The organism is Paractinoplanes ovalisporus, from assembly GCF_016834655.1.
Taxonomy (GTDB): Bacteria; Actinomycetota; Actinomycetes; order Mycobacteriales; family Micromonosporaceae; genus Actinoplanes; species Actinoplanes ovalisporus.
This window is the reverse complement of sequence record NZ_JAENHP010000014.1, coordinates 173,014-229,273: the sequence shown is the minus strand read 5'-3', so window position 1 is coordinate 229,273 and position 56,260 is coordinate 173,014. Positions and strand designations below refer to the sequence as shown.

Annotated in this window: 52 protein-coding genes, 1 tRNA gene and 4 pseudogenes (1 of these 57 cut by a window edge); 21 read left to right on the top strand and 36 right to left on the bottom strand. The window is 68.9% G+C overall.

Features of this window, described 5'->3' with window-relative positions:
• Positions 1-21 precede the first annotated feature (21 nt).
• On the top strand, positions 22-822 hold the full coding sequence (gene scpB, locus JIG36_RS52530) for an SMC-Scp complex subunit ScpB (RefSeq protein WP_438870779.1): 801 nt from the start codon (positions 22-24) through the stop codon (positions 820-822).
• Complete coding sequence (locus JIG36_RS33445; RefSeq protein ID WP_203380406.1) at positions 791-1,546, top strand: pseudouridine synthase; 756 nt, start codon at positions 791-793, stop codon at positions 1,544-1,546. Before scpB ends, JIG36_RS33445 begins: the two co-directional genes overlap by 32 nt.
• 54 nt (positions 1,547-1,600) lie before the next feature.
• Here the strand turns inward: JIG36_RS33445 and JIG36_RS33440 are convergent, their stop codons facing one another.
• Positions 1,601-2,536, bottom strand: a complete 936-nt coding sequence (locus JIG36_RS33440) for an NADP-dependent oxidoreductase (protein ID WP_203380405.1) — start codon at positions 2,534-2,536, stop codon at positions 1,601-1,603.
• Between the two features lie 94 nt (positions 2,537-2,630).
• Between JIG36_RS33440 and JIG36_RS33435 the strand changes: the two genes are divergently transcribed.
• Positions 2,631-3,224 (top strand): TetR/AcrR family transcriptional regulator, encoded by a 594-nt coding sequence (locus JIG36_RS33435; protein WP_203380404.1) that lies wholly within the window; start codon positions 2,631-2,633, stop codon positions 3,222-3,224.
• On the opposite strand, the gene JIG36_RS33430 is transcribed toward JIG36_RS33435, so the two are convergent.
• Positions 3,206-3,619 (bottom strand): OsmC family protein, encoded by a 414-nt coding sequence (locus JIG36_RS33430; protein ID WP_203380403.1) that lies wholly within the window; start codon positions 3,617-3,619, stop codon positions 3,206-3,208. The genes JIG36_RS33435 and JIG36_RS33430 overlap by 19 nt on opposite strands.
• 214 nt (positions 3,620-3,833) lie before the next feature.
• On the opposite strand from JIG36_RS33430, the gene JIG36_RS33425 reads away from it, so the two are divergent.
• The 3 genes from JIG36_RS33425 to JIG36_RS33415 are packed head-to-tail and all read left to right on the top strand — an operon-like array spanning position 3,834 to position 7,369.
• Positions 3,834-5,576, top strand: coding sequence for an FAD/NAD(P)-binding protein (locus JIG36_RS33425; protein WP_203380402.1), 1,743 nt, complete (start codon positions 3,834-3,836; stop codon positions 5,574-5,576).
• On the top strand, positions 5,573-6,778 hold the full coding sequence (locus JIG36_RS33420; protein WP_203380401.1) for a putative PEP-binding protein: 1,206 nt from the start codon (positions 5,573-5,575) through the stop codon (positions 6,776-6,778). The genes JIG36_RS33425 and JIG36_RS33420 overlap by 4 nt, the downstream gene beginning before the upstream one ends.
• Positions 6,779-6,826: 48 nt before the next feature.
• Complete coding sequence (locus tag JIG36_RS33415) at positions 6,827-7,369, top strand: carboxymuconolactone decarboxylase family protein (protein WP_203380400.1); 543 nt, start codon at positions 6,827-6,829, stop codon at positions 7,367-7,369.
• Positions 7,370-7,522: 153 nt separating this feature from the next.
• Here JIG36_RS33415 and JIG36_RS33410 read toward each other — a convergent pair whose 3' ends face one another.
• Positions 7,523-8,182, bottom strand: coding sequence for an enoyl-CoA hydratase/isomerase family protein (locus tag JIG36_RS33410; RefSeq protein ID WP_203380399.1), 660 nt, complete (start codon positions 8,180-8,182; stop codon positions 7,523-7,525).
• A gap of 107 nt (positions 8,183-8,289) precedes the next feature.
• Between JIG36_RS33410 and cmk the strand changes: the two genes are divergently transcribed.
• The 3 genes from cmk to JIG36_RS33395 all read left to right on the top strand — a co-directional run bounded on the left by cmk (position 8,290) and on the right by JIG36_RS33395 (position 10,476).
• A complete protein-coding gene (gene cmk, locus JIG36_RS33405; protein ID WP_203380398.1) occupies positions 8,290-8,970 on the top strand; it encodes a (d)CMP kinase in 681 nt (226 codons plus the stop codon).
• Positions 8,967-10,352 carry a ribosome biogenesis GTPase Der gene (gene der, locus JIG36_RS33400; protein ID WP_307873013.1) on the top strand — a complete coding sequence of 462 codons (1,386 nt, stop codon included), beginning with the start codon at positions 8,967-8,969 and terminating at the stop codon, positions 10,350-10,352. The genes cmk and der overlap by 4 nt, the downstream gene beginning before the upstream one ends.
• A gap of 50 nt (positions 10,353-10,402) precedes the next feature.
• Positions 10,403-10,476, top strand: a tRNA-Pro gene (locus JIG36_RS33395).
• Positions 10,477-10,609: 133 nt separating this feature from the next.
• On the opposite strand, the gene JIG36_RS33390 is transcribed toward JIG36_RS33395, so the two are convergent.
• The 15 genes from JIG36_RS33390 to JIG36_RS33320 form a co-directional block, all read right to left on the bottom strand.
• Positions 10,610-11,296 (bottom strand): hypothetical protein, encoded by a 687-nt coding sequence (locus tag JIG36_RS33390; protein WP_203380397.1) that lies wholly within the window; start codon positions 11,294-11,296, stop codon positions 10,610-10,612.
• Positions 11,297-11,421: 125 nt separating this feature from the next.
• Complete coding sequence (locus JIG36_RS33385; protein WP_236048655.1) at positions 11,422-12,666, bottom strand: tyrosine-type recombinase/integrase; 1,245 nt, start codon at positions 12,664-12,666, stop codon at positions 11,422-11,424.
• On the bottom strand, positions 12,627-13,043 hold the full coding sequence (locus tag JIG36_RS52525) for a helix-turn-helix transcriptional regulator (RefSeq protein ID WP_236048654.1): 417 nt from the start codon (positions 13,041-13,043) through the stop codon (positions 12,627-12,629). The genes JIG36_RS33385 and JIG36_RS52525 overlap by 40 nt, the downstream gene beginning before the upstream one ends.
• A gap of 2 nt (positions 13,044-13,045) precedes the next feature.
• A complete protein-coding gene (locus tag JIG36_RS33375) occupies positions 13,046-14,158 on the bottom strand; it encodes an AAA family ATPase (RefSeq protein WP_203380395.1) in 1,113 nt (370 codons plus the stop codon).
• A gap of 4 nt (positions 14,159-14,162) precedes the next feature.
• Entirely contained in the window at positions 14,163-14,870 is a 708-nt protein-coding gene (locus JIG36_RS33370) for a DNA cytosine methyltransferase (protein WP_203380394.1), read from the bottom strand.
• On the bottom strand, positions 14,870-15,916 hold the full coding sequence (locus JIG36_RS33365) for a bifunctional DNA primase/polymerase (RefSeq protein ID WP_438870778.1): 1,047 nt from the start codon (positions 15,914-15,916) through the stop codon (positions 14,870-14,872). The genes JIG36_RS33370 and JIG36_RS33365 overlap by 1 nt, the downstream gene beginning before the upstream one ends.
• A gap of 1 nt (position 15,917) precedes the next feature.
• Positions 15,918-16,292, bottom strand: a complete 375-nt coding sequence (locus JIG36_RS33360; protein WP_203380393.1) for an RRQRL motif-containing zinc-binding protein — start codon at positions 16,290-16,292, stop codon at positions 15,918-15,920.
• Complete coding sequence (locus tag JIG36_RS33355) at positions 16,292-16,630, bottom strand: hypothetical protein (RefSeq protein ID WP_203380392.1); 339 nt, start codon at positions 16,628-16,630, stop codon at positions 16,292-16,294. The genes JIG36_RS33360 and JIG36_RS33355 overlap by 1 nt, the downstream gene beginning before the upstream one ends.
• Positions 16,627-16,875: a hypothetical protein gene (locus JIG36_RS33350; protein WP_203380391.1), complete on the bottom strand. Its 249-nt coding sequence runs from the start codon at positions 16,873-16,875 to the stop codon at positions 16,627-16,629. Before JIG36_RS33350 ends, JIG36_RS33355 begins: the two co-directional genes overlap by 4 nt.
• 141 nt (positions 16,876-17,016) lie before the next feature.
• On the bottom strand, positions 17,017-19,200 hold the full coding sequence (locus tag JIG36_RS33345; RefSeq protein WP_203380390.1) for a cell division protein FtsK: 2,184 nt from the start codon (positions 19,198-19,200) through the stop codon (positions 17,017-17,019).
• Positions 19,200-19,373: a hypothetical protein gene (locus tag JIG36_RS33340; protein WP_203380389.1), complete on the bottom strand. Its 174-nt coding sequence runs from the start codon at positions 19,371-19,373 to the stop codon at positions 19,200-19,202. The genes JIG36_RS33345 and JIG36_RS33340 overlap by 1 nt, the downstream gene beginning before the upstream one ends.
• The gene (locus JIG36_RS33335; protein ID WP_203380388.1) at positions 19,370-19,549 is read right to left on the bottom strand and encodes a hypothetical protein; all 180 of its coding nucleotides are present in this window, start codon (positions 19,547-19,549) and stop codon (positions 19,370-19,372) included. The genes JIG36_RS33340 and JIG36_RS33335 overlap by 4 nt, the downstream gene beginning before the upstream one ends.
• A 66-nt stretch (positions 19,550-19,615) precedes the next feature.
• Positions 19,616-19,792: a hypothetical protein gene (locus JIG36_RS33330; protein ID WP_203380387.1), complete on the bottom strand. Its 177-nt coding sequence runs from the start codon at positions 19,790-19,792 to the stop codon at positions 19,616-19,618.
• Between the two features lie 31 nt (positions 19,793-19,823).
• Positions 19,824-20,552: a DUF2637 domain-containing protein gene (locus tag JIG36_RS33325; protein ID WP_203380386.1), complete on the bottom strand. Its 729-nt coding sequence runs from the start codon at positions 20,550-20,552 to the stop codon at positions 19,824-19,826.
• Entirely contained in the window at positions 20,552-20,791 is a 240-nt protein-coding gene (locus JIG36_RS33320) for a DUF6284 family protein (protein WP_203380385.1), read from the bottom strand. The genes JIG36_RS33325 and JIG36_RS33320 overlap by 1 nt, the downstream gene beginning before the upstream one ends.
• A 157-nt stretch (positions 20,792-20,948) precedes the next feature.
• On the opposite strand from JIG36_RS33320, the gene JIG36_RS33315 reads away from it, so the two are divergent.
• Complete coding sequence (locus tag JIG36_RS33315; protein WP_203380384.1) at positions 20,949-21,728, top strand: GntR family transcriptional regulator; 780 nt, start codon at positions 20,949-20,951, stop codon at positions 21,726-21,728.
• 2 nt (positions 21,729-21,730) lie between these two features.
• Positions 21,731-22,279 (top strand): GNAT family N-acetyltransferase, encoded by a 549-nt coding sequence (locus JIG36_RS33310; RefSeq protein ID WP_203380383.1) that lies wholly within the window; start codon positions 21,731-21,733, stop codon positions 22,277-22,279.
• A 158-nt stretch (positions 22,280-22,437) separates the two neighbouring features.
• On the opposite strand, the gene JIG36_RS33305 is transcribed toward JIG36_RS33310, so the two are convergent.
• Complete coding sequence (locus JIG36_RS33305) at positions 22,438-24,042, bottom strand: hypothetical protein (protein WP_203380382.1); 1,605 nt, start codon at positions 24,040-24,042, stop codon at positions 22,438-22,440.
• 1,717 nt (positions 24,043-25,759) lie between these two features.
• Here JIG36_RS33305 and JIG36_RS33300 point away from each other — a divergent pair.
• Positions 25,760-26,155: a tyrosine-type recombinase/integrase gene (locus JIG36_RS33300; RefSeq protein WP_307873014.1), complete on the top strand. Its 396-nt coding sequence runs from the start codon at positions 25,760-25,762 to the stop codon at positions 26,153-26,155.
• A 48-nt stretch (positions 26,156-26,203) separates the two neighbouring features.
• Here JIG36_RS33300 and JIG36_RS54825 read toward each other — a convergent pair.
• The 5 genes and pseudogenes from JIG36_RS54825 to JIG36_RS33285 all read right to left on the bottom strand — a co-directional run.
• Positions 26,204-26,469 (bottom strand): annotated as a pseudogene (locus JIG36_RS54825) (IS256 family transposase); the annotation flags it as partial.
• 175 nt (positions 26,470-26,644) lie between these two features.
• Positions 26,645-26,911: pseudogene (locus JIG36_RS33295) on the bottom strand (transposase); the annotation flags it as partial.
• A gap of 71 nt (positions 26,912-26,982) precedes the next feature.
• Positions 26,983-27,178: pseudogene (locus JIG36_RS52515) on the bottom strand (DNA repair protein RadA); the annotation flags it as partial.
• Positions 27,179-27,377: 199 nt separating this feature from the next.
• The gene (locus tag JIG36_RS33290; protein WP_268919785.1) at positions 27,378-27,815 is read right to left on the bottom strand and encodes a very short patch repair endonuclease; all 438 of its coding nucleotides are present in this window, start codon (positions 27,813-27,815) and stop codon (positions 27,378-27,380) included.
• Between the two features lie 4 nt (positions 27,816-27,819).
• Positions 27,820-28,944 carry a DNA cytosine methyltransferase gene (locus JIG36_RS33285; protein WP_307873012.1) on the bottom strand — a complete coding sequence of 375 codons (1,125 nt, stop codon included), beginning with the start codon at positions 28,942-28,944 and terminating at the stop codon, positions 27,820-27,822.
• Positions 28,945-29,317: 373 nt separating this feature from the next.
• Here JIG36_RS33285 and JIG36_RS33280 point away from each other — a divergent pair, with 373 nt between their 5' ends.
• Positions 29,318-32,410: a hypothetical protein gene (locus JIG36_RS33280; RefSeq protein ID WP_203380379.1), complete on the top strand. Its 3,093-nt coding sequence runs from the start codon at positions 29,318-29,320 to the stop codon at positions 32,408-32,410.
• 30 nt (positions 32,411-32,440) lie between these two features.
• The gene (locus JIG36_RS33275) at positions 32,441-35,443 is read left to right on the top strand and encodes a DEAD/DEAH box helicase (protein ID WP_203380378.1); all 3,003 of its coding nucleotides are present in this window, start codon (positions 32,441-32,443) and stop codon (positions 35,441-35,443) included.
• On the opposite strand, the gene JIG36_RS33270 is transcribed toward JIG36_RS33275, so the two are convergent.
• A complete protein-coding gene (locus tag JIG36_RS33270; RefSeq protein WP_203380377.1) occupies positions 35,370-35,861 on the bottom strand; it encodes a hypothetical protein in 492 nt (163 codons plus the stop codon). The genes JIG36_RS33275 and JIG36_RS33270 overlap by 74 nt on opposite strands.
• A gap of 135 nt (positions 35,862-35,996) precedes the next feature.
• Here JIG36_RS33270 and JIG36_RS33265 point away from each other — a divergent pair, with 135 nt between their 5' ends.
• On the top strand, positions 35,997-38,027 hold the full coding sequence (locus tag JIG36_RS33265; protein WP_203380376.1) for an MMPL family transporter: 2,031 nt from the start codon (positions 35,997-35,999) through the stop codon (positions 38,025-38,027).
• Here the strand turns inward: JIG36_RS33265 and JIG36_RS33260 are convergent, their stop codons facing one another.
• The 4 genes from JIG36_RS33260 to JIG36_RS52510 all read right to left on the bottom strand — a co-directional run bounded on the left by JIG36_RS33260 (position 38,028) and on the right by JIG36_RS52510 (position 40,440).
• Positions 38,028-38,837: an ABC-2 membrane transporter-related protein gene (locus JIG36_RS33260; protein ID WP_203380375.1), complete on the bottom strand. Its 810-nt coding sequence runs from the start codon at positions 38,835-38,837 to the stop codon at positions 38,028-38,030.
• Positions 38,834-39,718 (bottom strand): ABC transporter ATP-binding protein, encoded by an 885-nt coding sequence (locus tag JIG36_RS33255; RefSeq protein ID WP_203380374.1) that lies wholly within the window; start codon positions 39,716-39,718, stop codon positions 38,834-38,836. The genes JIG36_RS33260 and JIG36_RS33255 overlap by 4 nt, the downstream gene beginning before the upstream one ends.
• A complete protein-coding gene (locus JIG36_RS33250) occupies positions 39,708-40,124 on the bottom strand; it encodes a GntR family transcriptional regulator (protein WP_203380373.1) in 417 nt (138 codons plus the stop codon). Before JIG36_RS33250 ends, JIG36_RS33255 begins: the two co-directional genes overlap by 11 nt.
• A 79-nt stretch (positions 40,125-40,203) precedes the next feature.
• On the bottom strand, positions 40,204-40,440 hold the full coding sequence (locus JIG36_RS52510; RefSeq protein WP_236048697.1) for a LysR substrate-binding domain-containing protein: 237 nt from the start codon (positions 40,438-40,440) through the stop codon (positions 40,204-40,206).
• On the opposite strand from JIG36_RS52510, the pseudogene JIG36_RS33240 reads away from it, so the two are divergent.
• Together JIG36_RS33240 and JIG36_RS33235 are read left to right on the top strand one after the other, a co-directional pair.
• A pseudogene (locus JIG36_RS33240) lies at positions 40,361-40,657 on the top strand (aldo/keto reductase); the annotation flags it as partial. The gene JIG36_RS52510 and the pseudogene JIG36_RS33240 sit on opposite strands and share 80 nt — an antisense overlap.
• A gap of 280 nt (positions 40,658-40,937) precedes the next feature.
• Complete coding sequence (locus JIG36_RS33235; protein WP_236048682.1) at positions 40,938-41,978, top strand: threonine aldolase family protein; 1,041 nt, start codon at positions 40,938-40,940, stop codon at positions 41,976-41,978.
• 122 nt (positions 41,979-42,100) lie between these two features.
• Here the strand turns inward: JIG36_RS33235 and JIG36_RS33230 are convergent, their stop codons facing one another.
• From JIG36_RS33230 to JIG36_RS33200, 7 genes are all read right to left on the bottom strand, one after another.
• Positions 42,101-43,384 carry a hypothetical protein gene (locus tag JIG36_RS33230; protein ID WP_203380369.1) on the bottom strand — a complete coding sequence of 428 codons (1,284 nt, stop codon included), beginning with the start codon at positions 43,382-43,384 and terminating at the stop codon, positions 42,101-42,103.
• Positions 43,385-43,737: 353 nt separating this feature from the next.
• A complete protein-coding gene (locus JIG36_RS33225; RefSeq protein ID WP_203380368.1) occupies positions 43,738-45,525 on the bottom strand; it encodes an ABC transporter ATP-binding protein in 1,788 nt (595 codons plus the stop codon).
• Positions 45,522-47,366, bottom strand: coding sequence for an ABC transporter ATP-binding protein (locus tag JIG36_RS33220; RefSeq protein ID WP_203380367.1), 1,845 nt, complete (start codon positions 47,364-47,366; stop codon positions 45,522-45,524). Before JIG36_RS33220 ends, JIG36_RS33225 begins: the two co-directional genes overlap by 4 nt.
• 142 nt (positions 47,367-47,508) lie before the next feature.
• On the bottom strand, positions 47,509-48,549 hold the full coding sequence (locus JIG36_RS33215; RefSeq protein WP_203380366.1) for a LuxR C-terminal-related transcriptional regulator: 1,041 nt from the start codon (positions 48,547-48,549) through the stop codon (positions 47,509-47,511).
• Positions 48,550-48,704: 155 nt separating this feature from the next.
• Positions 48,705-49,646, bottom strand: coding sequence for an LLM class F420-dependent oxidoreductase (locus tag JIG36_RS33210; RefSeq protein ID WP_203380365.1), 942 nt, complete (start codon positions 49,644-49,646; stop codon positions 48,705-48,707).
• Entirely contained in the window at positions 49,643-51,922 is a 2,280-nt protein-coding gene (locus JIG36_RS33205; protein ID WP_203380364.1) for a phenylalanine--tRNA ligase subunit beta-related protein, read from the bottom strand. Before JIG36_RS33205 ends, JIG36_RS33210 begins: the two co-directional genes overlap by 4 nt.
• 13 nt (positions 51,923-51,935) lie before the next feature.
• Positions 51,936-52,982 carry a tRNA ligase subunit PheS family protein gene (locus JIG36_RS33200; RefSeq protein WP_203380363.1) on the bottom strand — a complete coding sequence of 349 codons (1,047 nt, stop codon included), beginning with the start codon at positions 52,980-52,982 and terminating at the stop codon, positions 51,936-51,938.
• Positions 52,983-53,411: 429 nt separating this feature from the next.
• Here JIG36_RS33200 and JIG36_RS33195 point away from each other — a divergent pair, with 429 nt between their 5' ends.
• The 4 genes in view from JIG36_RS33195 to JIG36_RS33180 are tightly spaced (at most 9 nt apart) and all read left to right on the top strand, a layout consistent with a single transcriptional unit that may run on beyond the window.
• On the top strand, positions 53,412-54,146 hold the full coding sequence (locus tag JIG36_RS33195) for a class I SAM-dependent methyltransferase (protein WP_203380362.1): 735 nt from the start codon (positions 53,412-53,414) through the stop codon (positions 54,144-54,146).
• 9 nt (positions 54,147-54,155) lie between these two features.
• Entirely contained in the window at positions 54,156-55,004 is an 849-nt protein-coding gene (locus JIG36_RS33190; RefSeq protein WP_203380361.1) for a transketolase, read from the top strand.
• Positions 54,997-55,953, top strand: coding sequence for a transketolase family protein (locus tag JIG36_RS33185; protein WP_203380360.1), 957 nt, complete (start codon positions 54,997-54,999; stop codon positions 55,951-55,953). Before JIG36_RS33190 ends, JIG36_RS33185 begins: the two co-directional genes overlap by 8 nt.
• A gap of 3 nt (positions 55,954-55,956) precedes the next feature.
• Positions 55,957-56,260, top strand: the beginning of a protein-coding gene (locus tag JIG36_RS33180) for a hypothetical protein (RefSeq protein ID WP_203380359.1). Its footprint extends 956 nt past the window's final position; only the first 304 of its 1,260 coding nucleotides appear in the window; its start codon is at positions 55,957-55,959; its stop codon lies off the right edge, out of view.

Genomic DNA, 56,260 nt, shown 5'->3' with positions numbered 1-56,260 from the left:
GCGCTTGAGGCCGGGGGGGCGGTGGCTGCGGGCGGGGCTGGTGCGGACGGCGCTGAGCCCGAGAGCGGCAAGGGCGCGGAGCCCGAGAGCGGCAAGAAGGCGTCCGGGGCTGGGCGCAAGGGCGGCAAGAAGGCTGGGGAAGCCGGCGGCGGCTCGGCGCGCGCGGGGAATGTGGCGGTTCCGGGGCAGGTACGCCGTGGGGGCGGGGCTCTGGGGGCGGACGATGAGGCGGACGCGCGTACGGGGGAACTGGAATCTGATCTTCCGGGTTTGACCGAGGACTCGGAGCTGGCGGGGGCTCTCGAGGCGATCATGCTGGTCGTGGATGAGCCGGTGGCCGAGTTGCAGCTGGCGCAGATTCTGGAGCAGCCGACCGAGCGCATCGCGTTGATGTTGGACAACCTGTCGGCGCGGTACACGGCGGCGGGGCACGGGTTCGATCTTCGGCGGGTGGCCGGTGGCTGGCGTCTCTACACACGGCCGGAATATGCGGCGTACGTGGAAAGGTTTGTTCTCGACGGGCAGTCTGTGCGGCTGACCCAGGCGGCGCTGGAGACACTGGCTGTGGTCGCTTACAAGCAGCCGGTGACGCGGTCGCGCATCAGTGCCATCCGCGGTGTGAACTGCGACGGTGTCATGCGTACGCTTGCTACCCGCGGCCTGATCGAGGAATGCGGCACCGAGAGCGAAACCGGGGCACACCTGTATCGCACGACGGGGCTGTTCCTCGAGAAGCTCGGCCTCAACTCGGTCGATCAGCTGCCGCCGCTCGCCCCTTTCCTGCCCGACGATGTGGAAGAAGTGCTCGATGCCACAGGCTGACACCGCCGAACGCCTCCAGAAAGTCCTGGCGGCGGCCGGTGTTGGATCCCGGCGCGCCTGCGAAGACCTGATCTTCAAGCGGCGCGTCACGGTCAACGGCAAGGTCGCCAAGCTCGGCGACAAGGTCGACCCCACCACCGCGGAGATCCTCGTCGACGGGCAGCGGGTGATCGCCAACACCAAGCTCGTCTACCTCGCGCTGAACAAGCCCCGCGGCGTCGTCTCCTCGCTCGACGACGAGAAGGGCCGCACCGAGCTCGCCGACTTCGTGGGCCAGTTCGACGTGCGGCTGCACCACGTGGGCCGGCTCGACGCCGACTCCGAGGGCCTGCTGCTGATCACCAACGACGGCGAGCTGACCAACAAGCTCACCCACCCGCGGTACGAGATCCAGAAGACGTACATGGCCGAGGTCATCAACGGCCCGCTGCCCCGCAACGTCGGCCGCCAGCTGCTGGCCGGCGTCGAGCTCGAGGACGGACCGGCCAAGGCCGACTCGTTCAAGCTGCTGGGCGCGCTCGGCAAGACCGCGCAGGTCGAGATCGTGCTGCACGAGGGCCGCAAGCACATCGTGCGCCGGATGATGGAGGAGGTCGGTCACCCGGTGACGCGCCTGATCCGCACGGCGGTCGGCCCGGTGCGCCTCGGTGACCTGCGGCCGGGCGGTTTCCGCCACCTGTCCAGCGCGGAGGTCGCGGCCCTGTACAAGACGGCCGGCGACTAGTTTTCGTTTGCACTCAGGCCCCGGTTGCTCGCTGCGACCGGGGCCTGAGCGCGTTCAGGGGATCGTGACGACCAGTTTGCCGACGGTGTGGTGGTGGGCGAAGTCGGTCAGGGCCTGCACGGCGTTCGCGAACGGGTAGGTCGCGGCGATCGTCGGGCGGAGCGCGGCCACCTCGGCCATGCCACCGAAGCGGCCGTCCAGGTCGAGGACCAGCTCGAAACGGATGTCGTCCCGGTCGATCATCCCGGGGCGCGGCGGCGGGAACGTGATCGTGAAGAGGCGGCCGCCGGGGCGGAGCGCGGTCGCGGCCCGCTGGAGGCGGTCGGTGGGCAGAACCAGGTTGAGCACCACATCGACGTCGGCGGGGTAGTCGTCCTCGTAGTCGACGACCGTCTCGGCGCCCAGACCGTGGAGCAGGTCCTGATCGCCGGGACGGCCGGTGGCGATCACGTTCGTGTGCGTGAGCAGGGGCAGAACGGTGGTTCCGACCCCGCCCGTGGCGCCGATGACCAGAACTGTTTCGCCCGGTTGGGGCTGTGCGGTGGCGATCAGGGCGCGGGCGGTGAGTCCGGCCGTGGGCAGGGCCGCGGCGTCGATCGGGCTCAGTTCCGGCGGGCGGCGCGTGATGAACGGGGTGCCCGCTTCGAAGACGGCGTACTCGGCGAGCGCGCCCGTGGTCATCGACGGGTTGGCGCCGGCCATCGCCTTGAGCGCCCTCGGGACAGCATGCCCGAAGATCTGATCACCGACCTCGTACGGGGAATCGCTCTGTTTTGTCACGGTGCCCACGAAATCGTTGCCGGGGACGTGCGGGAACGTCAGCGGGGTCTGGGCGCGGTAGGCGCCGCTCGGGATCACGATGTCACCCGGGTTGATCGAGACGGCGTCGATGCGGACCTGGATCTGCCCGGGGCCGGGCTCGGGGACGGGTATCTCGGCGATGGTGAAGCTCTCGGGTGGGCCGTAGTCGTTGGCGATGACTGCCTTCACCGGATTCCTCTTTCGTCTGTCGTCGCGTTAAGCGGACCGCTTGGTCACGTTAGGGCTGAACGGACCGGCCGGTCAACTTGTTAGGCTTCGCAGCGTGACTCCCGACCGCCCGCTGCGTGCCGACGCCGCCCGCAACCGGGCGGCGCTGCTCGACGCGGCGGCCGCGGAATTCGCCGAACAGGGCCTGGAAGCGTCGGTGGCCGACATCGCCCGTCGGGCCGGCATCGGCAAGGGCACGGTGTTCCGGCATTTCCCGACCAAGGACGACCTGCTGGCCGCCGTGGTGCTCGACCGGATCGACGGTCTGGCTTCGCTCGCTCGCACGCTCATCCCGGCCGCGGACGCGGGGGCGGCGTTGCTGGAGTTCATGGGTGCCGCCGCGGGTCGTCAGCGCCAGCTCGACCTGTCGTTCCTGCGCGAGGCCGGCGGCGTCAACGAGCGCCTGGACGGGGCTCGCTCGGAGTTGTTCGAGGCGATCATCGCCCTGGTCGAACGGGCCAAGTCGGCGGGCGCGATCCGCCCCGACGTCACCGGGATGGACGTGATTTTGCTGATGTGCGCCCCGAACCACGTGGTCAGCTTCGTCCCCGGCGCCCCGCCCGAGTTGTGGCGGCGCTACCTGGCGATCATTTTCGACGGTTTGCGCCCGGCCGGCGCGAACCCGCTGCCTCACCCCTCCCCGGGCTGAGAGACCGACGCGGTCACCGGCATCCCCTGCCGCAGGGTGGCCGCCACCAGGCAGCCGCGCTCGGCGACCTCGACGAGGTGGGCGAGATCGGCGGGCGGGCACGAGTCGCAGGCCACCTCGATGCGGATCGCGGCGAACCGCCGGGGGTTCGCCGCGAATTCGCCGGTGACCCGGCAGGTCGCGTCCTTCACCGTGACCGACCGGGCTCCGGCGGCGGCGTAGAGCGTGCTCATGAAGCAGCCGCCGACCGCGGCGAGCAGTGTCTCCCCGCCCATCGGGCCGGCGTCCGAGCCGCCGTTCTCCGACGGGCGGTCCATCACGATCGTGTACTGCCGGATGGTCGCGGTCGTCGCCGTACGGCCGTTCTGGTCAAGGGCCACCGTCATCTGATCCATGCCAGCATGATCGCCGTCGATGTGTCCTCCCGTCGACTCCGGCCGAGCGATCTCCGCACCCACTGCGCATCCGGGGAGTGGCTTCGGATCACGACGGGACGCCAGGATCGACGGATCCATAGGATGATTCTCCTTGTCGTGTAAGGAGGTGCGACGATGAAGATCCACAATGTAAGGACGTCGTACCCCTCCGGCAACGCCAACGGAGGCTGGATTGCATCGTCCTCGGGTCCTCGTCATCGGCGCCGGGCTGGCCGGCACCGCCACCGCCATCCGGCTGCTCCAGTTCGCGCGCAAGCCACTGGAGATCGTCTTGCTTGAGCGTCGCCATGACTACCGGTACGCGGGTGTCGCGTACCACCGCGACGGCAACCCCTGGGACCACGTCTTCAACATCCAGGCCGGTCGGATGTCGGCGTTCCGCGAGGACGTCAACGACTTCGTCCGCTGGGCCAACCACGAGGCCGACCGCAGCGCCTGGACCCCGCAGTGGAAGGACTTCACGTTCGTCGAGCACGGGCCCGCGCCCCGGCGGATCTACCACGACTACCTGACCGACCGGGTCGCCCAGGCCCGCGCCGAGGCCTACCCGGGTGTCGAACTGACCGAGATGGACGGCGAGGCGGTCGCCCTCGGGATCGAAACCGGCCATGTCGCGGTGTCGGTCCAGCGGCAGAACACGGAGACGCTGACGGCCGATCACGTCATCCTGGCGACCGGCATGGAACTCAAGCAGCCCGCCTTCGCCACCGGCGTGCTCGACCACGACGCGTTCATCCGCTACCCGTATTCGACCGACGGCGTCCGGCGCCTCACCGCCACACCACCCGGCGCCAGTGTGGTGATCGTGGGGACGGTTCTCAGCGCGTACGACTCGGTCGCTCTTCTCCTTCGGCAGGGGCACACCGGTCCGATCCACCTCGTCTCCAAATCGGGCACGACGCCGCGCACCTATCCGGAGGACCACGAACACGGCGTCATCCAGCTCCCGGCGCCCACATCGCTTTTTGCTCCGTACGGGGGCCGGGCCGAGTTCCTGACCCGCGTGCGAACCGAGTGGGAGGCCGCCTGCGCCGCCGTCACCGCCGACCACCCCGGCATGGACCGGCGGATCGTCACCGAGCGTGTGGCCAAGGCCTGGGAGCCGTACCTGCCGCGGGTCATCGAGCGGATCCCCACCGACGACCTGCACGCGCTGCTCCGCGACTTCAGCACCCCGATCGCCTCGCTGCGGGTCGGCGCGGTGTCCTACACGACGTCCGTCGTCGAGGAGGCCATGGGCGCCGGTCGGGGCCAGGTCGAACTGGTCGTCGGCACGGTCGACCGGGTCGAGCCGGGCGACTCCGGCCGGTTGCGGGTGCGGGTGGCGGCACCGGACGGCGCCCGCGAGATTCCGGCCGATCTCGTGGTGTGCAACTTCGCCCGCGAGTTCGACTACACCAACGTCGGTTCCGCCCTGTGGATGAACCTGCTGGCGAACAACCTCGTCACCCCGCATCAGCGCACCAGCCGCGGCATCGAGATCAACCAGCGGGGCACGCCGTTGCGGCCCGACGGCGAGCCGGTCGAGAGGCTGTCCGCGATCGGTGTCATGCGCGAGGGTGACGAGATCGTCCGCAACGGCCGTACGGGCGCTTTCGCCTTCAATCTCGCCGCGATCAAGAACCATTCCATCGTGGTCGCGGCGCACGTCGTCGAAAGGCTGGAGCACGACGACACCCACGGTGACCTGTTCGATGAGGCCGTCGCTCTGGAGGTCAAGCGGATGGCCGCGCGGTCCCGGAGCGAACGGGAGCAGTACGACGTGCAGCTGGCGAACCACCCGGGTTCCGGCCTCCATCCGCGCGCCGCGATCAGCCAGGCGGCGGTCCGGAGGCTCACGGACATCTCGGTGACACCCCGGCAGTTGCGCCGGCAGCTGGGCATCTCAACCGATGAAGAGGCGGAGTACCCATGACCCGAGGGCAGATCCAGGGCGTCGTGCTCGTACGCGGCGCCGAACCCGTGGTGACCGGGCCGTGCAACCGGACCGAACGGCCGGTAGCGGGTTCCGTGCTCGTCGTGCGGTCACTGAACCCGGCGATGTACGTGGCGCTGACGGCCGCCCGGGCGGTCGTCAGCACCGACGGCGGCCACACCGGCCACATGCAGTCGATCTGCCGGGCCAAGGGCATCCCGGTCCTGCGCGTCGACCCGGCCGACATCGACGAGCTGACCGGCACGATAACGCTCGACCTGGAACGGGGAACGGTCGTCGCCGGTGCGGAGGCCGGCGACGGCGCGGCCGGCCTCGGCCTTCCCGCCGAGCTGTCGGACGTTCTGGGTTCGGCCTGTGCGGTGATCGCCGACCGGGGCGACATCCACAAGCTCAACAGCGTCCGATCCCGTACGGCGGAAGTGGAGTCCTTCTTCGTCCGCGAGGAATTTCTCTGTTTCGCCGCGTCTCTCAGCCCGATCGACGCGCTGCGGGGCGGGGCCTCGGTCACCGCTTACGGGCGTGCTCTCGCCGACCAGCTGCAAACCTGCGTCGAAGCGCTCCGGCCAGGCCAGCGCCTGATTCTCCGGATGCTCGACCTGCGCTCGAACGACGCCGTGCACATCACCGACGACGCCACGGTGCCGCGCGAGACCAACCCCGACATGGGCCTGCACGGCACCCGCTGGCTGCTGCGCTCGGCCTCTTATCCGGAGGCGCTGCACGTCATGCTCGACACCCTGCGCGACCGGCTCGGCGCCGAGGCCGGCCGGGTGCACCTCTCGGCCCCGTTCCTGGTCGACGCCGAGGAGTTCGCCAAGGTGCGGCCCCACCTGGGGTTGTCGCCCGAGACCCGCCTGTCCGCGTTCATCGAGACGCCGGCCGCCGTGCACGCCACGAGGGACATCTGCGCCGCGGGGGCCGACGAACTGTTCGTCGGCACGAAGGACCTGGTGCAGTTCTACCTCGCGGCCGACCGCAGCAATCACCTGGTGGCCGACGACTACCGGACCCGTCACCCGGCCGTGCTCGACGGGTTGCGGCGGGTCATCGAGGACGCCCACCACGCCGGCACACCCGTACGTGTCTATGCGCTCGGCGCCGACCTGCGCCACTACATCGAGCGTCTGCCCGCGCCGACCGGATACATGATGTGCGTCTCGGAGCTGCTCCGCGCGAACTGAGCAATTTCGAAGATATCCACCGCTCGGCCGGGCGTGACAACGTACGTTATGGCTTACATCGACCTCGGCGTGGACGAGCACGAGTTCCCCGGCATCACCGGTCCGATGCGGTTCCGGCCGGAAACCGCCCAGCCACTCAACATGCTCGCCGAAGTGCTGCTGCGCGCGCCGCACTCCCTGCCTCCGGGCGAACGCGAGCTGATCGCCGCGTACGTGTCCGGTCTCAACCACTGCCACTTCTGCTGTTCCTCACACTCGGCGTTCGCTGCCGTGCAGCTCGACGCGGGCATGTCGCTCGTGGACAAGGTGCGCGCCGACCTGGAATCGGCGCCGGTGACCCCGAAGCTCAGGGCGTTGCTGCGCATCGCCGGCGCGGTCCAGCAGAGCGGCCGGGCGGTCACCCCCGAGCTGATCGAGGGCGCCCGTGCCGAGGGGGCCACCGACGTCGAACTGCACGACACCGTGCTGATCGCCGCCGCGTTCTGCATGTACAACCGGTACGTCGACGGGCTGGGCACTTTTGCGCCCGAGCGCCCGGAGGACTACCTGCCGATGGCCACCCGCATCGTGGAGCAGGGCTACGGCGTCTGAGCGTCGCAGCTTCTCGCCGGCGGGACTTCGAAAGGGTGACCGACGCCCCACGGCCGTAGGCGCGCTACGGCCGTTCGGGGTGATCGGCTCGCGAGGTGCCCCCGGTTCCGCCCTCGTTGTGGTGGGGGGAGTCGACGTGGCGTACGAAATCTTCTAATCGAGGGTGCGGAGCTTTTCGATGACGGGTGCGTAGAGGCGGGTTTTGATGGTTTCGAGCGTCGGGCCGGCCTTGTCGACGTGCGCGGCGGCGAGCTCGATGGCGGTGGTGAGCACGTCGGATTCGGGTACGGCGCGGTCGACGATCTGGCGTGTCTCGGCCTCGGTTCCGCCGAAGCGGCGCGCGGTGACCATGGCCTCGTGAGCGGTCTGGGGCGTGAGGCGGGACTGGATCAGGGCGGACATTCCGGGCGTGAACGGGATGTTGATGTCGGCCTCGGGCAGGCACCAGAAGCCGCGGTCGGCGCGCATGATCCGCAGGTCGTGGGCGAGCGAGAGCATCGCGCCGGCGGCGAACGTGTGGCCCTGCAGGGCGGCGACGGTCACGAAGGGTGAGGTCAGGACGCGGGAGAGCAGGGCCTGAACGCGTACGCCGTACGCGGTGTACTGCTCCGGATGCTCCATCAGCCACTCGAGATCGAGGCCGTTCGACCAGATCTTGCCGGTGGCTTTTGTCACGAGAGCGCGGGGTTCGTCGGATTTCTCGACCTCATCGAGAAGGGACTCGACCTCGGTCAGCCAGTCGGGGTGGAACCGGTTCTCGCCCTCGCCGAGATCGAGAACGTAGACCGAGTCGTGGCGTTCGAGCGCAGGCATGGCTGCTCCTCCCAGGTTACTAGCCGGTAACATACCCTAGTTCGTCACTCATCGGTGCGACGGGCACAATGGGAGGGTTGGTCGCGCGGGGAAACTGAGGAGGAACGGTGGCGGAAGCAGTACGCCCGGAGAAGTGCGTGGTCGCGGTCGACGGCCCGTCCGGTTCCGGCAAGTCCACCGTGTCCCGGCGGCTGGCCACCCGGGTTGACGGCGTCTACCTCGACACCGGCGCCATGTACCGGGCCGTGACCTGGGCCGTCCTGCAGGCCGGGGCCGACCTGAACGACCCCGACGCCATCGCCAAGATCGTGCTCGAGACCGAGCTGTCGATCGGCACCGACCCCGCCGCTCCGCATTTCGCGGCCAACGGCACCAACGTCGACGCCCCGATCCGCGGCGTCGAGGTCACCCAGGCGGTGTCGGCGGTCGCGGCCGTACCCGCCGTACGCAAGCACCTGGTGTCTTTGCAGCAGGCGATCATCGCGGCCCACCCGCGCATCATCGTCGAGGGCCGCGACATCGCCTCGGTCGTCGCGCCCGACGCCGACCTCAAGGTCTACCTGACCGCCTCGTCGGCCGCCCGCGCCGCCCGGCGCAGCGCCGAGGACGCGTCGGATGTGGCCGCCACCGAGGCCGACCTGGCCCGCCGCGACAAGCTCGACTCGACCCGCAAGACCGACCCGCTGAAGCTGGCCGACGACGCGGTCGAGGTCGACACGACCGGCATCGGCATCGACGAGGTCGTCGCGTACGTCTTGAATCTTCTGAACAGCAAGGTGAAGTCGTGAGTGAAGTCCCTTTGGGCATTCTGTCCGAGGACTCTGACACCGGTCCGGCCCCCGTCGTGGCCGTGGTCGGTCGCCCCAACGTGGGCAAATCCACCCTGGTCAACCGCATCATCGGCCGGCGCCAGGCGGTGGTCGAGGACGTCCCCGGCGTCACCCGCGACCGCGTCCCCTATGACGCCCAGTGGAACGGCCGCCGCTTCACGGTGGTCGACACCGGCGGCTGGGAACCGGACGCCAAGGACCGCGCCGCCGCCATCGCGGCGCAGGCCGAGATCGCCGTCCAGACGGCCGACGTGGTCGTCTTCGTGGTCGACGTCTCGGTCGGTGCCACCGACGTGGACGAGGCCGCGGTCAAGATGCTGCGCCGTTCCCACAAACCGGTGATCCTGGTCGCCAACAAGGCCGACAACAACAACCTGGAACTCGAGGCGGTGTCGCTCTGGTCCCTGGGCCTGGGCGAGCCCCACCCCATCTCGGCCCTGCACGGCCGCGGCTCCGGCGACCTGCTCGACGACATCCTCAACGCGCTCCCGTCCCCGCCCGAGATCATCGAGGACGGCCCGCGCGGCCCGCGCCGTGTGGCCCTGGTCGGCCGCCCCAACGTCGGCAAGTCGTCGCTGCTCAACCGCGTGTCCAAGGAGGAGCGCGCGGTTGTCGACTCGGTAGCCGGCACCACGGTAGACCCGGTAGACAGCCTGGTCGAAATGGACGGCGAGCTCTGGCAGTTCGTAGACACCGCCGGCCTGCGCAAGAGAGTCAACCAGGCTTCCGGTACGGAGTACTACGCGTCCCTACGCACGGCCGGCGCAGTCGAAGCGGCCGAGGTGGCGGTGGTCCTGCTGGACGCCGCCGAGCCCATCTCCGAGCAGGACCAGCGGGTCCTGACCCAGGTCGTCGAGGCCGGCCGCGCTCTGGTGATCGCCTTCAACAAGTGGGACCTGGTCGACGCCGACCGTCGCTTCTACCTCGACAAGGAAATCGACCGAGAGCTCAAGCGCATCCCGTGGGCCATCCGCGTCAACATCTCGGCCAAAACGGGCCGGGCGGTCGACAAGCTGGCCCCCGCGCTGCGCCGCGCTCTTGCGTCGTGGGAGCAGCGCGTTCCCACCGGGGCTTTGAACCAGTGGCTGACGGCGTTGACCCAGGCCACCCCCCATCCCGTACGGGGTGGTCGCGCGCCCCGCATCCTGTTCGCGACCCAGGCCGGTGTCGCCCCGCCGCGGTTCGTGTTGTTCACGACGGGCCCCCTGGACGCCGGCTACCAGCGTTTCGTGGAGCGCAAGCTGCGCGAGGAGTTCGGGTTCGAGGGCTCACCCATCGAGGTCTCCGTGAAACCCCGCAAGAAGACGGGCCCGGGGGGTCGGGGCAAGGCCCACGGGTAGGGCTTGCTAAGCTTTCTGAGTTGCCGCGCGGTGTTCGTGCCGGGCGGCGGCGGGCTGTAGCGCAGCTTGGTAGCGCACTTGACTGGGGGTCAAGGGGTCGCAGGTTCAAATCCTGTCAGCCCGACAATCTTGAGGGGCCGCTAGCTAGGGTTAACACCCTGGTCAGCGGCCCTTCTGTCATTCCTTCAGATCAAGGTATTCCTACTGGTCGGCTTGGAGCTGGGGACCGCCTGGGGACCAAGGGGGCAGGCTGGCCCCTAGTCGTTCCACTCCAGGGTGATCTCGGCGGCCAGGTAGTCCCGCAGGAGCACACGCACCCGCCCTGCCGTATCCACGAGGTACGAGAAGCGTTTTTCCTGCACCATCGTCCAGTCGAAGGCGTCCTCGTCGTCAGAGAAGTGACGGAGGAACATGCGGCTACCGAGTTCGGGGAGGAGCTGGCCGACGGGCGGCTGCATGAATCTCGCAGTGTCTTCAGCGCTGAGGTTGGGAAGCGCGGACCACGCGACGGCGACGTTTACGGCGTTAGTCGGTTCACCCGTCTCGAACGTCCATAGCCCGCGTCCGATCTTGCTCACTACCCGTTCGAGCCGGGTGATGTCCGCGTCCGTGAGGAGAAGCCCTCCGGGAGTAAGCATCGCACCGATGCGTTCAGCCAACGAGGGCTGTTTGCGGAAGGTAGCGGCGATCTTCTCGCGTTGAAGGTGCGCGGGATCGACGGTATTGCATACACATGCTTCTAGTAGGCATGCCACGTACTCCTCGTCGAGTGAGGCGCTGTTATTGCAGTCGAAGCATGCCCCGACCTGAGCAAGATTGGCTGGGTAGGGCTTGTCCAGAAACGCCTTGGGCGGCACGTGGTCACGTGTGTCGGGCTCCAAGCCGCAGAAGGCGCAGAAACCAAGAAGCCTTTCATCGAGGAACAGGTGACTGTACTGGCGCATATCTTGAGCATATGCGCGGTGAGCGATGCCGAAGCTCGGCCTGATCCCGGCCGCTCGCCTAATATCTAACGCGGGCGGCCGGGATCAGCGTTCAGTGGGAAGTGGACTTGGGCGGAGGTCTCCGCCTAAACAGCACGGAGCTGATGACTGATTGTGGACCGGGGTGCCTTTAGGTGTGCGCTGAGCGCCGATCCGGCCTCCTCGATCGAGCGCTGATCCGGGTGCAAGTACCGCTGCGTGGTGCTCAGTGAACCGTGCCCGGCGATTTTCCGCAGTACGTGCACCTTGACGCCGGCATCGGCCAGCCAGGTCAAGCCGGTGTGCCGCAGGTCGTGCCGCCGCAAGTGCTCGTATCCCAGCGCTGTGACTACCTCGTCCCAATGCGTGGCGTCCCGCAGCACCGCGGTACTTATCCGGCCGCCCCGCGGGCCGGTGAACAACCGCGCGTCCGGGCCCGCCGCCGAGTCGAGCCGCTCGATCACCATCGGGCGGACCTCTTCGATGATCGGCACCCTGCGGGCGCGCTTGCCCTTGGTGCCCTTGTCGATCAGCCCGCCCGGTCCCGGTGTGGTCTGCCTCCGCACAGTCCACGTCCACGTCGCCCGGTCGATGTCCCCGGCCCGGGCGCCGGACACCTCGCCGATGCGGGCCGCGGTGCATGCGGCGAAAGTGACGATGTGTCCCCATCCGGTGAACTGGCCGTGCGACCGGGCGACGAGAGCGTCTGCGAGGGTGATCAGCGCTTCCCAGCTCGGCAGGGCGAGCGAGCGAGGGTCGTCCAACTCGTCCTCGGCCCGCTGGTATTCGCGCTGCCAGCCCGTGACCCGCGCGACGTTGCGGTCTACCACGCCGTCCCGTACGGCCTGTTCCAGCACCCTGACCAGGATGGCCAGCGTGTTCTTGACCGTCGAGCGGCTGCATTCGTCCTCGATCCATGAGTAGACCGCCCGGTCCACCACGCCGTTGGTGATCATCCGCATGGGGATGTGGCCGAGGGTCGGCACGACCCGCAACCGCCAGCCGGCCAGGTAGGGATCTAGCGTCTTGCGCTCCAAGCCGCGGGTGGCCAGCGGCATTACGTCGGTGCCGTACTCGGCGAGTCGCTGCGTGGCCGCGGCCGGGTTGAGCCCGCCGTTTGCCGCGCGGATCATGCCGTCGATCCACTCCTGAGCGTCCTTGGGTGTCGCCGTCGAGTGCGACTTGGACCGCCGGTCGCCGGTCGCCGGATCCGTCCAGCGCACGCGAGCCTTGTAGGGCTTCGGCCGCCCGACGCGGTGCTCCACGTCGGACTTGACTGAAACACTGAGGGGCGGGTGCTGCGCTGCGCTGGTCACGCCGCCTCCGGGGTGACTCGACGGCTGGCCAGCCATGCGCGCACGTCCTCAATCGAGTACATGATCACGCGCTCGGACAGGACGATGAACGGCGGACCTTGCAACGGGCGGGCGGTCCGCCAGCGTCGCACGCTGGACGGATCCACGCGCAGCATCCGGGCTAGCTCTTCAGTGGTGATCAGTTCGGTCTCGGCGGCGGTCGTATCGATGCTGTCTACGGCCCTGAGTCGCACGGTGACGGCCTCCCGGTGCTGTGTTGCGGTGACGGCGAGGGTACGGGGGTCAATGTGGCTGCGGCCCTCTGCGCGGCCCGCTGAGAGCCACGCTGAGCCAAAATCTCGGGCACCCTGGGGTGTTCCTATACATACGACCGGGATCATCCCGGATCCCTCGTGTTTCAGCCGGTCTTCCATGATCAGCCGTCCTCTCGGCTGTCACTCTCGCTGTCACTGCCGTTTCCGCAGGTCAGCTCGGGTTGAGTGACGGCAGTGACAGGAGTGACAGCGGTGACACCCGGCACGCGGTACCGGCCGCCCGGCTCGGCGGCCACCTGCCCATCGGCGAGCATGCGCGTGCAGTTCTGCCGCACGGTCGCCGCGGCGAGGCCGGTCCCCTCGGCGATGACCTTGGGTGTCGAGCCGGGCGCATCGCGCAGGTAGCGCAGGATCGCGGCACGGGTGTCGCTGAGTTGGTAGTCGCCGGCCGGGCCGTCGAGCATCCGCCACGCGCCCGCGGCGGGGTCGAAGGTCAGCGGGTACTCGTTCTCGTCGACGTCGCGGCCGGTCACGTGCAGCACGCCGTCACCCTGGTTGCGTGCCCGCTTGAGCACGAGGGTCGCGTCCGCGGCACCGGCGAGCCCGTTGGTGCCGGACACCTCGGACAGGAAGTCCTCCGAGCCGGCCTTGCGCACATGGTGCACGGCGACGACGGCGACGCCGTAGTCGTCGGCGATCTTCTTCGCCCGGCCGACCGCGGCGTAGTCGGCATCGTAGGCGGACGCGCCCGGAGCGGAGTTGCCGCGCAGCTTGGCGAACACGTCGATGATGACCAACCTTGCCCGCGGGTGCCGGTCGAGCCACGCGGCGATGGCCTGATCCCCGCCCTGCGGCAGCGGCGGGCACTGGGTGGCCAGGGTCAGCCCGGCCGGGGCGGGCCGGTCGCCGAGCACCTTGCGCAGCCGGGTTTGCAACCTGCGTGCGGTGTCCTCCAACGCGAGGTAGAGCACCGGCCCGGCCTCCACGCCGATCGAGCCGAACGCGTTGTCGCCGCGGGCGACGTCCACGCCGAGGCCGAGCGACATCCACGACTTGCCGACCTTGGGCGGCCCACACAGCAGTGTGAACCCCTCGGCGATCACGCCGGGAACGGCCCACTTGGGCGGGGCGAACTCCATCGCCATGATGTCCGCTGCCGTCCACGACGTGCGGATCCGCGCCGGCTCGCGCTGGCGGTCGGCAGACAGCACCGCGGCGGCGTCTTCGGGCCCGGCGACGCGCAGCGCGGGCCGTTCGGCGGGTTCGGGGATCATGGCGTCACCTGCCGACGGCGTGGTCGAGGATGAGGTGGCCGAGGTGTTCGGCGATGGCGGGGATGGCGGCGTTGCCGAGGGTTCGGTTTCGGTCCATCCGTCGGGGAACCCCATCAGCCACTCGGTGTGGCTCGGGTTGCGCCTGCCAGTGATGTAGGTACCGTTGCGCAGCGCTTTCTTCTTGGCGTTCGAGCCACCCGCGCTGCCGGCGCCGTTGGCCCGCGGGGTGGGCCAGAAGGAACAGCCGCTTTCGTGTGTGTGGCGCGCCCATGGCGCATGCGGATAACAGTGACCAGCGCGCATCGAACCCGAGGTCGGCCAGGTCACCGAGAACCCATCCGAACGCGGCGGCGTCGCGGACGAGCCCGGGGACGTTTTCCACGAGGACGTAGCGGGGTCGTACTGCGCGAATGACGTCGGCCATCCAGGGCCAGCCCCATCGCTCATCGGCGAGTCCGCGGCGCCGTCCGGCGTCGCTGAACGGCTGGCAGGGGAACCCGCCGGCGACGACGTCGACCTGTGGACGGACTTCGGCACGCCACCAGGTGGGGGCAGTGCGTACATCGTCATGGCAGGGCACCTCCGGCCAATGTTTGTGCAGGACCTGCCGGCAGAACGGATCAATTTCGACGTGTCCGACGATCGCCATCCCGGCCCGCTGTAGACCGAGGGATAGTCCTCCGATCCCGGCGAACAGCTCCAGCACGTTCATCACGCCACCTGCCGCGGTCGGCGGGCACCGGCCCGCAGCCCGGACAGAATGGTGCGCTCGATCTCGCGTGAGCTGAGTCCAAGCCGGGATGCGCCGTCGACAAGAACCGTGATCACGGTGTCCTCGTCGACCGCGCCGCCGGCCACGAGTTGGCCGAGGGTCTGCGCGGCCATGAACAGCGCGTGGTTGCGCCCGCCCTCGGCCGCTTCGGCGAGCTTGGTCAGGGTGCCGTCGATCGCGGCCCGCACGTACGCGCCGCGGCGGTCCGCGGGCAGCTCGATCACGACCGGCTGCCCTTCCGGGCGTAGCGGTGCGGGCCGTAGCCGCTCGCCGAGCCAACTGGGCAGCCCGGCCGTGTGCGCGTCCTGCCTGACCGTGTACGCGCGGCCGGCGACGATCGAGCCCGCGGCGACGACGTAGCCGCCGTGCGCGCGGGTGTCGATCAGCCAGCCGAGCGCGCCCGCGGTGTTGCGCAGCTCGGCCCCGTCGGGGTGGCGGAAGTACAGGTGCAGCCCGCCGCGGCCGGTCGTGACCGCGTACGTGTCGTCGGGTACCGGGTGGCCGAGGTCGCCGCACAGGTCGGTGAACACGCCCCACCCGTGCATGTAGCCCTCGCACCCGGCGGGCGCGGTCTGTCCGGTCTTGCGGGCGTCGAAGTCGGCCACCACGAGGCCGGACGGCCCGCACGCGATACCGACGTTGTACGGCCCGGCTGTCCAGCATCGGCGGATCCGGTCAGGGTCGGTGGTAGCGCGCTGCTCCCACCGGTCGATCGCGGGCCGCTTGTCGTCCGGGCGTAGCGGGAAGACGTGCCAGCCGCGGGCCGCGGCGGATAGCGCGGCGGTCAGGAAGTCGTTGCTGTGCATGGGGATCTGCTCCCTCGTGTCGCTTGTGGATGGTGCTAGCCGGGCTTCCGCGCAGACCTTGTGGCAGGGCCGCTCGTTCTCGTCGCGCAGGATCGACGGGCGTCCGCAGATCCGGCAGGGCAGCGCCGGGCCGGTGCTGTGGGTGCGCCAGTCGAGGAAGCCCGGCTCGGTGGTGGTCATGTCAGTGCGCCGGGTGCCGCTCGTCGCGGCAGTCGAGGCACTCGCCGAACGAGCGCGGGATGTAGTAGGGCCGTACCTCGCCGCAGGTCGGGCAGGTGCGCCGAGCCCGCAGCGCGGCCCGCACGGCGTCGAGCTGGGCCGCGGTCGCGGTGCGCTTGGGCCGGGCCAGGTCGAGCCGGTACAGGTACGCCGCGCGGGTGCCGCCGACGCCGCGCCACAGGATCTGCGCGGCGATCGGCTGACCGCCCGGCCGCAGCCCGCGGGCGCGAAGCTGCCGCCGGGTGGCGTAGCCCGCGGGCGCGCCCTGCCACCAGAAGGTGGGGAGCCCGTACCGGGTGCCCGCGGGATCCCAGTAGGCGGCCCGGACCCGGGACATCAGGCGGCCCTCCGCCCGATCGCGGGCCGCTCGCCGCGGCCGGGCAGCACGCGCGGGCGGACGATGACCGCGTCCAGTAGCTCACCGAGCAACCGCAGCAGGATGGCGAGCTGCTTGCGCGCGGTGTTTTCGTTGCGGTGCAACGGGATCCGGATGACCACCTCGGCGTACTCGACGTCGGCGGCGCGGGTGCGGGTCATGACGGCCCGGCCGTTCCCGCGGGCCGTGACGATAGGCCGGCCGCGGTGGGTGTCGATGCCGCACGTGTGATCACGGGCGCACCACTGGGTGTGCGGCGTGGCGGTCCGGGTGAGCCGGGCCATCGTGCGGGCGCTCATCGGGCGTCCCGGCGGATGCCGGAGAGCCGGTTGTAGATCCAGCGCCCGGCGCGCAGCCGGCGGCCGGTGCCCTCGCAGCGGCGGCAGAGCCGGAACGCCCGGCCCGACGGCGACCGACGCTTGCCGCTGCCGTCGCACTTGCGGCACGCCTTGAACGGCCAGATCCAGCACGCGGCGGCGTAACCGACGGTGACGGCCAGCGAGGCGAGGGTGAGGGTGATAGCGGTGGTGAGCTGGGGGTCCACAACAGCCTCCAGGGCCTGTTTTTGGGTGTGCAGGGCCGTGAGCTGCTATCCGCTAGGTCGCAGCTCAATATCGTGATCGGGTGCTAGCGGAGGTGCTAGCGCTAGCAGGTGCAGCCGCTAGCGCTAGCAGCCTCGGATCGGTCAGTCGCCGGAGCGCTTGCGGTCACGCTCCGCGATCGCGGACAGGAGATCGGCGTGCCGGATCCCGCGGCGGGTGACCGACTTGCCCTCGACGCGGCGGCCGACGTCGACGACCTTGACCGCGGCGAACGGCTTGAGCGCGGCGGTGAGCTGCGCGGCCTCCCAGCCCTCGTACGCGTCGGGCCGCAGCTCGACGAGACCGGCGCACAGCGTCTCGTTCCACGCCGACTTCTCGTCGCCGGGCCACACCCGCGCCAGGTCATCGAGCACGTGGTGCTGCGGCGCAACGTCGCGCTCCGCGGGGAAGACCGGCACGTTGCCGGCCGCGGTGCGCAGGGCGACCGCGCGGGCCACGATCCGCCCGGCCGCGGTCGTGTCGACGTAGAACGAGCGCACCGACTGCGGCTTGCCGAGCCCGCGCAGCACGCCCCACCCTGCCTCGGTAACCGGCTGGAAGACCGTCGCGCGCAGGCCCTGCTTGTACGCCGACGTGCCCAGGATCATGTCGTTAGCCGTCTGGTCAGCCACCGACAGGCAGAACCGGGAGTTGACGTTGCGGGTGATCCCGGTCGGCAGGGAGTCCTTGTCGGGGATCTGCGTGCCGATGATGATGATGATCCCCAGCGCCCGGCCGAGCTTGATGACCTTCTCCAGGATCTCGCCGGCCTCCTTGCCGAACTTGCTGGTCATCAGCTCCTGCAACTCGTCGAACCAGGCGATCAGCGGGTGCAGCCCGGAACCCTTGAGCGAGGCCAGCTCGGGCGTGACCTTGTTCTCCGGAGCCTTGCCCATGCGGGCGTAGTGCTCGATCCGCTTCGACCGGCGGCGGGCCTCCTCGTACAGCCACTCGATGAACGCGAACGCGCGGGCCAGGGTCTCGTCGTCGAAGCCGTTGCCGTACTCGGCCATGACCGGCTCGAGAACGGCGAAGTCCCCGACGCCCTTGAGTTCGTAGCCGCGGATCTCCGCCCGCGGGTCCAGCGACGCGGCCAGCAGCAGCAGCCGCAGCGCGAACGTCTTGCCGGATCCGGGCTGACCACCGAACAGCCAGTTGCGGTACATCATCTCGGCCATGACCTGATCGAGCTTCGGGGTGGTCGCGAACGCGAACGGCTTGAACAGGTCCACCTTCGCGGCCTCGGCCAGCAGCGGGCACGCCGGCTGCTTCATCTCGGACGCGGGCTCGTAGCCGACCCACAGCGCCAACCTGCCGGTGTGGCCCGGCGCGGTCTCCGGCCACACCTGATCCATCGGCAGACGCATCGCCGAGGCCAGCCGGCCGCGGCGGGCGACCACCTCGGACGCTTCCACGCCGTACGGCAGGTCCACGATCGCGAGGTGCCCGGGGCCGTCGCGGTGGATGTCCACCGGGAACGTGATGGCCTTCGGGTCCTTCGCCACAGCGCTGTTGATCGCGCCGATCTGCACGGAGGTCAGCGCGCGGCGCACCAACTCCGCGGTCAGCTTGCGGTATCGGTTGCCCTCGCTGACGCGGTCGGTGATCGGCTTGTCCGCGGGCCGGCCGCGGGTGGCCAGGAACGGCACCACCACGAGCGCGGCCAGCAGCCGCCACCACGCCGGGCCGAGCGCGAGTGCCACGAGGCCGGTCACGATCAGGGCCGCGGCCAGGGCGATGACCCACCAACGCCAGGTCGTCTGACGCTGCCGGCGGGCGTCGAGCTTGAGCCACACGTCCGCCTCGCCGCGCTGCGCGGCAGCCTGCCGCAGGTGCCAGTTGCCCTCCTCCGCGGTCGCCCAGCGCAGGGCCTGTCCGATCCCGCGGAACAGCCCGAGCGGAGCCCACATCGCGGTCTTGGCCGCGTACTTCGGCGAGCGCACCGCGTGGTACGCCAGCACGTACCCTGCGTCCTTGGTCTGGTGCTTGGCCGCGGCCTTGATCCCGCGCCACGACCGCGCCCACTCGGCCAGGATCGGCCGGCGCTCACGCTGCCGCAGCAGCACCTCGTGTGGGATGTCCTCGGCCGCGTCGACCGGGCCGCCCTCCGCGGGCGGCGCGTCGTCAACGGTCTCGGCATCCTCGATCTCGTCGTCGGGCGCCTCGCCCGGCGTCCCCGCGGCGCGGCGGGCGCGGGCGGTCTCCAGGTCGACGACCTCAGCGTCGGTCGTCTCGGGCTCGGTGGTGCGGTCGAAGTCGTCCGGCTGGTTGCGGTCGGGAGTGGTCATCAGCGCTTCCTTCCGAACAGGCCCCGCGCGACGGCGACGGCGGCGTCCCCGGCAACGCGGGCGATCTGGTTCTCGCGGATCGTGGTGTGGTCCTCGGTGCTGCCCTTGGGCATCCGCCCGGCCTCGATGCGGCGGGTGTCCGGGTTGACCTGACCGCCGGTGCGGCGGGTCACCGCTTGCTGCCGATCGAACGGCGGTCGCGGCCGGCCGCGGCAGCGGCGCGCTCACGACGGGCGTCGGCGGCGCGGGCGGCGTCCTGAGCGGCCTTGATGTCCTGTGCGCTGCGTTCGGCCTTGGTGCCGGGGCCGAAGAGACTGCTTGCCATACTGGTGTTCTCCTGACGGTTCACGAACTGGATGGGAGACCGGCGGTACGGCGCTGCTTTGGTCGGTAGGAGCCGTGCCGCCGGGCGGAGCTATCGGTTCTGGTGGCGCTTGTGCCAGCGCACGGCGTCATCGACGCGGCGGCGCAGATCGGGTGACATCTCGGCGCGAATCTGCTCTTCCTTGCCGAGTTCCTTTAGGCGGTCGCAGAGCAGATTGATCACGCCCGCGGCGGCGGCTTCGTCAGGGTCGTAGCGGTGCTTGGCCATGTGGCTCGGTGGTCCTCTCGGGTGATCGGGGTCAGGCGGCGATCAGGTCGGGTGTTTCCGCAGGAACCGGGGCGAATGGTGACGCGTCGGCGACGCGGGCGGGCAGGTGACGCCGGGCCGTCGAGACGGACACGCCGGCCTTCTTAGCGATCTCGGCGACGCTCGCGCCAGGCAGCTTGGCCGCGGCCCGCGCCACCTTCTCGGCCGACGCCGGCCGCGGCGTGACGCGCTTGGCGGGAGCCCTCGTGACTGGTGCAGCCGGGGCGGGCTCAGGCTCGACGAGCGGGGCGACGGTGACCGGCTCAGGCACGGCCGGGACGGTCGCCTCGGTGGCTGGCGCGGCGTCGGCCGCGGGCTCGTTCAACGCCCGGAGTCGGCCGCCGATCTCGACGAGGCTGATCGAGGCGACCACGATCAGGCCGTCCACGCTGAACGGCAGCAGGTACGGGCTCGCGCCCGTCTCGCCGTAGCGGGCCGCGACGCCGGCCATGTGCCAGTACGACACCCACGCGGCGATGCCGGCGATGACCGCGGTAGCGCCGAGCCGGGCGACCGACATCGGGCCGCGGCGGGCCGGGATGCGCGAGATCAGCTCGACTGCCAGTAGCAGTGCCAACGGCGACCACGCCGAGATGGCCTTGCTGACCGGGTTGTCCGCGGCGTGCAGCACGTTGCCCGCCAGCGACGCGGCGATGCCGAGGGCGAACACACCCCGGACACCCCACCCGATGCGACGCAGACGCTTGATGTCCTGGGTCATCACGCCACCTCGCGCAGGGCGGCGGGACGCGCAGCCAGCTCGGCGGCAACGCGGGTGACGCGGGCCTCGGCCCGACGCAGACGCCGCCAGTCCAGCGGCGACGGGCCGCCGTGCTCGGCGGCGTAGATGTTGGCGATCTCTGCGTCCAGCAGCGACAACTCCGCCTCGATCAGCGGCCACTCGGCCTCGATCGCGGACAGGTCGGCCGGCGACGGTCCGCCTTCGACGTTCTTCCTCACGTGTAGCCTCCGGGACGATCTCGAAACTGGCTTGAGCCACTAAACTGGCTTGAGCCAGTTCTAGTCCACCGGCGGATACCGTGTCAAGAACTGGCCCAAGCCAGTTGGCTACCATGGCCGCAGAGGTCTTAGCTGAGGGGTAAGGGAAGGCCACAATATGACTTCTGACCAGGGCGAACGCCGACCACCGAGCCGGCGGATCGCAGATGATCTCAGAGACCAAATCGCGGACGGGACGTACCCGCCCGGCAAGAAGCTCCCGTCCGAGCGAGCCTTAGCCGCGCAGTACGGGACGGCGCGAAACACGGCAGCCGAGGCGATCGACATGCTTCGACGCGAGGGGCTGGTGGTCGCCAAGCACGGCGCGGGCGTCTTTGTTCGTCAGCATCGCCCGCTACTGCGACTCGGCAGCAACCGTTACTCGCGCACGCTGCGCGAATCGACGGGACTTTCTCCCTATCGAGCTGAGGTGACCAAGCAAGGCCGGACGGCGCGAGTCGATTGCACTTCGATTACGCGCGTTGACGCACCTGACGACGTCGCTGATCGGCTGGGCCTGAGTCGCGAAGACCGCTCTGTAACTCGGCGCGAAAATTGGTACTACGCCGACGACGAGCCAGTTCAGGTAGGCATTACCTACATCCCGTTCAGCATTTCGGAGGGATCGCTACTCGCCACAAGCGCCAACATGGGAAAGGGTAGCCTCTACGCACGTTTCGAGGAATTGGGACACCCGATCGCACGTATTCGTGAAGAGATATCGGCGCGCATGCCGACGCCTGAGGAAGTGAGCGGGCTCGCCGTTCCGGACGGCGTTCCGGTTCTTGACGTCCTTCACACGGGGATCGATGACCAGGGAAGGCCATTCGAGGTAACGAGGTTCGTGCTTCGCGCCGACTTGAATGGGCTGGATTACAACATGCCGATTGAGGACTGATCATGGCGGATTCGCAGAAAGACCAGGAAGCCGTACAGATTCGCGCACGTACTGATGCAGACGTGCCCGAATGTGCAGCGCTGCTCCGTAAGGTCTACGCCCTCGATGGCTACCCCGTAGAAGGTGTCGCCGATGCCGAGGGATGGATGTACCCGGCCGGCCTTATGGCTGCGTTCGTGGCGGGCGAGACGGGCGGGCTGCTCGGGCATGCCGCGGTATGCGAGCCAAACGGTGACGCTGCGGTGGAGATGCTCGTCGCGCAGACCGGTGCCGCTGAATCAGAGATCGCGGTGCTTGCCCGGCTCTTCGTAGGGCCGAAAGCGCGAGGCCGCGGTGTAGGTCGAATGCTCGCCGAGGCCGCACTCGCTTACGCTGCGGGAAAGCGCCTGCGAGCGGTCTTCGACGTGATGGAAAAGGACCGTACCGCCATCGGCATGTACGAACGAATGGGATGCGTCTTGCTCGGCCGTACGCTGCACCACGTCACCGATGGCCGAACCATTCCAGCTCTCTGCTACGCGGCACCCGGTGCTGTCGATCCCACAGCATAGTTGGCCTGTCTGTGTCACTCGACGGTTGTCTAGCTGTGAAAACGTGAGTGACAGCCTCTTAGCGGGCTGTCACTCTGTCGTTCATTCGGCCGTGACTTCGTCGGGAGGGGGACTACCTAGGGAACGACGCCTGTCATGGGCGTGTGGCTGCTTTATATCTATATCGTGCGCCACCGCAAGTCTCCGGGATCATCCCGAAGACTTGGGCGAAAGTCATCGTCCGGTGACGTACCGGATGGCGCCGTTATTGAGGGGAGCCGCTCAATCGGACCCCAGGTGTCCAACCAGAAACGAAATCTGCCGACAGGCTCAGCTCTGTTGACCTTGTGCCAGAGCAGAGGAGAAGAAGAGCGCCTCAGCCAAGCCGCCATTTCCTTCGCTTCTTGGTGGACCGATTGAAGCCTTGTATGGTATTTGGCGGGAACCAAGGTCAGGCACTGATGCGTGGCGAAAATGTTGAGCGCCACCCGTTTGGAAAAAAGTTCCAATTCATCTCTATCCCATTGCTCCGGGCTCCCGTCGAGAGCATCGAGAAAGTCATCGACTGCAATCCACGCTATGGAAAGGGCCGCTTGGCGCGTATCCTCATGGCGTGTTCGCGCATCAAAGTTCATTGGTAGGAATGCCGAAAACGGCATTGCGGTAAACGATTTAAGCGCCAACTTCCAAACCGGGCGCGTGAGAAGCAACGCTTCCTTTGAGACCGAGACAGCAGGTTCTGAAGAGCCCGGAGAGAAGACTTCAAAGCGCTCGACGTGAGGCAACAGCCCATGGCACAGAAGCAGTGCTTGGAAGCATGGATTGATGTCGTCTCGCTTCAGGTCCGCGCAAACAACTTTCGCAATCTTGGCGTTGAAATCTGCACGGACCATGCGAATACCATTTGTTCCGAAGAACGCTTCAGCCCGCCTCCAGGACTCTAACCGTCCACGATCCTTGTCGCTCGGCGGACCAGAAGTATGCTCTGCGCCAAGTGCTCTATAGCATGCAACCGCGCTTTCGCATCCGCGGGAAAACGCGTCAGCTGACATAGCCGCATACGCTACAACCGACGCCTCAACCTCAATTCCCTCGGCAACGAACCTTTCGATAAGCCCGTCCCAAAAAAGGCTCTCGTGGGCTTCGCCATTCCTGACGTCTCGAAGCACGACCTTTTCCGTAAAGTTTCCGAGCCATCCGCCACTGGACACGAGCGTGTCCCTTAGCTGAGTTAACATAGGAGGTTGTGACCAGCTACGGGTGTTGAGGCAGTGAAAGACCCAACCATATCTTCTGAATGGGCCTTCAATAATTCTCTTGTATAGATCTGCCAAGTGTAGGTGCCTGTCCTCGTCGGATTCGGCTTTCTTGATGCTGTCAATGGCTCGGTTGATGCGCACTCGTCCTTGACGGAGGGCGGACTCGTTCGAGTGGAGGTATTCCAGCGATTCTTCTAGGGCCTGGCTGCCATGTGCCCGCGATATAGCATTAGTGAATGCATCCATTGACGAATAGGCCGCGATTGGATCCTCGGCGTCTACAATCCAACCGATTGCGGAAACGGCGACCAATAGGTCGTTTACGCTGGGCAAGCCAAGGGATGCAAGGTGAGGAATGGCAGCCCGAAGAAGCTCTCCGTTTCTGTGGTAATAGAAGGCGAGAATGCGGCTAGGACTAAAATTTCCAGCCTCATCTCGCGCATGTTCGGCATCGACCTTGAAAGCCCGTGCAATAACATCTTCTTGCGGGTCGTTGAAGGCAGTTAGCCAGTTGGTGCTCGTCATCAAGGATGCAGATTCAGATGCAGAGATGTGGCTGCTCAAATTTTCAGAGGCTTTAAGGAGACGCGAATCTATTAGGCCGAGCATCTGGCGGGCGCCTTGATCGTCGAAGAATTCGAAAGGTGCCGACGCAAGCGTAGTCGAGAGGATTCTAGTGCGCATTTCAAGTAGGTCTTCGAGCCATTTCCGCAAACCTATGAAGTCGTGTGAGCTGGGGCCGCCCGCGAACGTATCTTCGAATTCGGAAACGTGTTCGCGAATTACCTGCCCGAGGGCGGTCCACAGCTTGTGTCGGATCGGAACGGTATGCGACGATCGGAGAGTCGACGGGGAGTTGATAGCCTCACGAATCGGTCCTGCGAGCTTTGCGCGCGCGCTGGCCGGGAGCCTGATTTCTCCGCCGCGATTCGCCATTCCGCCTCATGTCTCCTTTATCTGTGACCCGAAATTTACGTTGGGCTGCACCGACCTCCGTGGCTTGCGACAGAGCGTATCGCGATAACAGCGGTGGGTACCAGATGGAATCGGCTCATGCGGTCAAGCCACGCCGACAGCAACGCGGCCTATCCGAATGGGGTGCTGGCCGAGACTCCGGAGGACGGCTGAGGTGCGTCCGGGACGTGTCGCCTCTGTCACTCCTGTCACTCGTGTCACTCGACAGGCTCTGATCTGTGGATAGCCGGCGAGAGGTATGGGATCGGCTGTCCCTTAAGCACGGCAGTCGCCAGCGACGCCGGGGACCATCTGGGGACCACACGGCATGCACGCTAGTGCGCGGACCTGCACACTTGACCCCTGCGTGAACGTTGCGCAGGGCGCTTGACGTGCGAAAACGTCAAGCCCAACGGCCTGGGGGTCAAGGGGTCGCAGGTTCAAATCCTGTCAGCCCGACTTTTGGAAAGTCTTCGCAGGTCAGAAGCCTGCGAAGACTTTCTTTTATTTGCGCTGATCGATTCTCAGGGTGTGGAGCCCTTTACTCGGCATCCGCGCGAGTGGATCGAAGTAAATTCTGGAAGGTGTTTCCGCAGCTCAAGGCCGATTTATGGGCCGGGAGGTCGTCCTGGCGGACTCCTTTACTCGGCGGCCTCCTCTAGGGATGACCGACTAGGTCTTCGAGGCTTCGTCGCGTATCGCTGCAGGTCAGTGGGGCCTGTAGGCCGTTCTGGTGTAGCCCCCTGTGGCCGTCGGCCTATCGGCACCACCCTTTACTCGTGAGCCGTGGCTGCGGACTGGGGTCTTCAGCTGCGGGACGTAAGCACGCCGCTGCGCGACCACTTGACTCGGGCTGCGGTGCCGGGCAGCGACTCCTTAACCGGGGAACTGGCGTTGAAGATCGATAATCTCCTGACGGGTGTTCAGAGTCAGGCCTGGGCAGTGCTGCTGAGAGACCGGGACCGTTCGTGCGCGCCGGGAACCATCCGGAGACCACCTCGGTACAACTATGTGCTCGCTGCTTCGCAGCTGGCCGAGTAATTGGGCGAGCGGATGCCGGAGGTAGGCGGCGCTTGCGATCCGAGCCTGGTAGACACCGGCAGGTGACAGCGATTCAAGTGGCGGTGATCGAGGAGTGCTCGGGGGGTGAACAAGTACAAGGCGGTGCAGCAGTTTTCCGCTGGCTTGTCATCGAGGGCGAAGTTGAGCGGTCGCCGACGGACGGCGTGCCGCAGCCGACAGCGGTGCAGAAGCTTGTCGAGGTCCTCAGCGATGAGGAACGCGACGCATTCTTGAGGCCTGTGAGAGGTCCGGCTTCGTGCAGCTGCGCGACCAGGCGCTGGTCAGGATGTTCTACAACACCGGCGGCCGTTCGGCCGAGATCGGCGATCTCCTGGTGCCTGACGTCGATCTGGATACTGACTCGGTCGTCCTGACGGGTAAGGGCGGCAAACAACGCCGGGTGCGGTTCGTAGCCAAGACTGCGGGTGCTCCGCGCCGGTATGTGCGCGCCTGCAGCCGATGCCCGGGTTTGATTGGCATCGACCAGCTGTGGATCGCCGTGAAGGGCGCCCGGCCGCTGAAGCCGAACGGCATCAAGATCCGGCTCCGGAAACTGAGGGATAGGGCTGGGTTCGCGTCTCGGCATCGGCGAACGCGTCTAACGGGTCCGGCCGCCGGCTGAGTCCATGCGGCCAGCGCTAAACGTTTCGTACTGCCTCTCGATGCTGACGTTGCGCGAGTTCGGGCTGCCCCGCCCGGCCGGATCGCCTTTCTCGCAGCCCAGATGCCCGGTCAGCTCGGCCGCCAGGCCACGCTCGAGGACAGCTTTGACCAGCTCCGGCAGCACGCCGCCGTCACCGGTCAACGCGAGACCTTCCCGTCGACACGGCCCATCAGCTCATCCAGTGAACCGGCCGAGCTTATGCCGTTCACGGTCTCCCGCGCCGGCGACACCTCGCCCGCCGACGGCTCAACCCGAAGTGGCTCATCAGTCATGGTCACCTGTGTACTCCTCGACATAGAAGTCGATCAGTTACACAAACCATCTGACACGCCCGTCGGTACGGGTGCCGACGCGTGTTGATGAGCGCGGCTTGGTGTCGGCGTACGGAACGAGTACGCCGACACTTGGCATAGAGTCCACGCTGACCGTCCAGTCGATGCGGCCTTATGCGGCGCTCTGGGCCTGCAACGCTGACAGGATTCGATCCCAGGTCCCGTCACGCTGCCAACGACGGAACAGTCCGTAGATATTCGGCCAGAGCGCATACTCGGCCGGCACGTCTCGCCACGGGGCACCGATCCGGATTCGCCACCGGATCCCGTCGATCAGCTGTCGTTTCTCCCACTTCGGCGGCCGACCCGTCGGCGCCGGAGCAGGCAACAGCGGTGCGAGGGCCGCCCCTTGCGCGTCGGTCAGATCGTGCCGCCTCGTCACCGCTAGGGTGGCCGCGAGGTCTCCGGTGCATGGTGCTTCTTGGTCGTTGTACCAAATAAAACACGCCTTTAGTTACGTGCCCGCGTGAGCACCAGCGTGGCACCGGCGAGGCCATTGGCGCCGGACACCTTAGAGAGGAAGTCGTCGGCTCCGGCCTTGCGGACGTGGTGCACGGCCACGACAGCGACGCCCGTAGACGCCGGCGACCTTCTTGGCCCGGCCGGCCGCGGCGTAATCGGCGTCGTAGGCGGACATGCCGGGTGCAGACATAGGAGCCGAGGTCGTGGCCCGACCATAGACCAACTCGGATCGCAACCGCCGCCAACTCGATGGACAAGGGAAGCCGCAAACGGCCCGATCATGTGACGTTCTCTCGTGTGGATCCGGGTGGTGGCTTGGTGATAAGGCAGCGCTTGGCGGAGGTCGAGGACCAACGCGCGAAGAAGTCTGTCGCGCCGCGTTTTGGTTAAGGTGACTCTGCGGATCGTTCGGCGACAGCGGTACGGACTTGATTTACCGCATCGCCCATAGCGAGGTGTTCCCAGAGCCGAACCACTTGCCAACCGGATTCGGTCAGCGCCTGGTCCACTGCATTGTCACGGTTTTGATTGCGGGCGATCTTTTGATGCCAATAGCCGCTTGGGTCGCTGGGCATGCGTCCGTGTTGAGGGCAGCCATGCCAGAAGCAACCGTCGACAAAGACGGCTACGCGGGTTCGCGTGAAGACTATGTCCGGGCGAACGTTTCGGCCGGGGACGCTCACCTTTAGATTGACTCGGTAGCGGAAGCCGGCGGCGAATAGAGCGCGTCGCAGCGCCAGCTCCGGTTTTGTGTGCGCGCTGCGGTTGGCCTTCATCGTCTTAGTAGCTGACGAAGGCGGCGGCGAAGGGGGTAGCGGAACCAACGGGCTATGTTGCGTCGGGCGAGAAGACCGGCATCAGATAGTGCTGCCCGATCCATCGCACTACGTCGACCACGACCGCGTCGCCGAAGCCGAAAAGTTGCTGGTTGGGGGTGCCGGCGATCAGCTGGTAGTCATCGGCCCCCATGAGCCGGGCGTATTCCCTGGGGGTCATCCAACGCATTCGGGCCTCGCGGCCCCGGCCCAGCTCGACCAGTGCCTGCTTGCTGGATCCGCCGCCCGTGGTTCGCAGGCATCCGGCGATGGCGTCTCGTCGCAGCTCCCACGTGGAATTTCCCTGCCGGGTGCGACGGTAGGCAGACCGGTAGGAGATGGCGTCTCCGTTACGCAGCGCCTCGAAACGGATTCGTTGCACGTCGCTGAGTGAGTCGACGAAGGCTTGCACCCGCTTCGCGTCCCACCAGTCTGCGTCCTGGACATCATGATCGATCACGCCGCTCAGGTCCGTCGGGCCTTCGGGCAGCGCGGGGAGGTCCACGTAGTGCATGGAGAATTCTTGGCTGTGGCGTTCGTGCAGCTTCCGGATCCAGGCGGGGCGCACGTCGCTGAGCGGTGGAACCCCGACATGTGCGTTCTTGGGGAGTTTGTCGTGGGCGATGCCGACGATGAACATGCGGGGCCGCGATTGAGGAACGAAGTGCTTGGCGTCGATGGCCAGCACGTCGAGCGAGTAGCCCAGCTTGGCGAGCTCTTTGAAGGCGCTCCGGATGTCTTCGCCGCCGTGGCTGGTGGCGAAGCCGTGCACATTCTCGAGCAGCACCACCGACGGGCGCTCCCGCATACCGGCCAGGACCCGGGCAAATTCGAAGAACATCCCGGACTGGGTGCCGGCGAGACCGAGTCGGTTGCCCGCCAGCGAGAGGTCGATGCAGGGGAAGCTGCTGGTCGCCAGGTCGATGCGGGGCGGCAGGTCCGCGGCCTCGACTTCGCGGATGTCGCGGACCTTGAAGTGGTGGTCGGCGTCCGGGTGGTTCGCGCGGTATGCCTCGAACTTGCCCTGCTTGATGTCGTTGGCCCAGACGACCTTGACACCCAGCGGTTCGAGGGCGGTTCGCACCAGCCCGATGCCGGCGAAGAACTCCGCCGCTCGGATGGCCGTACCTTCCTCCACGCGTCCTCCTCGGTCGATCGTCGCTGCGGAGCCTATAGGGGGGCGCGGGCTCGTCGTTCAGCAACACCCCGGAGAGCAGAGATCCGGTCCTCCATTCTGCTGATGCCTGTCGTCCGCACGGCTGAACCGCCCTCGACGGCCGGAGCACGAAAGATCAACTATCGGTGCCATGGTGAAGTCCTGAGGTGCCTGAACTGCTGCGGAACGGATCGACTCGGCCATTGAGCCGGAGGCAGGCGTCCGGTGTCGCTATCCTCCATGAAACGGGCGGTCAGATCTGTCGCTGTTGGGGCGGACCTCTTTCCTTTATAGTTCGAAACTGATAGTGCTTAGACGGAAGCGGACAGCTGGTTAACGCATGCAGCCACAAACGGTGGATCGATGGAAGATCTACAACTACGTTAATCGCGCCATCGCGGACGTGTTCTTCACTCCGGATTCGGCCGGTCTTCCGATCTACCTGGACTTTGATGACGACACGCTGACTCAACTGGGCCAGCGACTGAAGCTGCCGACCGACAAAGTCTGGGACGCTCTGGCCAACGCCGTCCTCGGCGTGTTGTCGCTGCGGACGCGCCACAGCGACATCTTCGGTGTGCCGCTGCAGAAGACCCGGGAGTGGCTGCGTCGTTGGCAAGGGACCCCGCGTGACGAGCGGATGGACCTGCCTGCCCCGCCCGTGCTGACCCTGCTCGCCGTGTTCAGCATGGCCGCCGAGCGCATGGGCAGCGACGCGAGCATGGCAGTGAGCAACTATTTCGGTCCGCTTTCGCAACTTCTGCGATTGAAAGACGCGCAGCAAAAAGAGCGCCTGGCCACCCAATACCGGCAACACGTCGAGTCGTTCTGGAACGTTCTCGGCCTTTGGCTCAACGGGCTGGACGGCATGCGCGGTCTGCCGTCGGCGGTTGCGCTGTCGCATCGCTATGTGGGCCTGTCGATGTCGCAGGCGCTTGTTCGAGAGCACGACCGCAGCAAGCTGCCCAAGTTCTTCGTCACCTATGGCCTTGACCCGGGCCGCGAGGTCACGCCGCGTGAGATCGAGCCCTACCTCGACGAGTGGATGAAGCGCACTCCGCCGGTGATCAGCCGCAACCTCGCCACACTGTGGTCCCGGCAACCCGCCGCGCGCGAGCGGATCGCCAGCGTTGTCGCGCTCGAGTTGCAGACGTGGGACGGCAGCGACCAAGAGGCAGCAGCCCGTCAGCAGGCAGCCGGCACTCGCACCGGCGAAGTCCGGCTGGTCGTCCTCATTCGGTCGAACCTGTTCGGCCGCAAGGTCGAGTTCAGCTTGGTGGCCAAGTTCCCCGGCCACGACGGGCCTCGGCGACTGCACATCGACAGCGCGATCGGCGACGAGAAGCCGGTGCTGGACTTCATGCCCGGCGTCAACGGGTGGCATCGCCTGCATCGTCCGGCCGATTTGGCGGACTCGTCCATCCTGGACGGGGTTCTGCGTCTGACCGATCCCGACGGCGGGATTCCGGTCGTTCGTCGTCCGCGCCAGGTGCTGCCCATGCGCAAGGACGAGGCGCTGGGGCAGTTCCTCGAGGCCGAGCGCCTTCAGCTCGCCGAGGACGGCATCGTCTTCGCCTTCGACGGACTGGCCGACGAGGTCGACGCCGTGCTGGCGCAGGTTGCCCGGCCCGGTTATCGGCGCACTCCAGGCGGCCAAGAGGGCGTTCCGGTTGGCTGGACGCTGTTCAGCGACGTGCAGGTGCTGGGGCTGCTCGTGCCGGAGGAACGCGCCAAGCTGCGTGACGACCTCAATGTTCTGCAGCCGTCGGTGTCATCTCAGCTCACCCTGGCCGAGGGCTTGAAGCTGCCGGGCCGACTGCGTAAGTACGCCGTCCAGGCACCGCCGGAGTTGCGGGCTGTGGCGGTCGCCGCGGAACACATCAAGCTGGAAATCATCCGCAAGAACAACGAGGCGCTCGAGACCCTAGACGCCGTCACGCCGATCGCGCTCGACCATGTGGTCTGCGCCCGCGAGTCGGACGACGCTGCCCTGGTGATTCCCCTGGCCGACGTCGACTTGGCGGAAGGCGACTACGAAGCCCTGCTCTACGTCAACCGGGCGAAGGACGCCATTCAGCGGCTGCCGTTCTTCCTGCGCTCCGGCGACTACGTAGACCTGGCGCTCTGGGCGCGGGCGCCCCGGCTCGCGTACTTGGCCGAACCCGAGCACGGCTCCGTCGTGTTGGGCGCGGCACGGTACACCGGAGAGGCAGAGTCCGTCGTCGATGGCGTCATTGTCACCGGCGGAAGGCCGGCACCGCGCCGGCCCGCACCTCAGGTCGTCTGGTGGAACGAACCGCGACCACAGGCCGGCGTACGCCTGCCGGCAACGACGCTGACGGTGCCGGATCCGAAATCGTGCCTGGTCACGCGCGCGCACCATTGGGATCTGCCGTATGCCGGCCAAGCGATGGCGGTGGAGGGCACCTGCCGCCGGTGTGGATTGGTCAAGCGGTTCCCGAACACCTGGTGGGCGATCGAGGCCAAGAAGAAGGCACGCGATCAGCTTGAGGCGCGCTATCACGTGGACGTCAATCACGTCGCGGTCGTGCAGCCGGAGAAGCTGACCTGGGACGTGGGCCTGGACGCGCTGATGCACGCGGGCGGCGGTGACTACTCCACGTTCGAACGGATCGCCCTGCAGATCGAGGGCTCGTTGCTGTTCGCCCACACCTTCGCCCTTACGCTCGAGTCGCTCGGCCACGTTCAGATCCGCCGCGACTACCGGACGCTCGAGCCGCTCGCCTGGGAAATCTCTCCTTCAGCGCTGGCCGGACTGGCCGACGGCTCGTACCTGCTGGTCGGCTATTGGCCCGACGGCTACGTGGCGGCGATCGAGGAACAGATCACCGGCACGGCGGGCCGCATCGAAACGCAGCCCAACCCGGAAGGCCCCAGTCGTCGAGTGCTGCGCGGGCTGACCGCTGAACAGGTTGAGGATCTAGCGGCCGAGCTGGAAGTCGCGGCCGTTGCCCGCGCGGCGGCCGGAATCCTCGGCGTCACTCCCGGTCTCGGCTCGGTGCTGGCCACGCTGCCTCGGGTGAGCATGCCGGGAGCGCGCAGTGTGGAGCAATTCCACCTCGGCTCGTCGTCTTGGGTAACCCAGTCTCGGCCGGACGAGGTGGGCGCGTATGCCCTCGAGTCTTTCGGCAAGACGTACGTGTACCGAGATGCAGAGGACGTGGCGGGCGGCACCGCACGTATCGGGACGGCCAATCTGGTCAAGCACCTCGCTGCCCTGCAGGCAGGTCGGCCGCTGGTGGCTTACCGCGCCTCGGAACGCGCTCTCGACGTGCCGCTCGGCGCGGAGTTGCCGGGCCTCTACGGCCGGGCCGCGGTGCTTTGCGCCGGCCTGCCGCCTCGCGCGATCGGCCGGCAACGGGTGCTGCGTTACCACAACGTGCCCGCTGAGATCGCCGAGATACTCACCGCTCTGCTTACCAGTTGATCCTTCGAACGCTCCGAGATGAGGTCTGTCATGCCGCAGAGTGAGGCCGCTGGAAGGCCGCGCTTCCCCATGCCGACGCGGGTCTACCGCGAGCTGCAAGAGGCGTACCTGCGGTATTTCGACACGGCGTACTGGCTGCGCGACAAGCCGCTGCGAGACGAGCGCCGGACGTTGCTCGAAGCTCCCGGGCTTTTGTTCACCGATGTGCTGCTCGAACCGGTCGTTCCGTACGACGCCGACTTTCCCCTGCAGGAGGCCGCGCAGCGGGCCCACCTCGATCCAGCCGCGGCACGGATCGTCGGTCAGGCGCTGTTCGGCGACTTCGTCAAGCCGGGACAGCAGATCATGCTGCGCCGCCACCAGGCCGAGGCGCTCATGCGGTCGCTCAGCACGACTCCCGGTGAGCCGCGCAACGCCGTCGTCACCTCCGGCACCGGCTCCGGCAAGACAGAGTCGTTCCTGCTGCCGGTGCTGGCTCGGCTGGTGCAGGAGGCCCTCACCTGGAACAAACAACCCGAGGTCGACCGGTGGTGGGAATCCGCGGGAAGCACCAACCTGACCTGGCGGCCGCTCCGCGGGCCCGAGACCCGGCCGGCCGCGCTGCGCACCGTCGTTCTGTATCCCACGAACGCGCTGGTCGAGGACCAGGTCTCGCGTCTGCGCCGCGCGCTGCGCCGGATCGCCGAGACCGGCGAAGTGCCGCCACTGTGGTTCGGTCGCTACACCGGCGCCACCGCGGGATCCGGCGATCTTCCGGGCGCGAAGGACAAGGACAAGGTCCGCGAAGCCGCCACCGAGATCAACAGCGCCGCACAGGACTTCCTGCAGCTGGCCAACGTGTACACCGACGAGCAGATGCTCGCGCAGTTCGCCGATCCCCGGGACGCGGAGATGATGACCCGCTGGGACATGGTGGCATCGCCTCCTGATCTCATGGTCACCAACTATTCCATGCTGAACGCGATGCTGATGCGCGACATCGAGCGGCCGATGTTCGAGCTCACCGCTGACTGGCTCGCGTCCGACCCGGCCAACACCTTCACCATCGTTATCGACGAGATGCACCTCTACCGCGGCACGCAGGGCAGCGAGGTGGCCATGGTGGTGCGCAACCTGCTGTCGCGGATCGGCCTGGACGCCGACTCGCCGCAGCTTCGTTGCCTGGCCACGAGCGCATCACTGTCCGACGACGACAAGGGCCGCCGCTATCTGCAGGAGTTCTTCGGCGTCGACGAGTCGACGTTCTATGTGACCGCGGGCCGGCCGCGGGCCGTTCCTGAGCGTGAGCCGCTGTCACGGGCCGCCTTCGAAGAGATCGCCCGCACCCTGCCCGAGGACGAGGGCGAGCGGGCGGCCGCCCTGGCCGCGCTGGCCACGGAACACCGGCTCTCCGAGGCGGTCGCCGCCGCGTGCCGTGCGCACGGCGGCGCGCCGATGCGCGCCACCCGGCTGCCCGACATCGAGAAGCGCCTATTCGACGAGCCGGCCCGCGACGGCGAGGGCGGCGCCGCTTTCGACCTTGTGCTGGAAGCGGGCGCCGAGGCGTGGAGCGATCCGGCCACCATCCCCCTGCGGGCCCACATGTTCGCCCGCCCCGCCGGTGGGCTGTGGGCCTGCGCCAATCCAGCATGCGACCAGATTCCGGCGGAGTACACGTACGCGGAACGGAAGATCGGCCGGTTGTTCAGCCGCCCGGCCACGACGTGCCTGTGCGGAGGCCGTGTCCTCGAGGTGCTGTACTGCTTCGACTGCGGCGAGGTCAGCCTCGGCGGCTATGTCATCGACCGGCTTCCCGGAACTCCGCCGGTGCCCGCGCTCGGTTCGCTGGCCGACAAGATCCCGTCCGACCAGACCCGGCCCGTCAACCGCCGGGCGCACGGCGAATACATTTGGTACTGGCCCGACTCGAACCCCATGACGGTGAAGGGTTGGGGACACAAGCTCGATGGCAAGGCCGGAAAGGGCCGTCAGGTCGCCTTCTCATTCGAAGCGGCGCGACTCGATCCGACGGCCGGTCTGATCTTCGAGAAAGATCAGACGCCGACCGGCTACGTCATGAGCGTGTCCGGCCTGGGCGACAGCGGAGCGAAGGCGCCTGCGCTACCGGAGAAGTGTCCGCGCTGCGGCGCTCAGAACCTCAACAACGACCTGCAGAAATTCTGGCGCGGCATCGTCCGCTCTCCGATCCGGGGACACCGTTCCGGCCAGTCGCAATCGATTCAGCTCTACCTCGCCCAGTTGTTCCGCAGCATGGGCACGACCGCCGCCGAGTCGCGCACCATCCTGTTCACCGACAGTCGTGACGACGCCGCCCGGACCGCGGCCGGGGTCGCCAAGAATCACCACCGCGACCTGGTGCGGCAGCTCATCCGGCACGAGCTGGAGCAGCCCGAGGCAGACGCCGTCGAGGCCGTGCTGGCAATGCTGGCGGGATCTCCGAGTCCGGAGGGCCAAGCGGCGTTCGTCGCCATTCAGAACCAGGACCCCGCGCTGTTTCAGGCGCTGCTGCAGAGCCCGGCCAGGCTCACCACCACCAGGGTGGCCAGCGCGCTGATGAGCTGTTCGCGGCTGGTCGGCGCGATCGCCGCGCCGGCGCCGACGAGGACCACTCCGCCGCCCGCGGCCGCGGCGACCAGCCGCAGGGGCACGGCCGGCATCGAGGTGAGGACCAGCATGCCGACGATCCCGGGAACCAGTCCGGCCACGTGGGTCGGGGTCGCCACCAGGGACCCGCCCGCGATCATGCCCAGCGCGACGATCACCCGTTCGCGGCTCCGGGCCTCGGGCAGCGCGACGTGCACCGCCCACAGCACCCAGGTCACCCAGGCCACCACGACCAGGCCGGGTGGGAGGTCGTCGAGCCCGCCCCGCGCGAAGCCCAGACCGACCAGGACCAGGCCGAACAGGTTGAGCACAACCGGGGTGCTCCGGCGCCGGGCCGCGGGTTTCGCCACGGTGGCTATCTTCCCGCCATCGCCGGTACGCGGTGGGGCAGCCGCGCCGAGATCACCAGGGCGCCGGCGATCCGGTTGATCGCGAGGACGAGCAGGATCGAGCCGGTGGCCACGGCCATCTCGGAGCCCATCCGGTGGCCGATGACGTCGATGATCACCCGTACCGCGATCAGAGCGGCCCAGATGCCGACGCCGGCCCATCCGGTGCGGGTCTCGACCGTACGGGAATCGGTGGGTGATGGCCGGAAGCGCGCGATCCGGCCCATGACCGCACCCGAGGCCAGCGCCAGCACCGCCGAGACGCCCAGCACGGCAACGTCGATCGGCTTGATCGTGGTGGCCTCCCGCGACATCGACACCAGGCCGACGATGCCGAGAACGATCGGCAGCTTGAACATCTTCGCGGGGTCGGCAGCCCGCCAGCGCAGCTGCCGCGAGCAGATCCAGGTCACCAGGGCCAGGCCGATGAGCGCGTTGATCAGGGTGGTCGAAGTCATGAACCGAGCATCGGCCGGTGGAGCCCGCGCCAGTACCACCCACGGGTGGTAGTTGTGGACACCCCTGGTTGGTGTTGTCGACGAGCGCTCGAGCCGAGCATCGACGGCGACATCTTCGAGGGAAGGACCGCGGGAATGGCCGTGATACTGGCTCGTATCGGAGCCTTCTGCGCCCGCCGGCGCCGGCTCGTGCTCGGCGTCTGGCTGGCGGCGCTGCTGGTGACCACCGGCTTGGCCGTACGCCTGGCCGAACCGCTCACCGACGAGCTGACCCTGCCCGGCCTGCAGTCGACGCAGACGCTCGACCGGGTCGACCGGGAGTTCGGCGGTGGTGGCGACGATGCCGGCAAGGTGGTGGTCGCGGCACCGGCCGGGCAGACCCTCACCACGTACGGGCCGGCTCTGACCGCCCTGGGTCGGACGCTCGGGACGGAACCGGTCCTGTCTCCGGACGGCCGCATCGGATACTTCGAGACCGGTCACGCGCCCGAACCCGCCCTGTCCGCCGCGCGGGCCGCCGGGCTTCAGGTGGAGGAATCGTCCGAGCTGGCCGGGGCGCCGCACGGGGGCAGCTCGCCGGGTATCGGCCTGCTCATCGCGCTGATCGTCCTGCTGGTCACGTTCGGTTCGCTGACCGCGGCCGGGATGCCGCTGCTGACCGCTGTCCTGGGCCTGGCCGTCTCCCTGACCGGGCTGTACGCCGTCACCGCCTTTGCTCCGGTCAACTCGGTCGCGCCGACTCTGGCCGTCCTGCTCGGGCTGGCGGTGGGGATCGACTACGCGCTCTTCCTGGTCGACCGGCACCGCCGCCAGCTCCGGGAGGGCGCGACCGACGTACGGGCCTCGATCGCGCACGCGGTCGGCACGGCCGGCTCGGCGGTCTTCTTCGCCGCGCTCACCGTCATCATCGCGCTGGCCGGGCTGGCTGTCGCCCGCGTCGGTTTCCTCACCCAGATGGGTCTGGCCGCCGCCGGTGCGGTGCTGGTGGCGATGCTGCTGGCGCTGACCCTGACCCCGGCGTTGCTGAGCTTCGCCGGTCGCCGGGTGACCGGGCGGAAGATCTTTCCCGCCGTACGGGTGGCGCCCCGCTGGGCGGGATTCCTGGTCCGCCACCGCGGGCCGGCCGTGGTCGCCTCGGTGCTGGTGCTGGGTGTGCTCGCGGTGCCGGTGCTGAGCATGCGGCTGGGCCTGCCCAACGACGGCAACGACCCCGCGTCCTCGACCGACCGCCGCGCCTACGACCTGATCGCCGACGGCTTTGGCCCCGGCGCCAACGGCCCGCTGCTGGTGCTGGCCCCCGCCGCCGGCCGGGCGACCGAGGTGGCGGCCCGGATCGCCGGGGTGCCGGGGGTCGCGCGGGTGCTGCCGTCGGGCACGCACGGCGACGATGTGCTGTTCACCGTCGTCCCGGCCGGCGGCCCGTCCGACGCCGCGACCGCGGAGCTGGTGACGACCCTGCGGTCGCTTGACCTCGGCGTCCCACTGCTGGTGACCGGCCAGACCGCCATCGCGATCGACATCTCCGACCACTTGGCGCACGCGCTTCCGCTCTACCTCGCGCTGGTCGCCGGGTTCGCGTTCCTGTTGCTGATGGTCGTCTTCCGCTCGGTGCTGATCCCGGCCAAGGCGGTGCTCAGCTTCCTGCTCAGCCTGGGGGCGGCGCTGGGCGCCACCGTCGCTGTCTTCCAGTGGGGCTGGCTGGGCGACGTCTTCGGCGTCGACCCGACCGGCCCGCTGCTCAGCTTCCTGCCCACCATCGTCATCGGTGTCCTCTTCGGACTCTCTATGGACTACGAGATGTTCCTCGTCTCCGGCATGCATGAGGAGCACCGCCGCGGCACTCCACCCCGGCCGACCGTGACCGGCGGCTTCGCCCGCGGCGCCAAGGTGGTCACCGCCGCCGCCCTCATCATGATCGGCGTCTTCGGCGGCGGTGTGGCCGGCGGCGACCCGGTGACCCGGCCCATCGCTTTCGCCCTGGCCGTGGGCGTGCTGGTCGACGCCTTCATCGTGCGGCTCGTCCTGGTCCCGGCGGCCATCTCCCTGTTCGGCCGGGCCGCCTGGTGGCTCCCGAGGTGGCTGGACCGGATCGTTCCCCGGGTCGACGTCGAGGGCGCTGCCCTCGACCCCATCCCGGCGAACCGGCCGGCCCGCGCGTCCGTTTGATCAGGAAACACGCCGAAGGCGGGACTTCCCGAGGCGTACGACGACGGCGGTGCCCACGGCGAGGACCAGGGCCGAGAAGGTCGCAGTCTCGTCCTGGTCCAGGGTTCCGAAAATCGTGGAGAGAGAGTCGGACCAGAGGGTGAGCAGCATGGCCGCGAGACCGAGCAGCAAGCCGCCGATCTGCGCCATGATCAGCGCGACGGGCCAGGCCGCGACGGCGACGACCAGGGCGCGCAACGTACGACCGGTGATCAGCCCGACCACGGCGGCCAGGGCGGTCATGAAGACGGTCTGCATCACCATGAGGCCGACGTTGTTGTGGTGGATCTCCTGCAGCCATGAGTAGCCGGCGTTCTCGAGGATCAGCGTGTACCGGGCGGCGGTGAGCCGGAAGGCGACAGCGAGCACGGCGGTGGCGGTGGCGCCGATCGCCAGGGCCCAGAAGAGTTTGGTGAACAGCCACCGCGACCGGGGTACGGACTGGGTGAGGACGAAGGCTTCGCTCTGGTCCTCCCGTTCCCGGGCGAACAGCGGCACTCCCAGGATCAGGCCGACCAGCAGGGGGACGAACGCGGCCACGAGCGCCGTCGCCTGGGCCAGGCTGGTGGCGGTGCCCGCGGGCAGGCAGGTCACCGTCGGTTCGCAGAGACCCGTCCGGTCGGGTGCGTAGTCCGCGATGATGATTCCGTACGCGTCGGCGCGGCTCTGAATGGTGCGCGATGCCACCAGGATGAATGCCGCCGAGATCGCGCTCAGGGCGGCCGCGACGATCAGGTACGGCCGCAGCAGACGCAGGGCGAGCCAGGTCATGTGGTCACCTTCCGTGGGGATTCCGGGCCGGCTACGCGCAGGTAGCCCAGGAGCAGTTCCTCCAATGTCGGCCGGTGCCAGGCGAGGACGCCGTCCGGGAGAGGTTCGGCCGCTCGGACCAGAGCGGTGACGTCGCGGCCGGCGGTACGAGCCGTGACGATCTCCGTGTCGCCGAGCGCGTCGAGTTCGTTCCCGGCGCCCACCACGACCAGGTGCTGGTCCAGTGCCGGGGCCACCTCGGTGGCGAGGCGGACCTGTCCGCCGGTCATGACCACCACGTGGTCGCAGACACCCTCGATGTCGGCGATCACGTGCGACGACAGCAAAACGGTCGTGCCGTGGTCGGCGACGTCGGCCATCAGGATTCCGGTTACTTCGGCGCGGGCCACCGGGTCGAGCGGCGCCAGCGGTTCGTCCAGCAGAAGTAGGCCGGGCCGTTTGGCGAGGGCCATGATCAGGGCGAGGCGGGTCCGGTGTCCGGGGGCCAGGGCGCCCACCCGGGCCCGGGTCGGCATCGCCGCGTTGTCGGCGAGCCGATGCGCGTAGGCGGTGTCCCAGCGCGGATTCAGCCGGTGCCCGAGAGCCAGCGTCTGTGCGACGGTCAGCATCGGGTACAGCGACGGCTGCTGGGCCACGTATCCGATCCGGGTCAGTGTGGCGTCCCCAGCGGGGTTGCCGAACACCCGCACCGCACCGCCGTCCGGCTGCATCAGACCGGCCGCGGCCCGCATCAGCGTGCTCTTGCCGGCGCCGTTCCGCCCGACCAGCGCCGTGACGGCACCCTCGGGCACCGTGAACGAGCAGCCGTCCAGCGCGCGCCGCCCTCCGAAGCCGTGGGTGAGCCCGGTGACCTCGAGCGCCGGCACACGGTCAGCCGACACGGCGTTCTCCCTGCGCACCTGGCGCCGTTCCAGCCGCTACCTCAGCGATCAGTGCCTGCATGTCGGAGACGTCCAATCCGGCCGCGTGGGCGCGGACCGCCCAGCCCGCCAGTTCACGTCGTAGCACCTCGACGCTGTCTGGCAGCGGGGTCAGATGCTCGCGTACGAACGTGCCGGAGCCCTGCCTCGCCTCGACGAGCCCCGCCGTCTCCAGCTCCCGATAGGCCTTCAGGACGGTGTTGGGATTGATGCCGGTCTGCTCGGAGACCTCGCGAGCGGTGGGAAGCCGGTCCCCGGGCGCCAGCCGACCCATCCGGATCGCCTGACGGACCTGCTGCATCAGCTGCGCGTACACGGCGATCCCGGTTCGTCGGTCGATCCGGAAGATCACGAAAGCACCAATCATGTAGTGGACTAGTTGACTTGGGGACCATAACACCGCAGGGCAACGCCCGGCGTTTTGCCGGTCAGCTCGCCGGGTCTGGTCAGAAGGGGGTGTCGGTGCGGATGTAGGCCGGGAGGAGCTCGATCAGCCGTTCGGCGTGCCCGGCCGCGCCGCGCGCCGAGATCTCGACCCGGAGGCGTACGCCGGGGTGGCGGCGGTGGAAGTCACCGGCCAGCGCCGGCACGTCGACGCTGCTGATGCTGTGCAGGGTGCCGAACGTCAGGCTGCCCCGCAGGCCGTTCCGCTCCGCCCCGACCGCCGCCCGCACCATCGCCATCGGCGGTGACCTGACCGTGCACCGGCTCGGGTTCGGCACCATGCGCCTGCCCGGTCCCGGCATCTGGGGGCCGCCGCGCGACCACGACGAGGCGATCCGGGTGCTCCGGCTGGCGGTCGCGTCCGGGGTCGACTTCATCGACACGGCCGATTCCTACGGCCCCGCGGTCGCGGAGGAACTGATCCGCGAGGCGCTGCACCCGTACCCGGAAGGTCTGGCCCGCCGGCCATGGTGCCGATCCCCGGAACCTCGCGCGCCGACCACCTGGCCGACAACCTCGCGGCCGCCCGCGTCACCCTGACCAGCACCGAGATCGCCGCACTCGACCAGCTCAACTAGAAGGGCCGCAACCTCCTGTCGCGCGGGCCCTACGTCCGGGCCGGGTTCAGCGTCTACGAGCCGGTCGGCTGGAAGCCGCTGCGCGGTGTGCCGGCCGACTGGGAATCCGGCCGTCGCTGAAACCGGGGTCGCGGAGACCCAGAATGAGAGGCGTGACGATGCACGACGCGGACCTCCGCGGATTCGCCAGCGACAACTATTCCGGCGTCCACCCCGAGATTCTGGCCGCCCTCGCCGCCGCCAACGGCGGCCACCAGGTCAGCTACGGCGGTGACGTCTACACCGAGCGTCTGCAGGAGGTGTGCCGTCGCCACTTCGGCCCGGAGGCGCGGGCGTACCCGGTGCTCACCGGCACCGGCGCCAATGTGCTCGCTCTCCAGGCCGCCTGCGACCGCTGGGCCGCCGTCATCTGCGCCGAGAGCGCCCACCTCCACGTCGACGAGGGCGGAGCCCCCGAGAAGGTCGCCGGCCTCAAGCTCCTCACCGTCCCGGCCCTCGACGGCAAACTGACCATCGACGCGATCCGGCGCGAGGCCCGGGACTTCGACGACGAGCACCGCGCGCAGCCGCAGGTGATCTCCCTGGCCCAGGGCACCGAGCTGGGCACCGTCTACACCCCGGACGAGATCCGCGCCATCGCCGAGTTCGGCCACGCCCGCAACATGCTGGTCCACCTGGACGGCGCTCGTCTGGCCAACGCCGCCGCCCACCTCGGCCTGCCGCTGCGGGCGCTCACCACCGACGCCGGGGTCGACGTGCTCTCCTTGGGCGGGACCAAGAACGGCATGCTCCTCGGCGAAGCCGTCGTGATCCTCAACCCGGCCGCCGGTCGCGGCGTCCATCGGCTGCGCAAGTCGTCGATGCAGCTGGCCTCGAAGATGCGTTTCATCTCCGCCCAGTTGCTCGCCCTGTTCGAGGGCGACCTGTGGCTGCGCAACGCCACCCACGCCAACACGATGGCGACGTTGCTGCACGAGCGGATCCGCGGCCTTCCCGGCCTGGACGTGCTGTATCCGGTGCAGATGAACGCCGTGTTCGTCTCCCTCCCCGAACCCGCTTCGGCCGTCCTGCACCAGCAGTTTCATTTCTATGACTGGGCCGGATCCGGCACGCAGGCCCGCTGGATGACCAGCTTCGACACCACTCCGGGCGACATCCGGAACCTATCGGCAGCGGTGGCGAAGGCCCTGAAACAGTAGCGGGATTCGAGACGGGCAGCACCGGCGCTCCGGAGAGGGCGGCCATGCGCCCACACCGGGACGCGTCATATCAACCTGGCTGAGAGCCGGTCGCCGGTACGCCACCAGGTGTGGATTACGGATCAGCCCAGCAGGTTGCCGAGCACCTCCTGGGCGGCGCCGCTGTTACGGCCCAGGTTCGCCGCGTATGCCTGCAAGCTCAGCGAATCTTCCGTGTGCACACTGAACTGCTGGAACAACGGACCGACCTCACCCGAGAAGTACGCCGCGGCCAGCTGGGCCTCGGAGACGATGTGATGCTCGATCAGGCCGGTCACGCCGGCGATCTGGTTCCGATACTGGTCCTGGTCGCGCCTCACGGTGTTGGCCAGGCCCGGTTCGGCGAGCAGCTTGCGGGTGAAGTACTCGGTGGTGCCTTCGTTGAAATGCCAGCCCAGCACCGTGCGTACGGCGGTATGGCTGAACCAGTGCAAGGCCTCGTGATACTCGACGCCTATACCCTGATGGCCGGCATTGACGAGGATGTCGTTCCCGAGCCGGACGCCCGGGTCCTGCAAACCGTCGACGTAGCGCTGATCCCTTGCGGCAGCCGCTCGCCGCACCTCGTCATCGGTGGGCATGCGCTCGACGACGTTGGCGGCGCCCATCTGCTCGTTTGTCACGTAGTGCAGCTCCGGGCCGTTGGACAGCAGTTTGTCTTGCGGCAGGTACTGCGCCCAGCTCTGCGGCGCCGCCTGAAACGCGGCCATGATCGTGGCGACCGGGACCGGCCTGTTCAGCCCCGCTTCGGCCGCCGCTTCGGCCGCCGACTCGTCGACGCCGCCCAGCACCTCCGGCTTGATCCAGAAGGTGCCGTGCCCGCCCTCGATCTGCAGGGTGAACGGGGCCAGCTGCTCCTGGTCGATCTTCTCGGCGATCAGGTCGACGACGTGGTATTCGCCGGCCGGAACGCCCTCCCAGTCACCACCGCGGAAGCGAATGCCGACTACGCCCTCCGGAACCACCACTGGCGCGTCTTTCCCGTAGGCCAGCTGTTTCCCGGCCCAGAAGTTCTTCTCCAACTCCTCACGCTGAGCGGCGGCCATTTCGCGGATCTTGCTGTCGGTTACGTCGTAGCCAGGTTCTCGCAGGTAGTCGCGGCGGCCCCAGCGATATTTGTCCTTCTCCTCCGACATGAACGGGCGCATCAGCACCAGCGGCGCGCCGTCGGGGGCTGACGCCCACGTGTCGCCTGCCACCTCCCAGATCGCCATTATTTCGGGAGTCGGAAGACCGTCGAGGGTCGGCAGGCCGACTCCTTGCGTGGCCGTCACCTGGTAGCCGACGACCGGCACCCCGGGGCCGACGGGCACGGGTGGCTTGTAGGGCTTCGGGTTGCTGGTCCAGTTGTCCGTGAAGTTCGCCATCGTTCCCTCCTCATCCGCCTTCATCGTCGGCCTCCAGCCGGGCGATGCGTGTCGGGCGGGCGATACTCCGGGTCCGAAGAGCAGTCGTGTTCAGAGTCCGATCAGGACAATGGTGCGTTGCCGTCGTAGTTCGGCTGGCGTGTTCGGCCAGGTGAGTGGGCGTCGGCGAGGCCGAAGCCGCGGCTCAGGACTGAGCATTTGTCGTTGGCGCGCCGCTCACCGGGCGAAATATGTCTTGGTTCGCCGACCGCGGACCTGGGCAAACCCTGAAGCCTGACGCTCGTTCGACTATCCACGACAGACGGTTGGGACCTCCGTACGGCAGCAATGTGAGCAACGCTGTCCGGCCCGGCTCAGATCGAATCGCGGGCGGAGGTCCACGAGCTGTGCAGGGCCGTGTACTGCCCGTCCGCCGCCAGGAGCTCGGCGTGTGAACCTCGTTCGGACAGCCGGCCCTGGCTGAAGACCAGGATTTCGTCGGCGGTTTCGGCGGTGGCGAGCCGGTGGGCGATGAAGATTGCCGTGCGGCCGCGGGTCAGCCTGTTCAGGGCCTGCTGGAGGCAGACCTCGGTGGCCGGGTCGACGGCCGAGGTGGCCTCGTCGAAGACCAGCACGTCGGGGTGGGCCAGGTAGGCGCGGGCCAGGGCGACCAGTTGGCGTTCGCCGACCGAGAGGGACTCGCCGCGCTGGCCGACCTCGGTGGTCAGACCGGCCGGTAAGGTGGCCAGCCAGCCGCCGAGGCCCAGTTCCTCCATGGCGGTTTCTACTTCGGCGTCCGACACGTCGGGGGCGCCGTACCGGATGTTGTCCGCGATCGTGCCGCCGAACAGGAAGCCCTCCTGGGGGACCATGACCACCTGCCGGCGTAGCGACTGGAAGCGGACCTCGCGGATCGGCACGTCGCCCAGCAGCACCTGCCCGGAGCCGGGGTCGAGCAGGCGGGTGGCGAGCAGGGCGAAGGTGGTCTTGCCGGAGCCGGTCTCACCGACCACGGCGATGCGCCGGCCGGCGGGGATGGTCACGTTCACGTCGTGCAGCACCTGTTTGCCGCCGGGGTAGGCGAATCCGACGTTTTCGAAACGGATCGACGGGGCGCCGTCGGGCAGTGTGCGTCCGGACGGGCCGGGGTCCACCACGTCGGGGGTGGCGTCCAGGATGCCGAGGACACGGCGCCAGCCCGCTACGGCCTGCTGGATGTCTCCGACCGCGGCGACACCGATCTGCATGGGGGTGACGAAGAAGGCCGCCAGGAACAGCACCGCGACGAACTCGCCGACGGTCAGGCCGTCGCCGATCAGCCAGAAGCCGATGCCGATCAGCGCGACGTTGACGAGGCCGGGGATGGCTTCGCCGACCCCGAACGTGGCGGTGTTGATGCGGTGCGCCCGCATGTGCAGGCGACGGTTCTCCTCGATGATGGTGTCGGTGCGGGCGATGGTCCGGTCCTCGATGGCGTACGCACGGACGACCGAGGCGCCGACCAGGCCCTCCGCGGTGGTGCCGACAAGCCGCCCGACACCCTCGCGGACCGCGCTGAACAGCGGCGCCATCCGGGCCTGGGCCCACCGCAGGAAGACGATGAGGGGCAGGAACAGGGTCAGGACGACGAGGGTCAGCTGCCACGAGTAGAACGCCATCACGATCGTGGTGACGACGAGCTGTACCAGCGACACCGCGAACCGCAGGCCGCGGTACTGCAGGAAGCTCGTGACCGTGTCGATGTCGGAGGTCACCCGGGACACCAGCACGCCCCGGTGCTCCGCCTGCTGGTGCACGAGCGACAGGTCGTGCGCGTGCCGGAACGCGCGGATCCGGGTGTCGGCCAGGCCGGCCTCGGTCGCGTGGTAGAGGCGCAGGCTCAGCGCGTACGCGGCGGTGGCCGTGACCGCCGCGGCGACGATGGCCACGATGACGATCGTGGTCACCATGCCCACGTCGACACCGCCGGGCGCGGCGATCCCGTGGTCGATGCCGCGCTGGATGGTCACCGGGACGATCACCCGGCCGGCCATGGCGACCAGGCCGAGAGTGAGCGTCCAGCCGATGCCGGAGAGGAAGTGCGGGGACAGCGTGATCCCGCGCCGGAAGATGGACAGCGCGGACCCGCGCGCGTCCGCGATGATCGCCGGTGCCGTGGTCATCGGCCCGACACCTCCTCGAACTCGGGCGACGCCGGGTTCGACGGGGTCGCCCCGGAACGTTCCTCGCGGTCGCGTTGATAGGCCGTGATCAGCTCGCGGTAGCCGGCGCAGTCGCGCAGCAGGCTCTCGTGTTCGCCGGTGGCGACGACGCGGCCCTCCTCCATGTAGACGACCTCGTCGGCCAGGGCGATGGTGGCGACCCGATGCGTCACCACGAGCGTGGTCATCCCGGCGGACTCGGCGAGTCCGCCCAGGATGGCTGCCTCGACCCGCGGGTCGATCGCGGAGGTGGCATCGTCCAGGACGAGCAGGCCGGGACGACGGATCAGGGCGCGGACGATCGCCAGCCGCTGCCGCTGACCGCCGGAGAGGGTGGTCCCGCGTTCGCCGACCGCCGAGTCCAGGCCGTCGGGCAGGTCGCGGACAAAACTGTCGGCCTGCGCGGTGTGCAGCGCCGCCCAGATGTCGGCGTCGCTCGTCGGCCGGTCCAGCGCCACGTTGCCGCGCACCGTGTCCTTGAACAGGAAGGTCTGCTGCGGCACGACGGAGATTCGCTCGGCCACCGCGCCTCGGGCGTACGACCGCAGGTCCTGCCCGTCCAGGGTGATCGTGCCGTGGTCCGGGTCGGCCAGCCGGCCGATCAGCGAGACCAGCGTGGACTTGCCACATCCGGTCGGGCCGACGAGGGCGACCGTGCGGCCCGGCCGCAGGGTCAGCGCAACGTCGCGCAGGGTTGCCGTGTCCGCGCCGGGATAGGTGTAGCCGACCCGGTCGGCGGTCAGCGTCGCGTGTCCGCCGTCGTGTGCCTGCTCCGGGCCGTACGTCAGTTCGCCGTCGGCCTCGAGCACCCGGCGGACCCGCTGGTAGGCCGTGGCGTTGACCGGGAACTCGCCGAGGATCCAGCCGATCGACAGGACCGGGAACGCCAGCACCGCGATGAGGTAGGCCACGTGCACCACGTCACCGGCGCGGGCGTCGCCGGAGGACACCCGGACCGCGCCGATCAGCAGCACGGTCAGCATGGCGATGTTGGGCAGCGCCTCCATGACCGGGTCGTAGAGGGAGCGGATCCGCCCGGCGGCGACGTTGGCGTGCCGGAGCCGGTCGACGGACTCGGCGAACCGGCGGGTCTCGTGATCCTCACGGCCGAGCGCCTTGACCACCAGCGCCCCGTCGACACTCTCGTGGGTCACGGCGCTGAGGTCGCCGCGCAGATGCTGGGCCCGGGCGACCAGGGGGCCGGCGTAGCGCTCGTAGACCAGGCTGAAGCCGAGCACCAGGGCGAACAGCACAAATCCCACGACGGCCAGGCTCACATCGGTGGCGAGCATGTCGCCCAGCCCGAGGGCGAGCATGAAGACCGCGCTCAACGCCGAGGGCAGCAGGTAGAGCGCCTGCCAGGTGGTGGAGACGTCGGCGTTGATCGTGGACAGCAGGTCACCGGCCGGGTTGCGCTGGTGCCAGGCGAGCGGGAGGTGGCTGTACCGGCGGATGAGCCGGCGTTGCATGGCGGCCTCGACGCGGAAGTGCAGGACACCGGCGAGGTATTCGCGGGCGACAAAACCCAGCACCTTCAGCAGCGCGATCGCGGTCAGCAGCCAGCACAGCCCGGCGAGTGCGGCTCCGGCCGGGCCACCGTCACGGGCCGCCGGCAGCAGCACCTCGTCGACGGCGTTGCCCAGGGCCCACGCCGAGGCGATCGTCATGCCGGCGTACAGCGCGCTGCCCGCGACGGCGCCGGCGAAGCAGGCGGGTTCGGCCCGCACCGCCGCCGCCAGGAGACGGATCCCTTGCCAGGCAAGGGATCCGTGGCCGCCGGTTCTGCCCTCGGCCGCTGTCATGTCTTGTCACCTTTCGCTCCGGTGTGCCCGCGCCGGCATTACGCCCGGCCGTGCCCACTCATTAGGGGGCACGGCGGTCGGTGCGAACCAGGGATCTCCGGGTGGGACAACCGGCGTGGCACGTCATCGCCAGGCCTACGAATCACTCCGAATCGGACACCCGGGCGTGATCGGCGCGGGGCCGGGGATGCACCATCATCTGGCTCTGAGCCTGCACGCCGGCCTGGAACCGGCTGTCCGCGCCGAGGCTCTGCATCACCTCGGAGATGTGCCGGCGGCAGGTGCGCACCGAGAAGCCGAGGCGGCGGGCGATGACTTCGTCCTTGGCGCCGGTGGCCATGAGTTGCAGAATGGCGTTCTTCACCTGGTCGGAGATTTTATCCGGCTGTGGACTGTGCGGTTGGAATGGTTCCGCCCGGTCCCAGGTGACGTGAAACATCTTCACCAGGAACGAGATAAGCGAAGGCTGGCGGATAACAATTGCGCCACTTCCCGTTTCCGGTTGCGCGTCGCCATTCGGAACGTCGTCCGGATCGGTGCGCCACCGCATCGGCAGGAAGCAGACCCGGCGGTCGAACAGCAGCATCCGGTCCGGGATCTCGTCGACCGTACGGAAATCGGCGCCCGCCCGGGTGAGCGTCTCCACGTAGCCGGATGTCGGCAGGTGGTAGCGCGATCCGTGCTGGTACACCGTGCGTAACTGGGCGCCCCGGCGCAGCAGCCCCAGGTCGCGCTTCTGCGCCTGGGCAAGACGTTCGACCGGACGGCCCCCGCCGGGCTGCAGCGCGAGCACCTCCTCGGCGCAGCGGTCGGCCTCGACCTCGATCAGCCGGTTCACCGCGCGGCCGTCGAGCACGGTCGCGAACTCGTTCTCCGTCGGATCGCGGTGGGCGGCGTGCAGCGGGACCAGCGTGCGCACCTGGGTGCGCAGCTGCTCGGCCATCTCGGCGAGCCGCCGGCTCTGGACCTCCATCGGCGTCACGAGGCTGCCGATGGCGAGATCCGGGTTCGCCGCGACCCACGTCGTGTCGTTCACCCGCTCGATCAGATGCAATGTCTCCAAAGTGGAGAATGCGGTGGCCGCAGCGGCCGCGGAAACGTCGTGGGCCCTGATCAGGGCTTCGTTGTCGCGCCTTCCCGTCTGCAGAACGCATTGGTACGCGGCAATGGCGAGGTCATCCAATGCGGGAATGTTGGGTGACTCATGCAATGTTCTCCCCCGAGAAGCAAGCGCAGTTGTGCAGATGCGGCGGGCCGCATCGCCAACCGGCTCGAAATCTAGCCGGTAATCTTCATCACCCGCAACCCCGATCGATTTCCCCTCGATAGATGAAACGGTTAATCCAACCGTCCCAGGACTTGGTGGCCGAGGAGTTCGAGGTGGTCGCAATCGGCCATGTTCAGGACCTGCAAGTAGATGCGCTGCACACCCGCCTCGGCATAGCGGCCGATCTTGTCGACGATCTCCGCGGGCGATCCGCCGAGCCCGGTTGCCCGAACTTCCGCTACCCCGCGGTCGATCGACCGCGCCCGGGCCGCCACCTCCGCATCACTGCTGCCGCAGCACGCGACCAGAGCGATCGAGTACGTCAGCTCGCCCGGGTCGCGGCCGATCGCCGTGCACGCCGCGCGGACCCGGTCGAACTGCTCGCGCGCCTGGTCCGGGCGGACGAAGCCGATGTTGAACTCGTCGGCGTACCGGGCCGCCAGCTCCGGGGTACGCCGCACGCCCTTGCCGCCGACGATGATCGGGGGACCGGGGCGCTGGCTCGGCTTCGGCAACGCCGGGCAGTTCACCAGCTCGTAGTGCTTCCCGGTGTGGGTGAACCGCTCGCCCTCCGGGGTACGCCAGATCCCGGTGATCACCTCGAGCTGTTCCTCGAGCAGGTCGAAGCGCCGCTCCGGAAACGGCAGGCCCCAGGCGGTGTGCTCCTCGGCGTACCAGCCCGTGCCCAGTCCCAGCTCGATCCGGCCGCCGGCCATCTCGTCCACCTGGGCGACCTGCATCGCGAGCGGTCCCGGCGATCGCAGGGTCACCGGTGACACCAGGGTGCCCAGCCGGATCGAACGGGTCTCCCGGGCCAGACCGGCGAGGGTGGTCCAGGCGTCGCTCGGCCCGGGCCGGCCGTCGACCGCGCCCACGGCGAGGTAGTGGTCCGAGCGGAAGAAACCGCCGAACCCCAGATCCTCGCTCAGCTGCGCCGCCTCCAGCTGCGTCGCGTAGCTCGCGCCCTGCTGGGGCTCCACGAAGATGCGCAGATCGACCTTGGTTGTTGTCATCGGATCACACCGTTTCTGTTGTTGTCCTGTGTGCTCTGTTCCTGCGGTGGCGTCCAGCGCCGGACACCGAGCTCCGTCATCGCCGAGATCGCCTCGTCGCAGGCGGCCGCCGCCTCCTGCCGGGTGACCGGACGCCAGTCCGAGGCGACCTCCAGCCGTACGGTCACCCTGCGATGCCCGTCGGGCAGGCGCGCGTCCCGGTAGACGTCGACGATGCCCGCGCGGCGAAGGGCGGCCGGCCCCGCACGCAGCAGTCCGGCCAGCTCGGCGGCTGGGACCTCGTCCGGTACGAGCAGGTTGACGTCGGTCTCGATGGTCCGCTGGGCCGGGGGTGCGACCAGCCGGCGATGAACGGCCGGATCGGCCAGCAGCGCGACGAGGTCGACCTCGGCCGCGGCGAACGTCCAGGTCCCCGGTACCCCGAGCGCGGACCCGGCCAGCAGGCCCATCCACCCGGCACAGCGGCCCGCCGCGACGAACTCGACCGCTGTGCCGGGCCGATACAGTGCCCGTTCGGCGGCCCGGACTGTCAGAACGGGCACGCCCGCGGCGCGTGCCGCCGACCGGACGGCCGCTCCGACCTGATGCAACGCCGTCTCGGCGGCGTCCGGTCCGGATCCTTCCGGCAGGGCCCGGACCACCGCGAGCTGGGGCCGTTCCCGGTGATCGCCGGCTTCGGGGAGAACCACGGCGCCGGTCTCGACGAGGTCGAGGTGCCGGCCGCGCCGGCCGGTCTGGGCCGCCGCGACGGCGGCCAGGCCGGGCAGCAGGCTGCGCCGGACGATGCGCCCGGTCCGGCTCCCGCCCCGGTGCAGGTGCAGGGCGGAGGTCCGGACAGGTGCGTCCGCGTCGATCACCATCGGCGTGACCACCTCCTGGAACCCGTGTGCGACCGCGGCGTCACGCGCGGCCCGGCTCCGGGCGGACCGGTCGTCGCGCGGTGGCGGCACCGGGTCGCCCGGCACAGTTCCCGGCAGCGCGCGGTAACCGGTGAGCCGGACGATCTCCGCGATCAGATCCGGCCGGGTGCGCAGATCGGTGCGGTGCGCCGGGATCGCGACCACCAGGCGGTTGGGGCCCGCGGCCCGGACCGTCAGCCCGCGTCCGGTCAGAAGGCGTGCGCACTCGTCGGTGGACAGCGGCAGGCCGAGGCGCGAACCAGTGTCGGCGACATCGACCAGGATCTCGTGGCGCGGGGCCGCGGGACCCTCGGTGGTCGCCCGGACCGGTGGGCGGCCGGGCGCGAGCAGCGCGGCGACCCGGTGGACGGCCCGGTCGCACCGGTCGCCGTCGGCGGACACCTCGGTGCGGGCGGCGGCGAGGACGAGCAGGCGCGGGGGCGCGGTGTTTTCGGGCGTACGGGCGGCGACGTGTACCGCGAGCTCGGCCGGCCACCGTACGGCGGGACCGGTCCGGACTGCTTGATCCCCGCCCACGGTGACGTCGACCGGCCCGGCCGCCGACAGCTCCACCGTGACCAGTCGTACCCCGAACTCGTAAGCGGCGACGCGCACCGCACCGGTCACCGGATCGTCGTCGTCCAGGCCGGTCAGCCGCAGCCGGTCGCGGAGCAGATCCGGCATCCGCTCGGCCGCGCCCCCAGGCAGGATCGCCGCGCAGACCGTCCACCCGCAACCGTCGACGGAGAGCCGGATGGTGTCGCCGTCGCCGTGCGGGCCCGGTTCGCCGTGCGGTGTCACCCGGTGGCGGTCGCGGTCGCGCTGGGCGATCTCCCCGGCGAGACCCCACAGGCCGTCGCAGTCGGCGAGTTCGGTGGGCACGGTCAGATGCAGGATGTCATCGGCCACCGACGCCGGCGCCGGGTCGAGGGCCGCGGCGACGGGAGTGCCGGGTGCGGTTGCGGGCGGCAGGACGATGGCCGTACCGGACGGGCCCAGCCCCAGCCCGGCCGGCGTGCACACCAGCCCGACCGGGTCACCGTCGCGGGCCGGGGCGGGGACGATGTCGAGCCCGTGGGCCGTCCCCGCGGAACCAGGGGCGTAAAGCCGGGCCCCGGGCAGCGCGACCGCCACCATGCTGCCCGGCGCGGGACGGGCGCCGGCGGGCAGCCGCACGGGCTCCGGTGCCGGGAGGGCCGCGAATGTCGTCCCGTCGCGTTCCTCCCCGAGACGTCCCGCGACGATCCGCGGGCTGCGCCACCCCGGCACGTCGACCCGGGTGATCGCCATGCCGGCGGTGCCGAGCAGGTCGTCGGCCTCCCGCACGGTCACGGGCTTGCTCAGAAACTCGTTGAGCCACGAGAGCGGTACACGCATGATGTCTCCTCTTTCACCGGGCCTGCGCCAGCAGGCGCAGATCGTTACGGAGGAAGTGGCGGATGTCGCCCAGCCCGTGCCGGACTGCGAGGAGCCGTTCCAGCGAGATCGCCAGGGCCGCCACCGGCAGGTCCTCCGGCCAGCCGGCCGCGCGCAGCACCCCGGCGGCCAGCAGCCCGCCACTCATGATCTCCAGCCGTCCGCTGCCCTGGCACAGGCCGCAGCCCTCGGCGCCGCACGGCGCGCACTCGACGTCCACCGCGAGCCCCGGCGAGACGTACGGGAATCGGCGGAAGCGCAGCCGCGGGTCGAACCCGTCGCCGAGCACCGCGTCGACAAAACCCGTGGCCAGTCCCTTGATATCGCTCATCCGCACGGACGGTCCGGCCGCCACCGCCTCCAACTGGTGGAACTGGTGCACGAACCGCGCGTTGGGCACGTTGTTGCGATGGCAGGGACCGGCCACGACGAACCGTGACGCCGGCCCGGCCGGTTCGGTCCGCAGCACCCGCAGCACGGAGGCGGTGGTGTGGCTGCGCAGGACCGCCGCGCCCTCGGCGTAGAAGGTGTGCGCGGGACTGCGGGTGGGATGGTCGGCCGGAACCCCCAGCAGGTCGAAGCAGTGTGCCTCGTCCTCGATCTGGGGCGCGTCGCGGAACACGAAGCCGAGGGCGGCGAAGTGGGCGGCCGCCTCGTCGAGGATCAGGCTCACCGGATGCCGGCCGCCCGGCGGCGGGGTGTCCGGGATGTGCGTCGGGTCGAGGCGGACCCGGTCGGCCGGGGCCGGATCGCCGGCCGCCGTCTGCTCCCGCCGGTCGGCCAGGGCCGTGGCGAGATCGTCGGCCGCCTGGCGGACCGCCCGGCCGGCGGCCGCCCGGTCCTCGGCGGGCAGAGCGCCCACGCGTGACCGCAGGGCGGCCAGCGCGGACCGCCGGCCCAGATGATCCCGGTGCCATCCGGTGAGCTCCGGCCCCGGGCAGTCGCGCAACGCGCCAAGGGCGGAACGGTAGGCGGAGCGGACCGCCTCGAGAGTCGTCGCCACCTCGGGGGATGCGGGCACGGCGGGATACCTCCTGAGATCGTCACGGGAATGGCGCGGCCGGGCGCGAAGAGCGCGGACACGGCGGGCGGTGGACATATCTTCAGTCACCCCGGCCGATACGGCAATGCCGTCGACGGAAAGTTGGATCAATAACCGCAACGTCCGAATTGTCCGGGTGGGTATTAGCTGCCAGACAGCAATTCCAGAGGTCACGGGCGACTTCGAGAGAGCGTTCTCTCGATACGGTTCTCCTCGTTGCGGCACCGATAAACCGGTCGCTGCGAATTCGATAGGACAAATCACGGGGGAGCACGTTATGAACCGATCGACAGAACTTCCGGGCCGGCTCGTGAACCTCGGCGCCACCTCGGCGCCGAACGGGGGCGACACCGGCTGGGGCAACTGAACGTACGGCACGAAGCCTTATCGAGGAGGGGTTGGACCAACATGACCACATGGGACGCGGAAACGTACGGCAGCCGCTGGTCGCAGATCTACGACGGACTCCCTTGGCCCGGGCCGGACGACGCTGTCAGTTTCCTGGCCAAGCTCGCGCAGGGTGGTGAGGCCCTCGAACTCGCCATCGGGACCGGCCGGATCGCTATTCCGCTGGTCGAGCGCGGAATTGAGGTGCACGGGATCGACTCGTCGCCGGAAATGATTGCCAAACTGCGCGAGAAAGAGGGCGGAGAGCGAATTCCGGTCACCGAGGGCGACATCTCGTCGTTCACCGTCGACCGGACCTACCGCCTCGCGTTCCTGGTGCTCAACACCATCTACGCGCTGCAGGACCAGGAACAGCAACTCGCCTGTTTCGCCAGCGCCGCGGCCGCGGTCGAACCGGGCGGGCACTTCGTCGTCGAGGCGTTCATGCCCGACCCGACCCGCTTCCGGCGCAACTCCTGGATGCAGGTCCACGACATGGGTCTGGACCACGTGCTGATCGAGGCGGACAAGCACGACCCGTCCACCCAGCAGATCCTGGAGCAGCACCTGCACTTCTCGCAGAACGGGGTCAAGCTGTACCCCGCGTTCCTGCGCTACGTCTGGCCCTCGGAGATGGACCTGATGGCCCGCCTGTGCGGAATGCGCCTGGTCGAGCGGTACGGCGGCTGGAACGGTGAGCCGTTCAACGCGCGGTCCGGCAACGTGGTGTCAGTCTTCCGCCGCGACGAGGCCTGACCGGCGCCGATGAGTGACCGGAACGCACGGAACGACGCCGCGCCGAGGGTGCGCGACCGCACCGACGTCGCGGCCGCCCTCCGGCGCCGGATCCTGCGGTACGCCGCCGGCCAGGCGATCCACCTCGGATCGTCGCTGTCGGTGGTGGACATCCTGCACACCCTCGGGTGCCGGGCCGGCCTCGGACCGGCGACGGCCGGGAACCGGACCCGGGACCGCCTGGTGCTCAGCAAGGGCCACGCGGTCTGGGCCCTGTACGCGGTGCTGGCCGAACTCGGGCTGCTCACCGCCGACCCACCACCCCGCCTGCCCGGCCATCCACCCGAGGGCCTGCCCGGGATCGACGTGTCCACGGGCGCGCTCGGTCACGGCCTGTCCATCGGAGCCGGGCTCTGCGAATCCGCCCGCCTGGCGGGCAGCGACCGCCGTACGTACGTGGTCCTCGGCGACGGCGAGCTCAACGAGGGCTCCGTTTGGGAGGCGGCGATGTACGCCGCTCACCGGGGCCTGGACCGGCTCACCGCCGTGGTGGACCTCAACGGCATGCAACAGGAGGGACCGACCTCCGCGGTGCTGGACCTGGCACCGCTCGACGAGAAGTGGCGGGCGTTCGGCTGGAACGTCCGCACGGCGGACGGCCACGACCCGGTGTCGCTGACCGCGGCCCTGGACCGGGCCGAGTCCCAGGCCGGCCGGCCGTCCGTCGTGCTGGCGACGACCGTCAAGGGCAAAGGAATCCCGTTCATGGAACACAGCAGCGCCTGGCACGTCGGCGTGCTCGACGCCGCCCAGCTCGCCGAGGCCCTGGCCGCGGTCGATTCCACGGGCGGCAGCGATGTGGGCGGTGGCCATGACTGACACCATCACGGCCGAACGGCCCCGCGCGGGCATGCGACCGGTGGTCGCGGACGTTCTCGCCGACCTGGGGGAGCAGTTCCCGGACCTGATGGTGCTCGCGGCGGACGGCCATGCCCTGGCCGCCGGTTTCGCCCGGCGGTTCCCCCGGCGGTTCATCGACGTCGGCATCGCCGAGGCCAACCTGGTCGGGGTGGCGGCCGGTCTGGCCCGCGACGGCCACCGGGTGGTGGTCGGCACGATGGCCCCGTTCCTGGTCCGCCGGGCCGCCGAGCAGATCCGGCTCGACGTCTGCCGCCCGGGCCTGGATGTGACCTTTCTCGGGGTCGGCGGCGGACTGTCGTACGGCACGCTCGGCGCCACCCACCACATCACCGAGGACCTCGGCGCGATGGCAGCGATGCCCGGCACCCGGGTGCTGTGCCCGGTCGACCGGCACGACGCCGCGTGGGCGGTCCGGGCGGCGGTCCGGCACCGTGGTCCCGCCTACGTCCGGCTGGGCGCCCGGGACGACGAGATCGTGTTCCAGGGCGACGAAAAGTTCTCCTGGGACGCGCCACAGATTCTCGGCGCAGCAGGCCCGGCTCTGGTGGTGGCGCTCGGCGCGACTGTTGGTGACGCCGTCCGCGCCGCCGAGCGCGCCGGTGCCGCCGGCCTCCCGGCCCGGGTGCTCGCCCTCACCGTTCTGGAGCCTTTCCCCACCGAACAGATCCTGGGGGCCGCCCGGGCCGCGTCCACGGTCGTCACGGTCGAGGAACACGTCGCCGCGAGCGGCCTCGGTGCCCGGACCGCGATGGCGCTGGCCGGTCGGTGGCAGGGGCGGTTCACCGCCCTCGCAGTCGACGGCCGCGCCGCACCGGTGGGCGACCGGGCCGAGCTCTTCTCCTTCTACGGCATCGGCGAGGACACGATCACGCGTGCCCTTGTCGGCCCCGAAACCGATCCGGAGTGACTGATGCGAATACTCCTCGGCGCCCAGAGCTGCGGCTTCGGGCCGATCTCCAAGCTGACGGCCCTGTCCCGGTTGCTCCCGCACCACCACCGGATCTTCGCCGGTGTCACCGTGGCGGCCGACTTCGCGCAGCGTAACGCCAGCGCGTTCGACGAGGTCGTCGATGTCGGTACCGACGCCGCGCTGCTGGGCGGGCTCGTCGCGGACTGCGACCACGTCGTCTCGGTCATGGATGCCGAGCTGGTCTTCCGGGCCTACGCCGCGGACCGCCCGACGATGTTCCTCGACAGCTTGCTCGCCTTCTGGC

What these genes read in the sequence shown, in the direction of transcription:
- JIG36_RS33310 (WP_203380383.1), top strand. Translation starts at nt 21,731, where the DNA reads ATGGCGGATTCGCAGAAAGACCAGGAAGCCGTACAGATTCGCGCACGT.
- JIG36_RS33410 (WP_203380399.1), bottom strand. Translation starts at nt 8,182, where the DNA reads ATGCCTGCGCTCGAACGCCACGACTCGGTCTACGTTCTCGATCTCGGC.
- JIG36_RS33185 (WP_203380360.1), top strand. Translation starts at nt 54,997, where the DNA reads ATGACTGACACCATCACGGCCGAACGGCCCCGCGCGGGCATGCGACCG.
- JIG36_RS52525 (WP_236048654.1), bottom strand. Translation starts at nt 13,043, where the DNA reads ATGGAAGACCGGCTGAAACACGAGGGATCCGGGATGATCCCGGTCGTA.
- JIG36_RS33210 (WP_203380365.1), bottom strand. Translation starts at nt 49,646, where the DNA reads ATGACAACAACCAAGGTCGATCTGCGCATCTTCGTGGAGCCCCAGCAG.
- JIG36_RS33365 (WP_438870778.1), bottom strand. Translation starts at nt 15,916, where the DNA reads ATGACCACCACCGAGCCGGGCTTCCTCGACTGGCGCACCCACAGCACC.
- JIG36_RS33220 (WP_203380367.1), bottom strand. Translation starts at nt 47,366, where the DNA reads ATGACAGCGGCCGAGGGCAGAACCGGCGGCCACGGATCCCTTGCCTGG.
- JIG36_RS33250 (WP_203380373.1), bottom strand. Translation starts at nt 40,124, where the DNA reads ATGATTGGTGCTTTCGTGATCTTCCGGATCGACCGACGAACCGGGATC.
- JIG36_RS33375 (WP_203380395.1), bottom strand. Translation starts at nt 14,158, where the DNA reads ATGATCCCCGAACCCGCCGAACGGCCCGCGCTGCGCGTCGCCGGGCCC.
- JIG36_RS33225 (WP_203380368.1), bottom strand. Translation starts at nt 45,525, where the DNA reads ATGACCACGGCACCGGCGATCATCGCGGACGCGCGCGGGTCCGCGCTG.
- JIG36_RS33230 (WP_203380369.1), bottom strand. Translation starts at nt 43,384, where the DNA reads ATGGCGAACTTCACGGACAACTGGACCAGCAACCCGAAGCCCTACAAG.
- JIG36_RS33260 (WP_203380375.1), bottom strand. Translation starts at nt 38,837, where the DNA reads ATGACCTGGCTCGCCCTGCGTCTGCTGCGGCCGTACCTGATCGTCGCG.
- JIG36_RS33275 (WP_203380378.1), top strand. Translation starts at nt 32,441, where the DNA reads ATGCCGCAGAGTGAGGCCGCTGGAAGGCCGCGCTTCCCCATGCCGACG.
- JIG36_RS33330 (WP_203380387.1), bottom strand. Translation starts at nt 19,792, where the DNA reads ATGGCCAAGCACCGCTACGACCCTGACGAAGCCGCCGCCGCGGGCGTG.
- JIG36_RS33195 (WP_203380362.1), top strand. Translation starts at nt 53,412, where the DNA reads ATGACCACATGGGACGCGGAAACGTACGGCAGCCGCTGGTCGCAGATC.
- JIG36_RS33235 (WP_236048682.1), top strand. Translation starts at nt 40,938, where the DNA reads ATGCACGACGCGGACCTCCGCGGATTCGCCAGCGACAACTATTCCGGC.
- JIG36_RS33385 (WP_236048655.1), bottom strand. Translation starts at nt 12,666, where the DNA reads ATGGCTGGCCAGCCGTCGAGTCACCCCGGAGGCGGCGTGACCAGCGCA.
- JIG36_RS33360 (WP_203380393.1), bottom strand. Translation starts at nt 16,292, where the DNA reads ATGTCCCGGGTCCGGGCCGCCTACTGGGATCCCGCGGGCACCCGGTAC.
- JIG36_RS33305 (WP_203380382.1), bottom strand. Translation starts at nt 24,042, where the DNA reads ATGACGAGCACCAACTGGCTAACTGCCTTCAACGACCCGCAAGAAGAT.
- JIG36_RS33315 (WP_203380384.1), top strand. Translation starts at nt 20,949, where the DNA reads ATGACTTCTGACCAGGGCGAACGCCGACCACCGAGCCGGCGGATCGCA.
- JIG36_RS33420 (WP_203380401.1), top strand. Translation starts at nt 5,573, where the DNA reads ATGACCCGAGGGCAGATCCAGGGCGTCGTGCTCGTACGCGGCGCCGAA.
- JIG36_RS33265 (WP_203380376.1), top strand. Translation starts at nt 35,997, where the DNA reads ATGGCCGTGATACTGGCTCGTATCGGAGCCTTCTGCGCCCGCCGGCGC.
- JIG36_RS33205 (WP_203380364.1), bottom strand. Translation starts at nt 51,922, where the DNA reads ATGCGTGTACCGCTCTCGTGGCTCAACGAGTTTCTGAGCAAGCCCGTG.
- JIG36_RS33190 (WP_203380361.1), top strand. Translation starts at nt 54,156, where the DNA reads ATGAGTGACCGGAACGCACGGAACGACGCCGCGCCGAGGGTGCGCGAC.
- JIG36_RS33430 (WP_203380403.1), bottom strand. Translation starts at nt 3,619, where the DNA reads ATGGATCAGATGACGGTGGCCCTTGACCAGAACGGCCGTACGGCGACG.
- JIG36_RS33415 (WP_203380400.1), top strand. Translation starts at nt 6,827, where the DNA reads ATGGCTTACATCGACCTCGGCGTGGACGAGCACGAGTTCCCCGGCATC.
- JIG36_RS33325 (WP_203380386.1), bottom strand. Translation starts at nt 20,552, where the DNA reads ATGACCCAGGACATCAAGCGTCTGCGTCGCATCGGGTGGGGTGTCCGG.
- JIG36_RS52510 (WP_236048697.1), bottom strand. Translation starts at nt 40,440, where the DNA reads ATGGCGATGGTGCGGGCGGCGGTCGGGGCGGAGCGGAACGGCCTGCGG.
- JIG36_RS33355 (WP_203380392.1), bottom strand. Translation starts at nt 16,630, where the DNA reads ATGAGCGCCCGCACGATGGCCCGGCTCACCCGGACCGCCACGCCGCAC.
- JIG36_RS33270 (WP_203380377.1), bottom strand. Translation starts at nt 35,861, where the DNA reads ATGACTTCGACCACCCTGATCAACGCGCTCATCGGCCTGGCCCTGGTG.
- JIG36_RS33345 (WP_203380390.1), bottom strand. Translation starts at nt 19,200, where the DNA reads ATGACCACTCCCGACCGCAACCAGCCGGACGACTTCGACCGCACCACC.
- JIG36_RS33370 (WP_203380394.1), bottom strand. Translation starts at nt 14,870, where the DNA reads ATGAACGTGCTGGAGCTGTTCGCCGGGATCGGAGGACTATCCCTCGGT.
- JIG36_RS33445 (WP_203380406.1), top strand. Translation starts at nt 791, where the DNA reads ATGTGGAAGAAGTGCTCGATGCCACAGGCTGACACCGCCGAACGCCTC.
- JIG36_RS33390 (WP_203380397.1), bottom strand. Translation starts at nt 11,296, where the DNA reads ATGCGCCAGTACAGTCACCTGTTCCTCGATGAAAGGCTTCTTGGTTTC.